We start from the raw sequence: 56016 nt of genomic DNA, 5'->3' as shown, positions 1-56016 counted from the left end.
AAGCTCCATCAACCAGCAAAGCCTCGCCATAGGTGGCCCAGAGATCCACAGTCATGCGGTGCACCAAGGCAACCACGATCGGGATGCCGAGTATGGCCTGTGCGATGATCATGGCCGTCGGGGTGAATAAAATTCCGAGCGGGCCGAGCGGCCCCGAGCGAGAGAGCAGCAGATAAACCGCGAGACCAACGACCACCGGCGGCAAGCCGAGAAGGGCGTTCGCAGTCACAATCATGGCTTGCCTGCCCGGGAAACGACCGATGGCCAATGCCAAGCCGAGCGGCGAGCCGATAACGAACGCGAGGCCGCTCGCTGTCAGGCTCACTTCCAGAGATAGCAGAACGATATCGCGGAGCTCCGGGTCGAAGCGGCCGATCAGCATCGCCGCCAGTTGAAGCGCCTGGGTGAAATCATTCATCTCACCTTCCTACGCGATACCAAAAGGAATGCCAAAATCGCGCAAGTCGGCGGCCCCTCCGGTCCTGACCGCGGCGCGAGTCTTGCTGGATAGTTCGCCCCATGGCAACAAGATCGCCGCGATTTGGTAGCCTAACATGGAGCAGGCGATGGCCCCGTTGCCACTTGCGAACACCGAGACCGTGCAATTCTTCCGCGAATGGTTGGATACCTTCTCAGGGTATGTCCGCGAGGTCGACTATGCCTCGGCGCGACCGCTCTTCCATCCCGATGTGCTGGCCTTCGGGACCCATAACGATGTCATCCCGGGCCTAGATCACTGGGTCTCGTCCCAGTGGAACAACGTCTGGCCGAAGACGACCGACTTTCGGTTCGTGCTCGAGCAGATCTCGGTTCTGGCGTCAGCCGACGGCGCGATGGCGACGGTGATCGCGCCCTGGACCAGCACGGGCTATCATCCCGACGGCAGCGCGTTTCCACGGCCGGGCCGGGCGACGATGATCTTTTCGAGGAATGGCGATGGCTGGCTGTGCGTGCATTCGCACATGTCGCTCAATCGCGGTGTGCCGCAGGCGAGCCACGCCAATCGGCCGGTGAAGGCCTGGTAGAGCGATCGGAAATGAAAAAGCCCCGGACGATGTCCGGGGCCTTTTGATTGCGAGGTGTTGCGTAGCCTACTCCGGCTGGCCGATGCTCACCTTCAGCGTTCCTACGCCGTCGACGCCGCATTCGAGCTTGTCGCCGGGCTGGAGCTGCGACACGCCGGCCGGCGTACCGGTCATGATGATGTCGCCGGCGGCGAGCTTCACCTGCTGGGACAGCTGCCAGATCGTCTCCGGCACGTTCCAGATCATCTGCTCGAGGTCGCCCGTCTGCGCTTCCTTGCCGTTCACCGTGAGCCAGATCTTGCCGTTGGAGGGATGGCCGATCTTCGAGGCCGGCTGCAAGGCGGAAGCCGGCGCCGAGCCGTCGAACGACTTGCCGATCTCCCACGGACGCTCCTTCTTGCGCGAGGCGATCTGGAGGTCGCGGCGGGTGAGGTCGATGCCGACGGCGTAGCCGTAGACGTGGTCGAGCGCCTTGTCGGCGGGGATGTTGAGACCGCCGCTCTTCAGCGCGACGATCAGCTCGACCTCGTGATGGAAATCCTTGGTCAGCGGCGGATAGGGAATGGTGGCGCCATCGGGCACCAGCATGTCAGCGTGCTTGGCGAAGAAGAACGGCGGTGCGCGCTCGTCATTGCCCATCTCGCGGATGTGCTCGAGATAGTTGCGGCCGACGCACCAGATGCGGCGCACCGGATAACGGCCGGCCTCGCCGACGACGGGAAGCGAAGCCTGGGGCGGAAGCGGGATGACGTAGGAGGCGGCGTTCATGAAGCGATCTCGCTGCTCTTGGGTTGATAGGGAACTCTATGCGGTGGCGCTGATCGGCGCCAGAGCGCCGGTGTCGTAATGCTGCAGGCGGAAGAACGAGGCGTAGCGGCCGCCGCGACGAAGCAACTCGTCATGCCGGCCCTGCTCGACGATCTCGCCGCCCTCGACCACCAGAATGCTATCTGCGTGCATGATGGTGTGCAGCCGGTGCGCGATCACGATGGTGGTGCGGTTCTGGCAGAGATGCTCGATCGCCTCCTGCACCTGCCGCTCGGACTCGGAATCGAGCGCGGCGGTGGCTTCGTCCAGCAGGATGATCGGCGCGTCCTTGAGCAGCGCCCGCGCCACCGCGATGCGCTGGCGCTGGCCGCCCGACACTTGCGTGCCGTGCTCGCCGACCGGGGTGTCGTAGCCGAGCGGGAAGCTCATGATGAAATCATGCGCGCAGGCGGCTTTCGCCGCGTCGATGATCTCGTTCTCGCTCGCGCCGGGTTTGCCGAAGGCGATGTTGTTGCGGATGGTATCGCGGAACAGATAGACGTCCTGGCCGACATAGGCGGTCTGCGCCCGCAGCGATTTGCGCGAGATCGCGCCGATCGACTGGCCGTCGATCACGATGTCGCCTTGCGTCACCTCGTAGAAGCGCAACAGCAGCGCCAGCACGGTCGACTTGCCGCCGCCGGAGGGGCCGACCAGCGCGGTGACCTTGCCGGGCTCGGCGACAAAACTCATGCGGTTGAGCACGGTCTCGTTGGCGCGATAGGAGAAGCTGACGTCGCGCAGCGCGATCCGTGCATCGGAGAGCTTGAGCGCCGGCTTGTCGTCGTCGGAATGCTCGCTGGCCGGGCTGTCGACGACTTCGAGCAGCATGCGCGCGCCGACGAGCTGGCTGTTGAGGTCGATGTTGAGCCGCGCCAGCCGCTTGGCCGGCTCGGTCGCCATCAGGAACGCGGTCATGAACGAGAAGAACGCGCCCGGCGTGGCGTTGAGCGCGACCACGCTGTAGCCGCCATAGAGCAGGCAGCCGGCGACCGCGAAGCCGCCGAGCATTTCCATTAGCGGATTGGAGCGGTTGGCGACGCGGGCCATCTTGTTGGCGTTGCGCTCGACGATCGCGATGTTCTCGTCGATGCGGCTCTGCATGGTGTCTTCGAGCGTGAACGCCTTCACCGTGCGGATGCCCTGCAGCGATTCCTGCATCGTCTCCAGGATGTCGGCGGTGCCGGTGAACTGGTTGTAGGCGAGGCCCTTGATGCGCTTGACCAGCTTGCGCAGCACCAGCATCGCCGGCGGCACCGCGACGAGGCCGATCAGCGACATCAGCGGATCCTGCCACACCATCACGCCGATCATGGCGAGCAGCATCAGCAGGTCGCGCCCGATGGCGTTGACCAGCATGTTGAGCACGTCGGTGATCGACTTGGCGCCGGCCGTCAGCCGCGCCAGAAATTCGGACGAATGCCGCTCCGAGAAGAAGCCGACGCTTTCGCGCATCAGCTTGGCGAACAGCTGGCGCTGGTTGGTGGCGAGGATGGCGTTGCTGATCTTGGTCAGGATCACCATGTGGCCGTAGGTCGTCACGCCCTTGATGAACAGCAGGATCACCGTGAGCCCTGAGAACATCGCGATGCCCGGGATGTTCTTGTCGACATAGGCCTGGTTGATGACCTGGCCGAGCACGTAGGTCGCGCCGGCGGTCGCGCCGGCAGCCGCTGCCATCAGCGCAAAGGCAACGAGGTAGCGCCGCCAGTAGATGATCCCCTGTTCCGCGACAAGGCGGCGAATGAGGACCATCGCCTCATAGGGATCGTCGGTGATTTTCTTTGGAAACTGGGCCATCCGTAGTCCATTGACGGCCAAGGCGAAAAGCCTCCCCGCGCGTCAGGGATCGAATGGCCTCTGTGCCCGCTAAAGCGGGGCTTTTCAAGCCCAATTAAGGGCTTGCGCCTGGATGGAATCTAGGCCGAGACGGCGTGGCGGAGCTCGCCATGGCGCTCGCGGAACAGCTTGTCCTCCCAGGCCAAAGCGTGCGCCGCGATGGTCTCGAGGTCATCGTATTGCGGCTTCCAGTCGAGCAGGCCGCGGATGCGGCTGGTGTCGGCGACCATGGTCATGATGTCGCCGGGCCGGCGCGGGGCGTATTGCACGGCAAAGCTGCGGCCCGACACCCGGCGCACGGCGTCGATGGTTTCGAGCACCGAATAGCCGCGGCCATAGCCGCAGTTCAGCGTCGTCGAGACGCCGCCATTGCGCAAATAAGCCAGCGCCGAGCGATGCGCCTGCGACAGATCCGTCACGTGGATGAAGTCGCGGATGCAGCTGCCATCCTGGGTCGGGTAGTCGGTGCCGAACACGTCGATCTTGGCGCGCTGGCCGGTCGCGGCTTCCACCGCGATCTTGAGCAGATGCGTGGCACCGACGGTGGCAAGGCCAATGCGGGCCTGCGGGTCGGCACCGGCGACGTTGAAATAGCGCAGCGTCACGTACTGCATGCCGTAGGCGGCGGCGACGTCGTGCAGCATGATCTCGGTCATCAGCTTCGACGAGCCGTAGGGCGACAGCGGCCGCGTCGGCGCGTGCTCGGGCACCGGCACCTGGTCCGGATTGCCGTAGACAGCGGCGGTCGAGGAGAAGATGAAGCGGCTGATGCCGCGCTTGACCGCGACGTTGAGCAGGTTGCGCGCGGTCGTGAAATTGTTGCGGTAGTAGCCGAGCGGATCGCGCATTGACTCCGGCACGACCACGGAGCCCGCGAAATGGATGATGCTCTCGATGTTGTGCTGGGCGATCACGCCCTCGAGCAGATTCTCGTCGCCGGCGTCGCCGATGAACAGCGGCACGCCTTCCGGCAGATAAGCGGAGAAACCGGTGGAGAGATCGTCGATCACGACGACGTCCTCGCCGGCTTCCGCCAGCGCCAGGACCGTGTGACTTCCGATATAGCCGGCGCCGCCGGTGACTAGCACAGTCATGATCTCACCCGTCTTCGATCAACGCACCAAGTTAACGTTTGCGCGGTGAAGAGGGGGTTTCGGCCCGGCTGAACTGGTCACTATGCTTAATGTTGCGTATAGGGGACGCACCAGATGGAGCATGACGTGGCGAATTTCCCGGGCGATCTGCAAGTTATCGTGCCAAATCTGCACAGGCGCTATTCCGGGGTCACCGCGACCAACCGGATGGTGGCGCCGCGGCTGGCAAAACTTGTTCGCGCCGCATGGTTCGGATCGGATGCGCCGGAGGGGATTTCGCGGCTGAGCGTCGCCGATGTGCTGAAACTATGGCGCCGCAAGTCGCCTTTGATCTGGCATGCGCGCCGCAACAACGAGATGATCGCGGGCGTCGTGCTGCGCGCGCTCGGCTGGCCGCTCAAGCTGGTGTTCACCTCGGCGGCGCAGCGGCATCACAGCTGGATCACGCGCTGGCTGATCCGGCAGATGGACGCGATCATCGCGACATCGGATATCTCGGCCTCGTTCCTCAAAGTGCAATCGACGGTGATCCCGCACGGCGTCGACACCGACGTCTATGCGCCGCCAGTCGATCGCGCTGCGGCCTTCGCGGAAAGCGGCTTGCCGGGCCGTTACGCCATCGGATGCTTCGGCCGCGTGCGCGCGCAGAAGGGCACGGATCTGTTCGTCGATGCGATGTGCCAATTGCTGCCGCGCTATCCGGATTTCACGGCCATCATCGTCGGACAAGTCACGGCCGAACAGACGCCCTTCGCGAACGATCTGAAGAAGCGCATCGAAGCAGCCGGCCTGCAGGCGCGCATCGTCATCACCGGCGAATTGCCGATCGAAGATGTGCAGCGCTGGTACCAACGGCTGACGATCTACGCCTTCACCTCGCGCAACGAAGGCTTTGGACTGACGCTGATCGAGGCGATGGCGGCCGGCAGCGCGCTCGTTGCGGCGCGCGCTGGAGCTGCCGAGCTCGTTGTCGAGGATGGCGTCTCCGGCGTGCTGGTCCCGACCGGTGATGCGGCGGCGCTGTCGGCGGCGCTCGAGCCGCTGATGCACGATGTGGCTGTGGCAGCCGCGATGGGCGAGCGCGGTCGCGAGCGCGTGCTTGAAAAGTTCAGCCTCGATGCCGAGGCGGCCCGGATCGGCGAGGTTTACCGGCGGCTGCTGTGAGCGAGGGCTGGCCAAAAGTGCAAAAAACAACCCCATGCACAGTAGCCGGTGGCAGAGGCATCAATGACTTGTATGGCTTATGGGGTGTGAATTGCTGATTTTACGAATTTAAGTGACGCGTCGGGCAAAACACCTCTAGACTTCCAATATCGCGAAATTCTGAAATCTCGCGTTCTCGGCCTTGTGGTTCATTTCTCCTACAAGTTCAAAAAGGTCCTCATCAAGTTTGTCGGCACGCACGAAGAGTACGACGGAATAGACGCGGAGACGGTGTGATGATGGACGTAAGGCCCCTTCATAATGAACAGGACTACGATTGGGCTATCCGCGAAGTATCCCGCTATTTCGAGGCCGAGCCCACCCCTGGTACGCCCGATGGTGATCGCTTTGAAGTTTTGTCTTCGCTCATCAAGGAGTACGAAGACAATCACTTCGCGACCACTCATGGCGATCCAGTCGACGTTCTCCATTACGCAATCGAGTCCATGGGACGTTCGCAGGCAGAATTGGCTGCTCTGATTGGACGCAATCGGGCATCCGAGATTTTGAATCGCGTCCGTCCACTGACATTGGAAATGATCCGCATCATTTGTAAGGAATGGAACATTCCAGTTGGTGCTCTGACGGCTCAATATGAGCTTGGGCGTGAGTAGGCTAATCAAGTGCGCTAACTGCGCCACTCGAGCCGCTGATGCGCGATGCTGCTGCGACGACTGCGATGCGTGTTCGAGAAATTCGGTCTGGCCTTGACGTCCCGCAGCCCTCTACACCCGCCTAATCTGATCAATCACCCCCGCCACATACGCGTCGAGGTCGCCGCCCGGAAACAGAAAGCCCGGCAGTCCGAGCGCTTGGCCGGCCTCGATGTCCCTGGCCTGATCTCCGATCACAAAACTGCCGTCGAGCTGCACGGGCCAGTGCTGGACGAGATCGCGCAACATGCCGGGCGCGGGCTTGCGCCAGTCATGCTCCCCGATATAGCCGGCGACCGTTCCTTGCGGATGATAGGGACAGAAGCGGATGTCATCGATCCCAGCGCCGTCGCGGGCGAGCTCGTCGCGCATCCAGCCGTGTAGCCGGTTCACGTCAGCTTCGGTGAAGAGGCCGCGCGCGACGCCGGACTGGTTTGTGAAGACGAATACAAAATAGCCGGCCTCATTGAGACGGCGGATGGCGCTCGCGACGTTGGGCATCCAGCGGATGCGGTCTCGCGTGCCGATATAGCCATCGTCATGGTTGATGACGCCGTCGCGATCGAGGAATGCGGCGGGCTTCGCCGCGCGGCCGTCAGACATTTGCAAGTCAGCCATTTGAAAGTCCCTGCGTCCTCGCAAGCACGTCTCTTGCGATCTCGACCAAATCCTGCGCCGCGATGTCGCGCATGCAGCGGTGGTCGTTCATCCGGCAGATCGTGCTCTGGCAGGGCTGGCAGGCGAGCACGCTCCTGGTCTGGACCACGGTCGCGGCGAGGCCATTGAGGGGCGCCCACAGATAGGGGCTGGTCGGGCCGAAGATGCCCATGGTCGGCGTATCGAGCGCGGCCGCGATATGCATCAGGCCCGAATCGTTCGAGATCGCGACGCCGGCCGCGGCCATGGTGAGGACGCCGTTGCGCAGATCGTTGCCGGTGAGGTCCCGCACCCCCGGGCCACCGGCAGCGACGATCTCCTGGGCGAGGCCCTTTTCCGCGGGGCCGCCGACCACCCAGACCTCGAGCCCGCGCTCGACCAGCAGGCGGGCGGCCTCCGGATAATAGGTCCAGCGTTTTGACGCCCCGACCGAGCCGGGGGCGAGCGCGACGGCGGCTCCGGCGCTGAGGCCATTGGCCTGCCGCCAGCGGGCGATCTCCTCAGGCTGAACCCGCAATTGCGGCACCGGCCATTCCGGCGGCAGGGGCGCGCCGTCTGGCCGGGCCAGCGCGGCGTTCTTGTCGATGAAGCGGGGCAGCTTCTTCTCGCCCCAGCGCCAGCGGTTGAGCAGGCCAAACCGGAATTCGCCGACGAAGCCGACCCTTTCAGGGATGCCGGCCAGAGCGGGCGCCATAGCCGCCTTCCAGGTCCGCGGCAGCACCAGGGCGGTGCCGTAGTTCCGCTCGCGCAGGAGCCGCGCCAGGCCGAACTGGCGGCCCACGGCGAGGCGGCTGCGGGGCAGATCCCAGACGAGCCCAGCGCGTACGCCGGGCATGTAATCGACCAGGGGGGCGCACAGAGACGTGGTCAGGAGATCGACCGGCCGATTCGGCCATCGCTCCTTCAGCACTCGGACAACGGTGTGATTCCGGACGAAATCGCCGATCCACATATAGGGGACGATCAGGATCGGGCTTGTGTCGCTCCGATCCTCACTTCCGCCAAATTGCGAATCTATATTCATTCGTTAATGGTGCCGCGGGCGCTTTGATGTGCCGGTTCGGTTAGCCGCTCCCGGCCGGCAGGTAAAGCCGGCAGAAGCGCGAGTCCAAAAGCGTCTGCCCAAAATGCTTACACTTTGGCAGATGATGCGCTAGGGCAGGCACTAGGGCAGATATCGGGGCCGCAAAAATCGGGCAGGGTGGTTGGAATGTTGCTGGTGACCGGCGGGGCCGGTTTTATCGGATCGAATGTCGTCGCGGCGCTGAACGGCGCTGGCCGTAGCGACGTCGTGGTCTGCGATCTCCTCGGCAGCGACGGCAAATGGCGCAATCTCGCCAAGCGGCAGCTTGTGGATATCGTTCCCCCGGCCGAGCTGCCTGGCTGGCTGAAGGGCCGCAAGTTAGACGCCGTAATTCATCTCGGGGCGATTTCCGCGACCACCGCGACCGACGGCGATCTCGTGATCGAGACCAATTTCCGCTTCTCGATGCGCCTGCTCGACTGGTGCACGGCCAACGCGGTGCCGCTGATCTACGCCTCGTCGGCGGCGACCTATGGCGACGGCGCGGAAGGTTTTGACGACGATGCCTCGCTGCCGGCGCTGAAGAAGCTGCAGCCGATGAATCTCTACGGCTGGAGCAAGCAGCTGTTCGATCTCGCGGTCGCCGGGCGCGCAGCGAACGGCGATCCGTTGCCGCCGCAATGGGCGGGCCTGAAATTCTTCAACGTGTTTGGCCCGAACGAATACCACAAAGGCACGATGATGAGCGTGCTGGCGCGCCGCTTCGACGACGTCAAAGCCGGCCGCGTCGTGCAGCTGTTCAAGTCGCATCGCGACGGCATCGCCGACGGCGACCAGCGCCGTGATTTCATCTATGTCGACGACGTCGTGCGCGTGATCCTGTGGCTGCTGGCGACGCCTGCGGTGTCGGGGCTGTTCAATGTCGGCACCGGCAAGGCGCGCAGCTTCCGGGACCTGATGCTGGCTGCCTATGCCGCGCTCGGCACCAGGCCCAACATCGACTATATCGACATGCCCGAGCAGATCCGCGGCAGCTATCAATACTTCACCGAGAGCAAGGTCGATCGTCTCCACCGCGCAGGCTATAACGGCGGCTTCACGACGCTCGAGGACGCGGTGAAGGCCTATGTCGCCGATTATCTCGACCGGCCCGATCGCTTCCGTTAAGGCCTATTGACCATGCCGACGCCCCTTCTCGATTTCGATGCCCTCGCGCAAGCCATCTCCGGCCGCACGGTGCTCTGCATCGGCGACATCATGCTGGACGAGTTCGTCTATGGCGAGGTGTCGCGGATTTCGCCGGAAGCGCCGACCCCTGTCATCGTGGCCCAGCGCAGCGAGATCCATATCGGCGGCGCCGGCAACGTCGCGCGCAATATCGCTTCCCTCGGTGCGCGCTGCGTTTTCGTCGGTCTCGTCGGCGAGGACGATGCGGGGGCGCGGCTCAAGGCCGCGCTGGCGGACCATGCCGGCATCGAGAGCGCGCTGGTGTGCGACCCGTCGCGGCCGACCACGCGAAAAGTCCGCTTTGTTTCCGAGCATTTCTCCACCCATATGCTGCGCGCGGATTGGGAGCAGGCGCAGCCCGCCTCCGATGAAATCGAGACGAAGTTGATCGAGGCGATCGTGCCGCAGATCGCGCGCGCCGACATCGTGCTGCTGTCCGACTACGCCAAGGGCGTGCTGACCGCGCGCGTGATCCGCCACACCATCGACGCCGCGCGAAAGCTCGGCAAGCCCGTGATCGTCGATCCCAAGAGCCTGAACTGGGCGATCTATCGCGGCGCCACGCTGCTCACGCCCAATCGCAAGGAATTTTCGGAAGCCACCCGCAGCCGCGCCGACACGCCGCAGAGCATCGTCGATGCCTCAGAGGACGTGATGCGGCTGGCCGATTGCGAGGCGATCCTGGTCACGCAGGGCGAGCACGGCATGACGCTGGTGCCGCGCAAGGGCGAGGCCGTCCATGTTCCGGCGTTCCCGGTGAAGGTGCGCGACGTCTCCGGTGCCGGCGACACCGTGGCCGCTGCGCTCGCGGTCTCGATCGCGGCAGGGGCGGATTGGGACACGGCGCTGCGGATGGCGAGTGCGGCCGCCGCCGTCGCGGTCGGCAAGCAGGGCACCGCCAGCGTGAGCGCGGCCGAGCTGCGGCGCAAGATCCTGCCGCATGCCACTCTCGCGGCCGAGGAGAAGGTCGTGAGCGCGCCGGGTGCGCTCGAGGCCCAGCTCGCCGAATGGCGCGGGGAGGGCTTGCGCGTCGGCTTCACCAATGGCTGCTTCGACATCCTGCATCCCGGCCACGTGAAGGTGCTGACCGCGGCGCGCGCCGCCTGCGACCGCCTGATCGTCGGCCTCAACAGCGACGCCTCGGTGCGGCGGCTGAAGGGCGCGGATCGCCCGGTCCAGGACGAGCGGGCACGTGCCGAAGTGCTGGCAGCGCTCGAAGCCGTCGATCTCGTCGTCATCTTCGAGCAGGACACGCCGATCGACCTGATCACGCGCATCACACCGAGCGTGCTGGTCAAGGGGGGCGACTACACCCGCGAGCAGGTGGTCGGCCACGAGGTCGTCGAGGCCGCCGGCGGAACCGTCGTGCTGATCGACATTCTCAAGGGTTTCAGCACGACCGCGCTGGTCCACCGCGCGCGCGGAGAGACGAAGTGATGGAGCTCGCGCGGGAGTCGATGTGGGCGACGACGCTCCGGCGCCTGCGCAGTCCGGCGGCATGGTCCGAGACGGTCGATCTGTTTGCCATCCTGACCGCGGCCTCGCTGCCGTGGTCGACGTCGCTGGCGGCGATTTTCAATGTCGCGATGCTGGCTTGCATGGTGCCGTTTCTCGACGTCAGGGACTTCCTGCAGTCGCTGAAGCGCCCGGTCTGCGCGCTGCCGATCGCGCTGTTCCTGCTCGCGCTCGTCGGCACGCTGTGGTCGGAGGCGTCCTGGGGCGCGCGGTTCTACGCCGTGAACCCGACGACGAAGCTGCTGGTGCTCCCGGTCCTGATCTATCATTTCGAACGCTCGTCGCGCGGCCACCTCGTGTTCATCGCGTTTCTGGTGTCCTGCGCGCTGCTGTCGGTGATGTCCTGGCTGGTGTTTCTCCATCCCACGCTCTCGCTGAAGCCCCCTGAAGAATCCAATTCGCGCGGCATCTTCGTGAAGAACTATATCGACCAGAGCCAGGAATTCACGCTGTGCGCGGTCGCGCTCGCGTTTCCGATCGTGAGGCTGCTGCAGCACAAGAGGGTCTGGCTGGCCGTGTTGCTGGCGGCGATCGCGCTCAGCTTCTTCGTCAACATGGCCTTTGTGGTAGTCTCGCGCACCGCACTCGTGACCGTGCCGATCATGCTGGCGGTGTTCGGACTGCTGCATTTGAAGTGGCGCAGCGTCCTCATCATCTTCGTGGCTCTCGCGGCCCTCGCCGCGCTGGCATGGCAGACCTCGTCGACGCTGCACTCGACGATTGAGACATTCTCCGTCCAGTACGAGCTGTACAGGGACAAGGGAATTCCGACATCGATCGGACTTCGGCTCGAGTTCTGGCGCAAATCGCTGGGTTTCTTTGCCGAAGCGCCGGTCGTCGGTCATGGAACCGGCTCGACGCGCGGCTTGTTCGAGCAGGCCGCGACCGGCGGCCGCTACGAGGCCTCAAGCGAGGTCATCGGCAATCCCCATAACCAGACGCTGAACGTGGCCGTACAATGGGGCGTCGTCGGCATCATCATCCTGTATGCGATGTGGGCGGTCCATCTCCTCCTGTTCCGCGGCGACGATCTCGCCAACTGGATCGGGCTTTTGGTCGTTGTGCAAAACGTATTCACCTCGCTGTTCAATTCCCATCTCTTCGACTTCCATGAAGGGTGGATGTACGTGCTCGGTGTCGGCGTGGCCGGCGGCATGGTGCTCAATTCGCGCCGGAACGGCCGGAGCCCGGGAGAAGCTCGCGCCTGAGCTTCGGGGCGCTGGCAAGTCCCGGGCAGATGGGCTATCAGCGCGGTCAGGTTGTGTTGAAGAACTGGATATAGTCGGCCGGCATATGACCCGTCTATCGCATCTTACCTTACGCAATTTCCTGATCGCGCTTCACGACGTGGTGGCGACGGCCGCGGCCCTGTTCGTTGCGTTCTATCTGCGCTTCGAGGGTGGCGCGGGCTTCACGGCCCGCTTGCCGCTGCTGCTGCAGATCCTGCCCTATTTCCTCGCCTTCAGCGTGGTCGTGTTCTACGTCTTCAACCTGACGACCACGAAGTGGCGCTTCATCTCGCTGCCCGATGCGCTGAACATCATCCGCGTCGCCACGGTGCTCACCGTCGCCCTTCTCGTGCTCGACTACATCTTCGTCGCGCCGAACGTGCACGGCACATTCTTTCTCGGCAAGATCACCATCGTCCTCTACTGGTTCCTGGAAATCTCCGCGCTGAGCGCATTGCGGCTGGCCTATCGCTATTTCCGCTACACCCGCGTGATGCGTCATGTCAGGACCGAAAATGCCGCGTCGACGCTCCTGATCGGGCGTGCCGCCGATGCCGAGGTCGTGCTGCGCGGCATCGAGAGCGGCGCCATCAAGCACCTCCGCCCGGTCGGGGTGCTGTCGCCGTCCCGGGCCGATCTCGGCCAGCTCATCCGCAACGTACCGGTCGTGGGCGCGATCGACGACATCGAGGACGTCATCGGCAGCTTCGCCAAGCGCAACAAATCGATCGCCCGGGTGGTGATGACGCCGTCCGCCTTCGAGCCGGATTCGCATCCCGAATCCGTGCTGATGCGGTCGCGGCGGCTTGGCGTGATCGTCAGCCGCCTGCCGTCGCTCGAGCACGGGGATGTGCCGCGGCTCACCTCGGTTGCGGTCGAGGACCTGCTGCTGCGGCCGAGCGAGACGATCGACTACGCGCGTCTTGAAGCCCTGATTAACGGCAAGAGCGTCATCGTCACCGGCGGTGGCGGCTCGATCGGCTCGGAGATCTGCGAGCGTGTGGTTGCGTTCGGCGCGGCGCGTCTGCTGATCGTCGAGAATTCGGAGCCGGCCCTTTATGCTGTCACCGAGGTGCTCGCCGCGCGCGGATCCGGCGCCGAGATCGAAGGCCGGATCGCCGATATCCGCGACCGCGAGCGCATCACGCGTCTGATGGCGGAGTTCAAGCCGGACATCGTGTTCCATGCCGCCGCGCTCAAGCACGTTCCGATCCTGGAGCGGGACTGGAGCGAGGGCGTCAAGACCAACATTTTCGGTTCGATCAACGTGGCCGATGCCGCGCTTGCGGCAGGTGCCGAAGCTATGGTGATGATCTCGACCGACAAGGCGATCGAGCCGGTCTCGATGCTCGGCCTGACCAAGCGTTTCGCCGAGATGTATTGCCAGGCGCTCGACCACGACCTCGTGTCGCAGGCGGGCGGCAGCAAGCCGGCGACGCGCTTCATCTCGGTCCGGTTCGGCAATGTGCTGGCTTCGAACGGGTCGGTCGTGCCGAAGTTCAAGGCGCAGATCGAGGCCGGCGGTCCGGTCACCGTGACGCATCCCGACATGGTCCGCTATTTCATGACCATCCGCGAAGCCTGCGATCTCGTCATCACGGCCGCGACCCACGCGCTCGGCGCCAGGCGTTTTGACGTTTCTGTCTACGTGCTGAATATGGGCCAGCCGGTGAAGATCGTCGATCTGGCGGAGCGGATGATCCGTCTCTCCGGCCTGCAGCCTGGCCACGACATCGAGATCGTATTTACGGGCATGCGGCCGGGCGAGCGCCTGCATGAAATACTGTTTGCTTCCGAGGAGCCGACCCGCGAAATCGGTGTCGCCGGCATCATGGCTGCGCAACCGAACGAACCGCCGATGCAAACCCTGCACAAATGGATCACGGCACTCGATCAAGCGATCGCACGCGACGACCGGGCGACTATCAGGACCATCCTGAGGGACGCGGTTCCGGAATTCGGGTCAACCGCGGCCTGACCATGCAGCCCCGAAACAAGATCATCGTCGCGAGCCAGCATTATCCTCCGGATCCGAGCACGACCGCGGCGATTATGGCCGAGATCGCCTGCCGTCTCGCTGCGGAGCACGAGGTGGTGGTGCTGTCGGGCTCGCCCGGCGAGCTGCCGGCTTCGCAGATCGGGCCGAACAAGCCGCGCGTCGTTGCCGTCAACAATCAGATCGCAGCGAAGGCCGCGCTGGTCCGGCGCAGCATCTCCGAGCTGCTGTTCGTGCTGCGCATCTTCGTCACGCTGTTGCGGCAACTTCGGCGCGGTGACGTCGTGCTCACTGTCACCGCGCCGTTTATGCTACCCTATGCGGTGGTAGCGGCGGCGTGGCTCAAGTGCGCGCGCTCGGTATTGATCATGCATGACCTCTTTCCCGACGTGCTGGTGACGGCCGGCGTCCTGAGGCCCCAGTCGATCATGGTGTGCGTGATGCGGGCAGCCAACGGGCTGATGTTCCGCGCTCTTAGTGCCGTCGTCACCATCGGCCGCGATGTCGAGCGGCTGTTGCTGAGTTATTCCTGCATGACGCGGAACAAGATCCGCTTCATTCCAAACTGGGCGACGCTCGCGCCCGCAGTGCGGCCGGTGACATTGGACAATCCGTTCCGCAAGATGCGCGCGGCCCGTTTTATCGTCGGCCTGTCGGGCAATCTCGGCTTCACTCACGATCCGGAAATCGTGATCGAGGCGGCGCGGTTGCTCAAGGACGAGGCAGACATTCACTTCATGCTCTCCGGCTGGGGCATCGGCTTCGAGCGGCTGAAGCAATTGCAGGCGGATGCGAACTTGCCCAACATCTCTTTCGTGGCGCGGGTCGATGACATCGAGCTGGAAGCCTTTCTGGCTGCGGCCGATCTCTGGATTATCCCGTACCGGAAGGACGCAGCCGGAGTGTCGGTGCCGAGCCGCTTCTATAATCTGCTGGCGGTCGGCCGCCCCGTCGCGCTGGTCTCGGAGCCGGAGGCGGAAGCCGCCTTGACGGTGGTGGAGAACGGGCTCGGGTGGGTCGTGGCGCCGGGCCGGGCCGATCAACTCGCAGGCGCTATTCGTGCGGCGTCCAGTTCGGACGCTGCCGGCATGGCGCAGCGGGCGGTGACGGCGGCGTTACGGTTCGATCGCGCCGCCGCTTTGAACGCCTATACGGGCCTGATCGGAGAACTGCTGCACCACCCTAGCCTTTCGGAGCAACGATGATTGAGCGGAAGCCGGTCGTGCTGGTGACGGGAGCGAGCGGCTTCGTCGGTCGCCATATAATTCCGATGTTAGCGCGTGAGGGATGGTCCGTTCGCCGTGCAGTCCGCAGACCGGACGGCCTCGACGGGGAGGTAGTCATCCCGTCGATTGGGCCTGAAACCGTCTGGCGTACGGCGCTTGCCGATGTCGATGCCGTCGTCCATCTTGCCGCACGCGTTCATCATAAGCGTGAGGAGCACGCGGATGATCTTTATAGGGCGATAAATATCGCCGGCACGCTGCAACTGGCGCGCAGTGCGGCGGAGGCTGGTGTGCGCCAGTTTATCTTCATCAGCACAGTTCTCGTCCATGGCCGCAGCAATAGAGGTCGCGCGCCGTTCAGCGAGAACGATATTCTGACGCCCCGTGGCGTCTACGGCGTATCGAAGGCTGAGGCGGAGGCGGGCCTGAAGGCGTTAGCGTCCGAGACCGACATGAAAATCTCGACGATCAGGCCGCCGCTGGTCTACGGTGCTGGGGCGAAAGGCAATTTTGCGCTGCTGACGCGTGCGGTCAACTTAGGCCTGCCACTCCCGTTAGGCGCAATCCGCAATCAGCGCGCTTTTGTCGCTGTACAAAACCTGTCGTCGTTCATTCTTCATCGACTTGCTCATCCAGACCCCGTCAGCAATTTCGAGACCTTCCTGGTCGCAGACAAAGAACAGATCTCGACTCCAGAATTCATCTCGCGTCTTGCCAGAGTATCCGGCACCCGTCCCAGGCTCTTCCGGGTGCCGCCAAGGTTGCTCAGCTCGCTTCTCGGCATGATCGGTCGGCAGGAAGCTTATGACAGTTTGCTCGGCTCGCTCGAGCTCGACATCTCAAAGGCGATCGCTACCGGCTGGCAGCCGCAGGTCTCATTGGACGAGGGCTTGCGGCTCGCGCTGTTGGCTCAAGACCCCTGATGGCGGGAGAATCGCCGCAAGACAAAGCCGATCGCGATCGCGCCGCCGAGCAGTGCAAGGGACGTGACCGTTGCTGAGCCGGCGCTGATGGTGCCGAGGGCAAGCATTCCCAGCATGAAATTGAGCGCGAAGACCTCGCCGACTACGCGGCGCACCGTGAAGCCGTTGTCGGTGGCGCGCTGGTAGAAGTGGGTGCGATGCGCCGACCAGAATTGTTCGCGGCGGACGATGCGAAGAAACAGTGTGATGGTTGAATCCGCGAGGTAATATGCCGGCAGCAGCAAAGCCGCGACTGGTTGTCCGTGCCAGGCAAGCTCGAGTAGGCACCAACCTAGCAGAAGCCCGATTGGTAAACTGCCGACGTCGCCCAGAAACACTTTTGCGACCGGCTTGTTGAATGGCGCGAAGCCAAGTACGGCGCCGCACAGCGCCGTTGCGATCAGCAGCGCCGGTGAGGGCAAGTCCCCGAGCCATCCGAGCAACAGCAGTGCCGCGGTGACCGGCACAACCTCCGCCACCGTCATCAAGTCGAGCCCATCCATGAAGTTGACGAGGTTCACGAACCAGACGCCGGCGAGCAGGATGAGGGAACGTTCCAGCACGAGCGGTAGCGCCGGCACGATCCGCGCATACACGGGCGCGGTGAGCACAACAGCGCCGACACAGGCTGCTTGCGGCACGAGCCGCATCAGCACCGGAAGCGATACCATGTCGTCGGCGAACCCGACCAGTGCTATTACGATCGTCGCAAGAACCAACGTCGATGGGATTGCGACGTTTGCCCAGGTTCCCCATGCCAATGCAACGATGAGCGTCGCGGTAATTACCGCTATGCCAGCGCCTTGCGGGGTCGGGCTGTGATGCGAGGAGCGTGCGGTCGGTCGCGCCAACGCGTAGCGCTGGAGCAGAGGTCGGCTGGTCCAGGTTATCAACGCCGAAATCAGCGCGGCAATCGCTACGGCAAGCAGAGGCGGCGGGACAGCGAGGGAGATCACTCCGGCACCCCGATCGGCGCCGAGCCCTGTGCGGCTTTCTCCGCGCTGAGGATCCAGACCAGACCGCCAAATGCGCCGACGATGAAGGAGACCGCGCCGAACAGCAGCGAGATGTTGACGCCTTCATTGGCCGCCAGCCCGGCGAAGCCGAAGGCCAGCCCCATGCTCGCCTCGCGCACGCCCCAGCCGGCGATCGAGATCGGCATCAGTGTGATCAGCATCACCGGCGGGACCAGCAGGAAGACCTGCGCGAAGCTGACCGGTGCCGCGATCGACTGCACCACGCACCAGGCGATGACGACGGCAAGCACGTGAACCAACAGCGACAGGATCGCGATCATTGGTCCGCGCGTGCGGTCGAAGATCACGCGGTTGGCGATCACGGCGCAGGCGTGGATGTGGTGGGTGGCCCACCAGGTCTTCAGCCACGGCCATTTCAGCGCGCCGAAGATCAGGAAGCCGATGCCGCCGGCGAGCGCGGCGAAGTCGACGAGCAGCAGCGCCGAGCGGCCGTGCGGATCGGTGATGAGCGTGTAGCTCCAGGGCAGGCTCGCGACGATGAGGACCGCGAGCGCCACGAGGCCGATCGCGCGATCGACAAAGATCGAATAGGTCGCCGCGCGCCATCCGGCGCCGGTGCGCGCCACCAGCCATAGCCGGACCGCATCGCCGCCGATCGCGGACGGCAGGGTCTGATTGAAGAAGGAGCCGATCACGTTGTAGCGCATCGCGCGGCCGAGTTCGAGCGGCGCACCGCATGCGGCGCTGACCTCGCGCCAGCGCAGCACGCCGACGAAGATTTGCAGGAACGTCACCGCGATCGCCATGCCGATCCAGAACAGGCTGGTCGCGGTGAAGCGCGAGAACAGCTCGGTCAGATCGACCTTGCGCAGCGCCAGATAGAGCAGCGCCGCGGAGATCAGGATTTTGGCCGTCGACAGCAGGATTCGGCGCATCTCGCCCGCTTGAACAGGGTTTCGGGGCAACCCGACGCGAGGCGCCGAATTCGGCCGCCTTGGTATGGTTTTGGCGCCGATCTTGCAATAGCTGTCATCGCGAGCCGTCATGGAGGCGGCGGCCTATTGCGCTCCCTCGATACCGGCTAAAGAGGCGTCGCGGGCCGGCTTTTGGGATCGCTTGGGAACAGGATGACGGATCGGGCGATTTTGGTCACGGGTGCCGCCGGTTTCATCGGCTTTCACGTCACCCGGCAGCTGCTGGCCGAGGGGCGGTCCGTGGTCGGGCTCGACAATCTCAACAGTTATTACGATCCAGCGTTGAAACAGGCGCGTCTTGCGCTGCTCGTCAACGAGCCCCGTTTCTCCTTTGTCCAGGCCGATCTCGCCGATCGCGAGACGATGGCGGCGCTGTTTGCGCGGCATCGTTTTCCGGAGGTCGTGCATCTCGCCGCCCAGGCCGGCGTGCGCCACTCGATCGAGCATCCGCAGAGTTATGTCGATTCCAATCTGCAGGGCTTTCTCAACCTGCTCGAGGGCTGCCGGAATTGCGGTTGTCGTCATCTCGTCTACGCCTCGTCATCGTCCGTTTATGGCGCCAACACTAAACTGCCGTTTTCCGTGCAGGACCGGACCGATCATCCCGTGAGCTTTTACGCTGCGACCAAGAAGGCCAATGAGGTGATGGCGCAGTCCTACAGTCATCTCTACCGGCTGCCGGTCACGGGCTTGCGCTTTTTTACCATCTACGGCCCGTGGGGACGGCCTGATATGGCCATGTTTCTGTTTGTAAACGCCATCATGGCGGGCCAGCCGATCCGGCTCTTTAACCATGGCAAAATGCGCCGCGACTTCACCTATATTGACGACGTGACCCGTGTAGTATCCAAGCTGATCGATCTTGTGCCTGCGGACAATCCGGCTGCCGCAAATGCGCCGTCTCGGGTCTACAATGTCGGAAATCACCGCCCCGAAGAGCTGATGCATGTCGTCGGACTTCTGGAGCGGGAGCTGGGTCGGACGGCGGTCAAAGAATTGCTGCCGATGCAGCCGGGAGACGTGGTGGAAACGTTCGCGGATGTCGAGGATTTGATGCGCGACACCGGCTTTGCACCGTCAACGCCGATCGAGCACGGGGTCCGCAATTTTGTCACCTGGTATCGCGACCACTACAAGGTTTGAAATGACGATGGACAAACGCATTATCCCCCTGATCATGTGCGGCGGCGCCGGCACGCGGCTGTGGCCGGCTTCGCGCGAGGTGCGCCCAAAGCAGTTCCTGCCGCTGTTCGGCGCGCGCTCGACCTTCCAGGATACGCTTTCGCGCGTCTCGGATGCCGCGCTGTTCGACCGCCCCATCGTCATCACCAATGCGTCCTATCGCTTCATGGTGCTGGAGCAGCTCGCCGAGATCGGCATCGAGGCCGACGTGATCCTCGAGCCGATGCGGCGCGACTCCGGTCCCGCGATCGCCGCCGGCGCGGCGTTCGCGCAGAACCGCACCAGTGAAGCGATCGTGCTCGCGCTCGCTGCCGACCATGTGGTGCAGGACAATGCAGCCTTCGTCGCGGCGTGCCGCGAGGGCCTGGTTGCCGCAAGCACCGGGCGCATCGTCACCTTCGGCGTCAAGCCGGAGCGGCCGGCGACCGAATACGGCTATATCAGCCCGGGTGAGGTGATCTCCGGCGAGGTGCACGCGGTCGCGCGCTTCGTCGAGAAGCCGGATGCCGTGAAGGCTGCCGACTACCTCAGTTCGGGCTATCTCTGGAACAGCGGCAACTTCATGTTTCCCGCGGCCCTGCTGCTCGACGAATATCGCAAGGTTGATGCGGCGAGCGTGGAGGCTGTGTCCAATGCGGTTGGCAATGCGGGGCGCGATCTCGGCTTCGTGACGCTGGAGCCGCAGGCTTTTGGCTCGGCGAAGGCGATCTCGATCGATTATGCGGTGATGGAGAAGACCTCGCGCGCAGCCGTGGTGCCGGTGTCCTGCGGCTGGTCCGACGTCGGCTCCTGGCGCGCTGTGTGGGAGCTCTCCGACAAGGACACGCAAGGCAATGCGGCGCACGGCACCGCCGTGTTCGAGGATTCGCGTAACTGCAATGTCACGAGCGATCATGCGCTGGTCGCGCTCGAAGGCGTCGACGATCTCGTCGTGGTGGCAACCGCGGATGCCGTTCTGGTCTCGCGCCAGAAGGACGCCAACGGCCTGAAGCGTCTCGTGACCAAGCTGAAGGCCGTCGCGCCGAAGGTCACCGAGGAGCATCTCAAGGTGCATCGCCCCTGGGGCAGCTACCAGTCGGTCGACAATGGCGAGCGCCATCAGGTCAAGCGCATCGTGGTCAAGCCGGGCGGGCGGCTGTCGCTGCAGAAGCATCATCACCGCGCCGAGCACTGGATCGTGGTCCGTGGTGCCGCCCGCGTCACCGTGAACGAGACCGTGAAGACGGTGCATGAGAACGAGTCGATCTACATCCCGATGGGCGCGGTCCACCGGATGGAGAATCCCGGCAAGATCATGCTGGAACTGATCGAGGTCCAGACCGGCTCCTATCTCGGGGAAGACGACATCATCCGGATTGAAGACGACTATCAAAGGTCGTAACCAGCAAACTCCGAATCACGGGATCCGGGCCTGAAAAGTCCGCTTTAGGGGGCTTAAGGCCCGGAGAACGTGTAACTTTTTGAATCAAATCGTGTCCGGGCAGTTTGCCCGGCATTCGCCACAAATGGGGCACCCGTGCTAGAAGCGGCCCGGGGATTTGCGGTGAATCGGGGTTCGATCAGATGAGTTCCAAAGGGTCACAACCGGCACAGGCCGGCCTGCGCGTCGGCGTCATCGGTGCGGGCGTGATGGGCAGCAACCATGCGCGCGTGCTGAGCGGTCTGCCCGGCGTCAGCCTGGTCGGCGTGGTCGATCCCTCGCCGGCGCATCGTACGCGCGCGATGGAGCTCGCCAATTGCGCGAGCTTCGAGACGCTCGACGAGCTCCTCACGGAGGGCGTCGATGCCGTCACCATCGCGGCGCCGACCCATCTGCATCACGAGGTCTCGCTCGCCTGCATCGCCAAGAACATCCATGTGCTGGTCGAGAAGCCGATCGCATCCACGGTCGCCGAAGGCCGCGAGATCGTCGTTGCTGCGCAAAAGGCCGGCGTCACGCTGATGGTCGGCCATGTCGAGCGTTTCAATCCGGCGGTCGCCGCCGTCAAGCAGGCGATCGCGGGCGAGGACATTCTCTCGATCGCGATCACGCGCGTCGGCCCGTTCCCGCCGCGCATGTCCAATGTCGGCGTCGTCATCGATCTCGCCGTGCACGACATCGATCTGATCCGCTGGTTCACCGAATCCGACATCGTCGAGGTGCAGCCGCAGCTGTCGAGCGCGGTCGCCGAGCGCGAGGACATCGCGCTGCTCCAGTTCCGCACCGCCAACGGCGTGCTCGCGCACATCAACACCAACTGGCTGACGCCGTTCAAGGCGCGCAGCGTGACGGTCGCGACCCGCGGCAAATACGTGATGGGCGATCTCCTGACGCGTCAGGTCACCGAATGCTTCGGCTTCAAGCCGGATGGCAGCTACTCGATGCGGCATCTGCCGGTCGGCCATGACGAGCCGCTCCGCGCCGAGCTGATCGCCTTCCTCAAGGCTGTGCGCAACGGCGAGACGCCGGCGGTCACCGGCGACGAGGGCGTCGCCAGCCTCGAGATCGCGACGCAGTGCCTCGAGACGCCGTCGCGGCCCGCAGCGACGTCGCCCGCCCGCAAGGGTCCGCGCCGCGTCGCCGGCTAAAATCCTTTCCATGTCGACCACGCAAGAAGGCGCCAAGAACCAGACCATGAACCAGCATCTGCGTTCCGAACCCATTCCCTTCATCGACGTGGCCTCGCAGCGCCGCCGGCTCGGCGCCTCGCTCGATGAGGCCGTCAAGCGCGTTCTCGACCATTGCCAGTTCGTCAATGGACCCGAGGTCGCCGAGCTCGAGATGCAGCTCGCCGACTATTGCGGCGCCAGGCACGTCATCGGCTGCGCCAGCGGCACCGATGCGCTTCTCATGGTGCTGATGGCGAAGAATGTCGGGCCCGGCGATGCCGTGCTGTGTCCGTCGTTCACCTTCATCGCGACTGCGTCGCCCGCGGCGCGGATGGGCGCGACGCCGGTCTATGTCGACGTCGATGAAGCGACCTTCAACATGAGCCCGGAGTCGCTCAAGCGCGGCATCGCGGCCGCGCGCAAGGCTGGCTTGAAGCCCGTCGCGGTCATTCCGGTCGATCTGTTCGGACAGCCTGCCGACCACGATGCCATCGCCGAGACCGCCAAGGCCGAGGGCCTGTTCGTGATCGATGACGCCGCGCAAGGTTTTGGCGCCAGCTACAAGGGTCGCAAGCTCGGCACCTTCGGGCTCGCCACCACGACCAGCTTCTTCCCGGCAAAGCCGCTCGGCTGCTTCGGAGACGGCGGCGCGATCCTCACCGATGACGACGAGCTCGCCGCGACGCTGCGCAGCATCCGGGTGCACGGGCAGGGCGTCGACAAATACGACAACGTCCGCCTCGGCCTGACCGGCCGGATCGACACCATGCAGGCCGCGATCCTGATCGAGAAGCTCAAGATCTTCGACGACGAGATCGCCGCCCGCAACAAGGTCGCCGAACGCTATGCGCGGGGCCTGTCCAACGTCGTGACCGTGCCGCGTCTGGCGCCGGGCAATACCTCGGTCTGGGCGCAGTACACGATCCGTCTCCCTGAGGGGACCGACCGCGACGGCTTTGCCGCCGCGCTGAAGGCGCAGGGCGTGCCGACTGCGATCTATTACGGCAAGTCGATGCATCAGCAGACCGCCTACAAGCAGTATCCGGTCGCCGACGGCGGCCTGCCTGCTTGCGAGAGCCTGTCGCAGGACGTCATCAGCCTGCCGATGCACGCCTATCTGACCGAAGCCGATCAGGAGCGAATCATCGCGGCCGTGCGCGGCGCGCTTTCGGCCTGATCTGCCCTGATTTTGCAGCGAGCCGTCTCTTCCTCTAGAAGGGACGCATGCTCGGACGCATCTTCACGGTCGGTGGTTATACGCTGCTCTCGCGGCTGACGGGATTTGCCCGCGACATCATGCTTGCGGCGATCCTCGGCGCGGGCCCCGTGGCCGACGCCTTTTTCGTGGCGCTGCGGCTACCCAATCATTTCCGCGCGATCTTTGCCGAGGGCGCCTTCAACGCCGCCTGGGTGCCGGCCTATGCCCACGTTCATGGCGAGCGCGGGGAGGGGGCGGCGCGGCTGTTCGCCGACCGCATCTTCACGCTGCTGCTCGCCTCGCAGGTGGTGCTCCTAATCGTCGCCTGGCTGTTCATGCCGCAGGCGATGAGCATTCTGGCGCCCGGCTTCAGTGAGGATGCCGAGCAGCGCAAGCTCGCGATCGAGCTGACCCGGATCACCTTTCCCTATCTGCTGCTGATCACGCTGGTGACGCTCTATGGCGGCATGCTCAATGTGATGCAGCGCTTTGCCAGCGCTGCCGCCGCGTCGATCTTCCTCAACGTCGCGATGATGATGACGCTTGCACTTGCCACCTGGTTTCCGACAGCCGGCCACGCCGCCGCCTGGGGCGTGCTGATCTCGGGCTTCCTGCAATATTTTCTGCTGGCGGGCGACCTCGCCCGTCATGGCGGCCTGCCGCGCTTTGCGCCGCTCAAGCTCGACGAGGACGTCCGCGCCTTCTTCAGGGCGCTGGGACCGGCGACGCTGGGCTCGATGGGTACGCAGGTCGCGCTGTTCGCCGACACCATCATCGCGACCTTCCTGCCCGCGGGCGCGCTGTCGGCGCTCTATTACGCTGACCGCCTCAATCAATTGCCGATCGGCGTCATCGGCATCGCGATCGGCACGGTGCTGCTGCCGGAGATGTCGCGGCGAATCACGGCCAACGACCATGACGGCGCGATGAAGGCGCAGCGCCGCGCCTTCGATTTCACGCTGCTGTTCTCGGTGCCGTTCGTCGCGGCCTTCCTCACCGTGCCCGACGAGATCATGCGCGCGCTGTTCGCCCGCGGCGCGTTCTCCAAGGCCGATGCGGTTGCCGCAGGCAGCACGCTCGCAGCCTATGCCATCGGCCTGATCCCCTTCGTGCTGATCCGCAGCGCGGTCGCGACCTTCTATGCGCGCAAGGACACCGCGACGCCGGTTCGCGCCTCATTGTCAGGTATCGCGGTCAATGTCGCGCTGAAGCTCGGTCTGGTGGGATCGTTCGCCCAGATCGGTCTGGCGCTGGCAACCGCCGTCGGTGTCTGGACCAACCTGCTCCTGGTGCTGTTTTTCGCCGTGCGACGAGGCTTTCTCGTGCTGGACCGCGCTTGGCTGTTGTCGCTCGGCAAATTCCTGTTGGCCGGCATCATCCTGGCGGCCGCTTTCTGGCTGATCGCGCGCTACAGTGCCTCTGGGCTGGGCGCGATGCACTTCCGGGACGAAATGACGCTGGTCCTGTTGGCGGTCGGCGGCATGATCGTGTACGCGCTCGCGATCGTCGTGCTGTTCGGCCGCGGCTGGCTGGTCTCGCTGGCGCGTGGCTAGAGCAGATATCAGCTCGCGCTGTGAACAACGGCCCGGCTCCGCCACATCTCCGCCAGGAGGCGTGCCGCGAACGCGCCTGCTCGAATCGAAGGGGCTTCGATGAACCGATACGCCAGTGCAGCGATGCCGATCGCTGCGACAAGTGAGGTCACCATCACGAACAGATTGCCCCAGATCTGCGCCGGCACGATCGAGGCACAGTTAACCGCGACGAGGGTACAGACATAAAAGATCGGCCAGTGCACGAGGTAGAGGCTGAACGAGATTCGGCCGAGAAAGCGGAGCGGCGCGGTCGTCGTCCAGCGCAGCATGTCGCGTGACGACACCACCGCACCCATCATCAGCGCGGCTGCGCCGGCCGAAACCAGCACAATGCCCACCGTATAGAACTCATCATAGGAGCCGGCTATCTCCAGTCCGACCAGCCCCGAGATGAACGCGACCGTGGCAAGCTGCCTTCGACCCGCGAGCAGCGCGGCAAACTCCTTGACGAGAAAACAGCCGAAATAGAACCACAGCAGCGTTCGGAAAGGGCCGCTCGCAAGCAGGATCGTGACCGCGGCGAACAACGCCCAGCGCCATCGTGGTTCGATCCTGCCGTGCGCGGGGACCACGAACGGCAACATGATGGATCCCAACAATTCGGGAAACAGCGTCCAGGTCGGACCGTTCACCCGATTGGAGCCGAGCAGCAGATTGTCCCACAGATCGTGCCAGGTCGGCTGCGGCCAGAACAGGTGCTGGAAGCCGGATGTGAGCCCGGCCGGGGCGGGATCAAGGCGCAAAAGGCGCTCGCAGGCGAAAGCGAACAGGACCGCTGCTGCAAACGGTGGAATCAGCCGAAACAGCCGCCGCGCCAGGTAAGGCCCGATCGCGAGGTTGCGCTCCAGCGAGGCCCCGAGCACATAGCCGCTCAGCACGAAGAAGAACATCACGGCCGCGGCCGGATTGGCGGCCAGCAGCAGCGTGTCAAAGAAAACCGATTGCGGATTGCTCGCAAATACGTGGCCAGCGTGGAATACGCATACCGTCAGGCAGGCGAGGCCGCGCAGGGATTCCAGCCGAGGGTCAAATGGCGAGGCGGGCGACGCGTCCACCTTTGTAAGCGAGGGCATGGTCATCGACCAGGCGCGGCCCCGGACGCGTGCGCCCGCGATTCGCGATCCACGTTGGCGAGATGATGCTCTCGCGGGTCCCATTCGGTGACATCGAATGGGTGGGGACTGCTGAAGCCTGGCCTTGCAGCCGCAGAGTTCAAAACATCTCTGATCATACGCGCGGTCCCCATTCCCGACTGGGACCTCAGTAAACCACAGGTGCATCGCACGAGTTTAAACCTAAACGTACAACTTGAACGAACGTTGTTCACCTTGCGACCGAGCGCTTCGGAGCAGCTTGCGGCAGCGAGGCGGAGGCTCGCCTGCAGGGTGCAGCCTAACTCCGCACATCTCTTGATTTTGTGCGATTGCCGTGCTATTGGCCTCCCCATGATTAAATGGTCGCGCAAAGTTAACTTCTCGAACATGACCCGCTTCGGCTGGGCCGTGGAAGGAGTCGCGCGCTAGGAATTCGTCGACGACATCTTTTCCACCAGGCCCCGCCGGCATCGGACGGGGCCTTTTGTTTGGCCACGCTCCCTGCCGGCACAACAGCAGGAGCATGCGATGCCACCCCAACTGACGAACATTTCACCCGGGATCGAGGGCGATGCCGCAAGGCGCGGCCTCAAGCTCTCCATCGTGCAGGCCAAGAGCGCAGTCGACCAGGCGTTGGCAGCACGCCTCAAGGCGTCCGCTGCAGCGCTGGACGACACTCTGTCGGACAAGAACGCTGGCGGACCAGCGGCCGCATCGACGCAAGGCATCTTCGGTCTGCTCAGGCAATATTGGCGTGCGCTTCAGCAGCGGCGCCAGAACCGACCGCTCTCCTTGCAGGACCTGAGTGACAGGGAGCTGATGGATATCGGCCTGACGCGTGCCGAGATCGACTATCTCACGCCTCAGCGTGCAATCGATACGCTGAGAGACAACACGCGGTATCTGTTGAGCCGTGGTGGGATGTAAATGGTCAATTGCGAGACGTGGACATGCGCTCTGAGGGCAGGCGGCGGTGAGTGCGGCTGCTTGTTCTCAGGCGTGTCTTGCGGCCGCGTGTGCTACTCCAGAAACGTCTCGGACTTCTCGTCAGGATTGTTTGTGGCGCCGTCCTTCAATTCGCGTTCGGCTTCGTGCCAGAATTCGTCCTCGCGCCCCTCAGGCTGTCCGGCGACGTCCCACAATTGATGTGCGCGGATTCGGATCTGTTCTTCGGTCGGGTTGGGCATGGGTCCGCTCGTTTATTAGGGGCGTAACGCGGCCACACGGGCGTGACACCGTATGACCACGCTGGCGACTGTCCCGCTCCGGATTCCGTCTCCGCAAATACAAGCTCTTCCAACTAGGATTTGTTCCTGCCCTACGGGCTGCGGCCGTTTGCACGCCCGGGATTGAGGTCCGGTACCGACAAAGCCGTTTGCCTTGCCACTTTTTCCACGGCAGTATGGTTCGCAAAACAACCATAGGACGGGACAAGAAAATGGCGGCTCCCATCAAGTTCGGCGTTGGCCAAAGCGTGCTGCGCAAGGAGGATGACGCGCTCATCCGCGGCAAGGGCCGCTATACCGACGATTACGCGCCGCAGGCCGCCCTTCGCTGCCTGATGCTGCGCTCGCCGCATGCGCACGCCAAATTCACTATCGACGCCAGCCGCGCCCGCACCCTTCCCGGGGTGGCGCTGATCCTGACCGCCGCCGAGGTCGGGGATCTCGGCAATCTGCCCTGCCTGTTCAATTTCGAGACCGATCCGTTCACCGGCCCGCCTTACCCGATCCTCGCCAAGGACGAGGTGCGCCATGTCGGCGATTGCATCGCCTTCGTCGTCGCCGAGACCATCGACCAGGCCCGCGACGCGATCGAGGCCATCGAGGTCAAATGGAGCCCGCTGCCGTCGGTGACCGGCCTCGTCAACGCCGTCAAGAAGGGCGCGCCGCAGGTCTGGCCGGACAAGCCCGGCAATGTGCTGTTCGACGTCTCGATCGGCGACAAGGCCGCGACCGAAGCCGCGTTTGCCAAGGCGCATACGATCGCCGAGATCTCCATCGTCAATCCGCGCGTGGTCGCGAGCTTCATGGAGACGCGCGCGGCGGTCTGCGAATACGACGCCAAGAACGATCATCTCACGCTGACAATCGGCAGCCAGGGCAGCCACCGCCTGCGCGACATCCTCTGCCAGAACGTGCTGAATATCCCGACCGAGAAGATGCGCGTGATCTGTCCCGATGTCGGCGGCGGCTTTGGTACGAAGCTGTTTCCTTATCGCGAATACGCGCTGGTAGCGGTCGCCGCGCGCAAATTGAAGAAGGCGGTGAAATGGGCGGCCGACCGCTCCGAGCATTTTATGGGCGACGCGCAGGGCCGCGACAACGTCACCACCGCGAAGATGGCGATGACTGAAGACGGCAAATTCCTCGCGATGGATTGCGACCTGATGGGCGACATGGGCGCCTATCTGTCGACCTTCGGGCCCTACATTCCGCATGGCGGCGCCGGCATGCTGCCCGGCCTCTACGACATCCAGGCGTTCCACTGCCGGGTGCGGACCGTCTTCACCAACAGCGTGCCGGTCGATGCCTATCGCGGTGCGGGCCGGCCCGAAGCGGCCTATGTCATCGAGCGTCTGGTCGATGCCTGCGCGCGAAAACTCGACATGACGCCTGATGCCATTCGCCGCAAGAATTTCATCCAACCGAAGGCGCTGCCCTACAAGACCGCGACCGGCAAGGTTTACGATTCCGGCGACTTCGCCGCGCATCTGAAGCGCGCGATGGAGATCGGCGAGTGGAAGGAGTTTTCCAAGCGCGCCAAGGCGGCCAAGAAGGACGGCCTGATCCGCGGCATCGGGCTTGCGAGCTATGTCGAGGTCTGCGGCACCATGGGTGAGGAGACCGCCAATGTGCGGATGGACCCCAATGGTGACATCACCGTCCTGATCGGCACGCAATCGAGCGGGCAGGGCCACCAGACCGCCTATGCGCAGATCGTTGCCGAGCAGTTCGGCGTCGCGCCGGAGCGCGTGCACGTCCACCAGGGCGATACCGCCATGATCGCCACGGGCCTCGGCACCGGCGGCTCGGCCTCGATCCCCTCCGGCGGCGTCAGCGTCGAGCGCGCCACGCGCGAGCTCGGGCAGAAGCTGAAGGAGATCGCGGCGCAGGCGCTGGAAGCCAGCGCCGGCGACCTCGAGATCACCGACGGCATCGTGCGCATCGCCGGCACCGACCGGTCGATCTCGTTCGCCGATCTGGCCAAGCGGCCGGGCGCCGATCCGTCGAAGCTGAACGCCAGCGCGACCTTTGCCAGCGCCGACGGCACCTATCCCAACGGCACCCATGTCGCGGAAGTCGAGATCGATCCGGCGACCGGCATCATCAGAATCGTCAACTACGTGATCGTCGACGATTTCGGCAAGACGCTCAATCCGCTGCTTCTGGCAGGCCAGGTGCATGGCGGCGCCATGCAGGGTATCGGCCAGGCCTTGATGGAGCAGGTGGTCTATGGCGCGGGCGATGGCCAGCTCATCACCGCGACCTTCATGGACTATGCGCTGCCGCGCGCGGCCGACGGCCCGTCCTTCGTGTTCGAGACCAACAATATTCCCTGCACGACCAATCCGATGGGCGTGAAGGGCGCGGGCGAGGCCGGCGCGATCGGCTCCTGTCCGGCCGTCGTCAACGCCATCGTCGACGGGCTCTGGCGCGAGTACAAGATCGACCACATTGACATGCCGGCGACACCAGAACGTGTTTGGATCGCGATCAACGAGCATCATCGCCGCCACAGCCTGTAAAGCATGGCGCCCGCGGCGGGAATAATCGCCCGCCGCCGGGTTCTAACCATGAATGACTTTCCCCCAAACCGACTTGCGAGCCGGAGAAACACGCCGATGAAACGAATTTTGATTGTCGCGGGCACCCTGGTGCTGGGTGCGGGCGCCGTGATGGCGCAGCAGGATATTGCCGTCCAGCAGGACAATCTGATGCGCTCGCAGGCCAAGAGCATGTACGGCGTCATCCTCAAGATGACGAAGGGCGAAATTCCCTACAATCAGAAGGCCGTCGACGAGGCGATCGCCAGTCTCGAGGCCGACGTCGCCAAGATCGCGAAGACCTTCGAGGTCAATCCCAAGCAGGACGTTGTGAACGCGAATTATGGTTCCTCGCCAAAGGTCTGGCAGAACAAGACCGATTTCGAATCCAAGATTCCGCCGGTCCAGAAGGCGATCGCCGAGGTCAAGGGCAAGGTCACCGATCTGGCGAGCCTGAAGGCCGCCTACACTGCGATGAACGACCGCTGTACCGACTGCCACGAGACGTATCGGCTGAAGCTGAAGTAGCGGTTCCAGTTCATAGCCCGGATGGAGCGCAGCGAAATCCGGGAAAGCCGTTGCGACGGTGAGACTGTTCCCGGATTGCGCTTCCGCCTTCGCTCTTCGAGCTACGGCGGACAAGTCGCTCCATCCGGGCTACGGGACTATTTCGGCGCAGCCAGCGCCGGGTCAAGGACGCAGGTGACCCGGTGAACCCTGATGCCGCTGTCGATGCCGGCGCGCTTCACATATTCGGCAATGACGTCCTCATTCTCGACGACGACGAGCCCGAACAACTTGCGATCGTCTGTCGCGTAGGTGCAGAGCCAATGCATCTTCCCGGCCGTCGCGGTGATTGCGTCAAGCGCAATGCGCGCGTGGCGGCTCGCCTGCGCGGGGTCGCTGGGATCGAAGTTTTGCGGCATGTCCCGTTCCATCAATATTTTGATCATGAACCGCTCCGGATTTGGCAGATGGTGCGCTAGTTCTAGACTCAAAGCCCGGGTGAGCGAAGCGATCTCCGGCTGAGTTGGCGCGGCACCAGAAGGTGGGGCTCGAAGCCGACCGCACTGCAGTTAGGCGCGTTGCCGCCAAGCCGTAAGACGATCATCGAGAAGAGGGGCAATCCGATCGTAATTTTCCCACGTATCCGCAACGTGGTAGATCGTTGGCCCGTCTTTGCCGAAGATGGCCTCATAGTCGGCTATGTATTTTCCTTTCTGAAGGTCAAAATACGTGGCGGCGAACGCATTTCCCTCGTCGTTCAGGTCCTCGTCCGTGAATTTGCCAGCGCATAAGCGAAGAAAGAAAGCGCCAGGCGTCATGCTGCGATCCCTCAGTCTTGCAAAGTCGTCGGGAAAATCATCGTCCGATAGTCCAGAAAGAAGCGCCCAGGCAACGAACATCCCTGTGTGAGTTGCTCCAGCTTTGGCTGGAAGGTCCTTTGGGAAGTTCCCGCCGCTATGCCAACTCGAGTCGTCATACTTCATTCCAGGCCCCTAGCATGATTGCGCGCAACTCCTGATCTATGATGCGCCGATCAAAAGCATCTGTAAAAGTGTAGTTTTAAACTATCGCAACCTCAAGGACATCACAATTCGGATGCATCGACTGCGGGCGGGAGGCGTTCGCCGTATTCTCACAGGCCGCTTTGCTCATGCGGGTTGTGCGCGTTCCCTTAAGCGTGATGGCACGCTGAAGCGGGCGATCCAGTATGCTGTCATGCGCCGCGACGAACTGAATCAACAGCGAGGCAGGCCATGGTCAAACCGTTCCCGTCAAAAACCCATATCGGCAACCATATGCTGCATCCGGAAACGCTGATGCTGACCTATGGCTATGATCCGCAGCTGTCGGAAGGCGCCATCAAGCCGCCGGTGTTTCTGACCTCGACCTTCGTGTTCAGGACGGCCGAGGACGGGCAGGACTTCTTCGATTTCGTCGCCGGCCGGCGCGAGCCGCCGGAGGGCATGGGCGCAGGCCTCGTCTATTCGCGCTTCAACCATCCCAACAGCGAGATCGTCGAGGACAGGCTCGCGATCTATGAGCGCACCGAGAGCTGCGCGCTGTTCTCATCCGGCATGGCGGCGATCTCGACGACGATTTTGGCCTTCGTCCGTCCCGGCGACGTCATCCTGCACTCCCAGCCGCTCTATGGCGGCACGGAAACGCTGCTGACCAACACGCTGGCGCGGCTCTCGATCGGCGCGGTCGGCTTTGCCGACGGCGTCGACGAGGCGGCAGTCAACCAGGCCGCCGAGGAGGCCATGCGCAAGGGCCGGGTTTCGATGATCCTGATCGAGACCCCGGCCAACCCGACCAACGGCCTCGTTGATGTCGCGCTGATGCGCCGCGTCGCCGACACCATCGGCAAGGCCCAGGGCCACACGCCGATCATCGCGTGCGACAACACGCTGCTCGGACCTGTGTTTCAGCGGCCGATCGAGCATGGCGCTGATATTTCGCTGTACTCGCTGACCAAATATGTCGGCGGTCATTCCGACCTGATCGCGGGCGCGGCCCTCGGCGCCAGGGCGATCATGAAGGGCATCAAGGCGTTGCGCGGCGCCATCGGCACCCAGCTCGATCCGCATTCCTGCTGGATGATCAACCGCTCGCTGGAAACCTTGAGCCTGCGCATGGACAAGGCCAACAGCAACGCGCGCCTCGTCGCGGATTTCTTGCGCGACCACGCCAAGGTGGCGAAGGTTCATTATCTCGGTCATCACGAGGAGGCCTCGCCTGCGGGGCGCGTGTTCGCGCGACAATGCTTGGGTGCGGGATCGACGTTCTCGTTCGACATCGTCGGCGGCCAGGCGGCGGCGGAGAAATTCCTCAACGGCTTGCAGATCTTCAAGCTCGCGGTCAGCCTTGGCGGAACGGAGTCGCTGGCGAGCCTGCCGGCGACGATGACCCATTCCGGCGTCCCCGCCGACATCCGCCATAAAATCGGCGTGCTGGATTCCACGATCCGGCTGTCGATCGGCATCGAGCACCCGTCCGACCTGATCGCGGATCTCGAGCACGCGCTGAACGCGGCCTGAGCGGGACTCAAAGCGGATTGGACGTGCGGCATGCCGACATGATGGCCGCGGCTGCCTCGTTGGACTGGGCGCCCGAGAGCTGTCGCACGAGGCAGATGTAATAGCCTTTGCTGGACGCATTGAGCAGGGAGTCGCCATTGACCACCAGCCAGTTGCAGGCCGAGCGGATATACTGCACCGCAAGGGGCGATCTCGTGTCACGGATCGCCGACAGCTCGCATTGAGCCTGCCTTTCCAGATCGGTTTGCGCGACGACCGGTGCGGAGAACGCAACAACCATGGCGACAACGACAACGCCCGCGAGACGATGCAATAGCGCGCGGGCAGGCTTCCCGCAGGCCGCTTGGTGCGAAAACTTCTCAGAGAAGGCGGGATAATTCGCGTTGGGAGTGATCATGTTGCGCACCTTTGCTCTGGGGGCGATCATACACCTGGAAGCCGGACAATCCGACTGGATACGCAAGCGTCCGGGCTACGGGCTCCGGAATCGAAAAGGCCGGACGCTACTACGCCCGGCCTTCGCTGAAAAAATTGCTATAGAAACTTACTTCGTCACCTGGCCGCGGATTTCGCCGCCCGGATTGGCCGCGGTGTGAATGTTGACGTAGAGCTTGCCGGCGAGGAGATCGGAGGCCTGCGCGTCGGTCAGCGTCGCCGAGCCTTCAGCCGGGCTGTTGGCGATGCCCGCGATCGGCACCGCGACGCCGGCATTCTTGCCGGTCTCGGCGGGGCCATGGAAGTGGGCGGCGGTGGCAGGGCCGGAGAGGCCGGAATAGCTCACCTTCCACGACAGCTTCTTGGTGGCGGCGTCATAGTCGAGATCGGCCGTGCCGGTGCCGCTGCTGGTGGTGGCGGGCACTTCGGACTTGCCGTCCAGCGTCGCCTTCAGTTTCTCCGCACTGGCCGAGCCGGCGAACGCGACGGCGGCTCCGAGCGCCAGCGTGGCAAAAAGCGCTTTGTTCATGGGTCTCTCCCTGTTGACGCCTGATTGCTGTCAACCTGCAAACAGTGCGGTTCCGACTTTATTCCCGGATTCCGATCAAACCATCTAAATTATTCGTGGCTGGAGCGGCTGCGGGATGATCCGTAAATTCGCTCGAGCTCGATGGGATCCTCCATGCTGCGACGAACAATTTATGTCATTTTGATTTCTGCTGTCGCAGCCTTTGCCATCTACTGGTGGTTGACCGCGCCGACCGCTCTGGCCTTGCCGGCGCCGGCGCGCGGGCCTGATCTCGCCAATGGGCAGGAGCTGTTCAACGCCGGCGGCTGCTCGTCCTGCCATGCCGTGCCCAACCAGCCTGATCGTCTCAGACTTGGCGGCGGCCTCGCGCTCGGCTCGCCGTTCGGAACGTTTTATGCCCCGAACATTTCCCCCGACCCGACCGACGGCATCGGCCGCTGGAGCGAGGCCGATTTCGTCAACGCGGTGATGCGCGGCATCTCGCCTGAGGGGACGCACTACTTTCCGGCGTTTCCCTACACCTCCTATCACATCACGAAGGTCGACGACGTCCGCGATCTCTTTGCGTATCTGAAGACGCTGCCGCCCGTGTCCGGCCGCGTGCGCGATCACGATCTGCCGTTTCCCTTCAACATCCGCCGCAATGTCGGCATCTGGAAATTGCTGTTCATGGATGTCAGGCCGTTCTTGCCGGATGCAGCGCGGTCCGCGCAATGGAATCGCGGCGCCTATCTCGTGAACGGTTTTGGCCATTGCGCCGAATGCCACAGCCCGCGCAACGCTCTCGGTGGGATCAACCGGGGCGAACGCTTCGCCGGTGGTCCCAATCCCGAAGGTGAGGGCTGGGTGCCGAACATCACGCAGAAGGGCATTGGTGGCTGGAGCGAGAAGGATATTGCCGACTTCCTCGAGACCGGCGATATGCCCGAAGGCGACAGCGCATCGGGCTCGATGCGGCCGGTGATCAAGAACCTCGCGCAGTTGACGCCGGAGGATCGCGCCGCGATGGCCGCCTATCTGAAGTCGCTGCCGCCGGTCGATGGCCCGACGCCGCCCAAACGCAAGGAGGGTGGCGGCTGAATCCGGCCGTTTCCAATTGACGCGCGGCTCGCGCCAACTGCGCCGGCTAGCTGGCGCCAAACGCCTTGAAGGTGATGATGGTGAGCGTGTCCTGAATGCCGGGCAGCACCTGCACCTTCTCGTTGATGAAGTGGCCGATGTCGGTGTCGTTGTCGACATAGAACTTCACCAGCAAATCGTAATGGCCGGCCGTGGAGTAGATCTCGGAGGCGATCTCGGCTTCGGCAAGCGCATTGGCGACCACATAGGATTGGCCGAGCTTGCATTTGATCTGGACGAAAAAGGGAACCATTGCAGTCACTCCGAAGGCGTATCTTGCCGGCTAATAGGCCAAAACCGGCCGGATTTAGCAAGCGGACTTGCTGCCTGCGGGGATAAGCCGCCCGCGCGCAAATACCGGTTTTGCCCTACGAATTCACCGTCGCCGCGGCGAAGGCGTCCCTGAGGCGCTGGGCGAGCTCGGTCCTGCGATAGGGCTTGGTCAGGACCACCGCTTCCGCCTGCGCGCGGCCCTGCTCGACCAGGGTCTCCAGCGCATAGCCGGAGGTGAACAGCACCGGCAGGCCCGGTCGAATCCGCCGGGCCTGGTCGGCGAGCTCCCAGCCGCTCATCCCGCCGGGCATGACGATATCGGTGAACAGCATGTCAATGCCGGGATCGGCGCGAAGCCGCTGCAGGGCCTCGTTGCCGTTGACGGCGGCGACGACGCGATAGCCGAGCGCCTCGACCCTTTGGATGACCGAGGAGCGCACGAACGGATCGTCCTCCGCGATCAGGATGGTCTCGTGCCCGCGCGGCGCGGTGTCCTCGCTGTCCAGCACGTCGGTCGGCGATTGTCCGCCGCCGGCGCGCGGCAGGTAAATCCGGACCGTCGTCCCCAGGCCCTGCTCGCTATAGATCGCGACATGGCCGTCGGACTGCTTTGCGAAGCCATAGACCATGCTCAGCCCGAGCCCTGAACCCTTGCCGACCTCCTTGGTGGTGAAGAACGGCTCGAACGCGTGCTCGATCACCTCGGGTGTCATGCCTTCGCCGTCATCGGTGACGGAGATCAGCGCGTAGCTACCAGATGCCACTTCCGGGTGCATGGCACGATAGTCCTCGTCGATTGCGGCGAGCTCCGTGCTCAGCGTCAGATGTCCGCCTGACGGCATCGCGTCCTGCGCATTGAGCGCAAGGTTCAGCACGGCGGATTCGAGCTGGGCACGGTCGGCAAAGGCCTGGATGTTGCCAGGACCGAATGTCGCCTTGATCTCGATGTTTTCACGCAAGGTCCGCTTGAGCAGCTTGAGCATGGACTGCAGCAGGTCGCGGCAATCGATCGCCCGCGGCTGGAGCAGCTGGCGACGGCTGAACGCGAGCAGCCGCTGCGTCAGCTCAGCGCCGCGTTCGCCGGACTCGCAGATGTCGTCGGCAAATTGCCGCAGGTCGGGCCGGGTCTTGAGCTGCTCGCTCAGAAGCTCGGCATTGCCGATGATGACGGTCAGCAGATTGTTGAAGTCATGGGCGATGCCGCCGGAGAGCTGGCCGACCGTCTCCATCTTCTGCGCCTGCTGGAGCTGCTGCTCGGTCAGCTTGCGTCTGGTCAGGTCGTGAACGATGCCGACGTAGATCAGCTCGCCGTCCTGCCACGCCTGGCCCACCGAAAGGTCCATCGGGAAGGTCGATCCGTCCTTGCGCAGGCCGGCGGCTTCCCCGGTTGCGAGGCGCCGCGCATGACTGGTGGATGAGGGTCTCTTCTCGTCGGACATCAGCATTCCAATGTCGAGATTCATGACCTCGTCGGCGCGATAGCCGAACAACCGTTCGCAGGCGGGGTTGAACAGCAGAATGCGGGCTTGCGCATCGAACAGGATGACGCCGTCCACCGCTGTCTCGACCACGGCGGTGAGGCGCGTCATGCTCTCGCGCATCGCGCGCTGGGCGTCACCGACTTGTTTGAGCAACAGCGTCGCGTCCCGGCTCTTGATCTCCTCCTCTTCGAGTGCAGCCTGAACCTTCTGCAGCTCGAACGGGGAGGGGATCGTCAGGATTTTTGGCAGCAGCGGCCAGAGCGCGGCTGCGGTGAAGATCGACGCGATCGCTGTCGCTGCCTTGACCAGGCCCTCGATGCCGTAGATCGGAACCCAGAGCGTGTAGATCGACAGCACGTGCGTCAGGCCGCAGGCCATGATGAAGATCGCGAACGCCCAAAAGACCCAGCCGAACTGGAGGTCGCGCCGTTTGGTGACGAGGATCGCGAGCGCAAACGGGATCGAGAAATAGGCCAGTGCAATGCAGGCGTCCGAGACGACATGGAGCCAGATCAGCTCGGGCTCCCAGAGCAGGCAAATGCCGTGCGGCGAGAACATCGAGGAGTCGAGGATGCGTTCGAAGTAGGCCCACATGATTCCACTCCGATAGACTTGCGGGCCAGGGGCGAGCCCGCAACATTGTCGCTGGACGGTTGCACCGCTAACGTCTCACTCCTCGGTATCGACGCCAAGGGCCAAGGCGATATCGGGCTAAATTTTGCAGCCTTTGCACGGTCGAGGGTCGACAGCGCCTCGCCGGATTACGGCTGGCTGATTCGCCGGTGCCGCGAATCGCGGCCGGTCCGGCTTGCTGGGGCCCCGCGAGCGCGCTAGGACAGGCCATGGCGGTGTCCTTATCAAGCAAGTGTCTTCCGCGATGACGACGCCCGTGGCGCTCACCATCGCAGGGTCCGATTCGAGCGGCGGCGCCGGCATTCAGGCCGACCTGAAGACGTTTGCCGCGCTCGGCGTCTACGGCGCGTCCGCGATCACGGCGCTGACGGCGCAGAACACCAAGGGCGTCAGCGGCATTCATGCGGTGCCCGCGGAATTCGTCACCGCGCAGATCGATGCGGTGTTCTCCGATCTCGATGTCGGCGCGGTCAAGATCGGCATGGTGGCGCAAGCCGGGAGCATCGATGCGATCGCCTCCGCGCTGGCGCGCTGGAAACCTCGTCATATCGTGCTCGATCCCGTGATGGTCGCGACTTCGGGCGATCGCCTGCTGGCCGCGGAAGCTGTCGAGGCATTGCGCACGAAGCTGATGCGGCTAGCGTGGGTGATCACGCCCAATCTGCCGGAGGCGGCCGCACTGCTGGACGAGCCGATCGCGCGAAGCGAGGCCGAGATCGAAAGCCAGGGGCGTCGCCTGCTTGGGCTCGGCTGCCGTGCGGTCCTGATCAAGGGCGGGCACGGCGAGGGTCGTGAGAGCATCGACTATCTCGTCAGCGCCGACAAAACGGTCGCGCTTGCCGCGTCGCGCGTCGCCACGCGCAACACCCATGGAACCGGCTGCTCGCTGTCCTCAGCCATTGCAGCGGGCCTTGCCAAGGGCGAGGATCTCGAGACGGCCGTGCGCAACGCCAAGAGCTGGATCAGCGCGGCGATTGAAGCTGCCGATCGCTTCAGCGTCGGGCACGGCCACGGGCCGATCCATCATTTCCACAAGTTTTACTGACGCAGGCTGCGGATCGCGGGCCGGCAATATCGGCCCTCAAGACAACGTTCCTGCGAGAGCCATCAAGGTGGCAAACACTCCAAGCGGTACAAGGTGCGAAAATTCGCGGTGGCGCAGGACGGTCAGAACCGCGGCCAAGATGATTGCCGCACCCAGCGCCAGGCCAACAACGCGACTGGCAGGGAGCGCAATCAGAACGGCGCTGACCATCTCCAGTCCGCCGGTAAGGCTGCCCCACCAGCGCGGGTAACCCCATCGAACGAAACTGCTTTGCGTCGCGGACGTGCCGATCGCGTTATAGAGGCCTGCGCCAAAGAGTCCGGCAACGAGCAGACAGACTGAAACAACATGGGCCATCTCAGGGCACATCCATCATCATGGGGATGGCTGCCAGAACCATGATTGCCGCTGTGAGGCAGTGAATGCCGAACGCGCTTCTTGCAGAGCCTTTGCCGCCAAGCACGACCAGCATGTCGCCGATGGGGATGATGGCTTCAACAAGCAGGATGATGCCGACCCCGCGTGGGACACCCCACGCCATGAATGCCAGCACGGTCAATCCCGACGCGATGTCGCGAACGCCCTTGAGGCGAAGCCACCAGTCGGTGTTGGCGCCGTCTTCAGGGAGCGGCAGGCCGAAACTGCGCGTCGCGGTCCTCGGGCTCACGACATATTGCGTGCCGATCGCGATGATCCCGAGAGCCAGGAGCAGTGCTGTTCCAAGCGGAAGCCAATGCATGAGATTCATATCTATCTATCCAAGATAATCTAGCGCTGCTAGGTTTTGTAGTCTAGCATTGCTAGATCGTCAAGCATCGATAATAAGTGTCGACCATCTTGCCTGGGAGATCGAAGGTTGGGGATCGCCGAGCGGAAAGACAGGCAACGCGCCGAACGCGAACGCCGGATCGTGGCGGCGGCGCGCGTGATCGCGGAGCGCGAGGGATGGAACGCCGTTACGATCCGTCGGCTTGCCGACGAGATCGAGCACAGTCAGCCGGTCCTCTATTCACATTTCGAAAACAGGGATGCGATCGTTGCCGCGGTTGCGCTCGAGGGTTTCCGGGACATCGCCGTGGCTCTTCGGGAGGCGGCAAGCGGGTCGACCGGGCGAAACGCCATCAAGAATGTCGCGACGGCCTACCTCGGTTTTGCACTCGGTAATCCTGCGCTCTACGAGGCCATGTTCATTCTTCCGACGGAACTGCGCTTTGCCGAAGCCGGGACCAAACCGGAACTACGGGCCGGCTTCGAGGCCCTTGCGGCAGTCGTGACGCCGTTTTGCGTCGATGTGGAGGTCGCGACCGAGACCTTTTGGGCAGCCCTGCATGGGCTCGTTGAACTCGAACGTTCGGGCCGAATTAGGCTCAGCGCGCGGAGCGAACGCATCGCCTTCATTGTTCGGACGATTGTCGTTTCCGGAAAATAGGGCGCCTACGACTCGCGTCATTTGGTGTGTGCCGCGCTCCGGCCCGGACTTTTGCGGGGACCCGGTGCCGCCTCATGTCGCCTGATTGTCGCATGCGACTGATATTCGCGGGGAGGGCGAGGCGAGGTTTGATTCGTATCTGAGGGTGCCTCAAAGGTTCAATTGGTCATCCCCCTGTCACGGGACATTGTTACAGGCTGTCGCATGGGAAGTTACGATGTGAGTGACGAGAGCCCTGAAAGGCGCTTTCGCACCTTGTTCATCTCCGACGTTCATCTCGGAGCCCGCGGCTCGCAAGCCGACCTTTTGCTGGACTTCCTGCGCTACCACGATGCCGACACGATCTATCTCGTCGGCGACATCGTCGATGGCTGGGCGCTGAAATCGAGCTGGCACTGGCCGCAATCGCATAACGATTTGGTGCAGAAGCTGCTGCGCAAGGCGCGCAAGGGCGCCAAGATCATTTACGTGCCCGGCAATCACGACGAGTTCCTGCGCAACTATTACGGCACGCATTTCGGCGGCATCGACGTCGTCGAGAACACCGTCCACACCGGCGTGGACGGCAAGCGTTATCTCGTCATCCACGGCGACATCTTCGACCTCGTGGTGCAGAACGCGCGCTGGCTCGCCCATCTCGGCGACAAGGCTTATGACTTCGCGATCCAGATGAATCGCTTCGTCAACTTCTTCCGCCGCCTGTTCAAGGTGCCCTACTGGTCGCTGTCGCAATGGGCCAAGCAGAAGGTCAAGAACGCCGTCAACTATATCGGCGCGTTCGAGCAGGCGCTCTCGGCCGAAGCACGGCGCCATGACGCCGACGGCGTGATCTGCGGCCACATCCACTACGCCGTGATCCGCGACGAGAACGGCATCCGCTACATGAATTGCGGCGACTGGGTCGAGAGCTGCACTGCGCTGGTCGAGCACGATGACGGCCGTTTCGAGATCATCACCTGGGCGGATCACGCGCAGAAGCCTGCAGCCGTACCGCAGGTGGCGGCAAGGGCGGCTTGATGCGCATCCTGGTCGCGACCGACGCCTGGCACCCGCAAGTCAACGGTGTGGTTCGGACGCTGACCAAGCTCGCTGACGCCGCCAAGACGCTGACCGTCGAAGGTCTTGGTGTCGAGTTCACGTTCCTGACGCCGCAATCGTTCCGCACCTTTGCGATGCCGAGCTATCGCGACGTGCGGCTCGCGATGCCGCGCCCGGCGCGGATCGCAAAGCTGATCGAAGAAGCGCGGCCCGACAGCATTCATATCGCGACGGAAGGGCCGATCGGCCTGATGGTCCGCCGCTATTGCCGGCAGCGCAAGCTGCCGTTCACGACCAGCTTCCACACCCGCTTCCCCGAATATGTCCGCGCCCGGGTGCCGGTTCCGGAATCCCTGATCTGGCGGGCGCTGCGCCGATTCCATGGCCCGAGCCGCGCCGTGATGGCGGCTACGCCGGCGCTGGCCCGGGAGCTCGGCGAGCGCGGTTTCGACAATGTCGTGCTGTGGCCGCGCGGCGTCGACACCCATTTGTTCCATCCTCGCGCCATTGACCTCTGCCTGCCGGCCCCGGTGTTCCTTTCGGTCGGTCGCGTCGCGATGGAGAAGAACCTCGAGGCGTTCCTCGACCTCGATCTGCCCGGCACCAAGGTGATCGTCGGCGACGGCCCGGCGCGCAACGTGCTGGAAGAGGCCTATCCGGACGCGATCTTCCTGGGCGAGAAGCACGGCGAGGAATTGGCGGACATCTATGCGGCGGCCGATGTCTTCGTGTTCCCGAGCAAGACCGACACCTTCGGCCTGGTCCTGCTCGAGGCTCTGGCGAGCGGCCTGCCGGTCGCGGCGTTCCCGGTGAAGGGGCCCCGCGACGTCATCGGCGAAGCGCCGGTGGGTGCGCTGGATCATGATTTGCGCAATGCCTGCTTCGCCGCGCTCGATATCTCCAGGCAGGCCTGCGTCGAATTTGCCTCCAATTACACCTGGGAAGCCTCGGCGAAGGCTTTTGTGGACAGCATTGTTGCGGTCGGCGCGGTGCTGCCGGGCCGGAATGGGGCGGACCCGGACCGGTTTGCCGCCTGAGAAGTGTAGATTCTTGTTTTGACGCGTTTTCTTCGCGCGAACCATAGGATCCTCGCGCGGAGGTGTCTTGCCCGCGCCGCATCCGTCGCGATAACATCTGACATGACCGAACAGCCCCTTCCGATCGGCCCTGCCGATATCGATGCCGCAGCGCGCGTGCTCGCGCCCTTCGCCGTTCGCACTCCGCTGTTGTCCTTTCCCGTGCTCAACGAGCGCGTCGGCGCAAAAGTGTTCCTGAAGCCGGAGATGCTCCAGCGCACCGGCTCCTTCAAGTTCCGCGGCGCCTTCAACAAGGTGTTCTCGATCCCGCAGGACAAGCGCGCCGGCGGCGTCGTCGCGTTCTCCTCCGGCAACCACGCCCAGGGCGTGGCGGCGGCGGCAAAGATCCTCGACATGCAGGCGACCATCGTGATGCCGGCGGACGCGCCGCTGTCGAAGCGCGAGCGCACCAAATCCTACGGCGCCGAGGTCGTGCTCTACGATCGCGACCGCGACGACCGCGAGGCGATCTCGCGCGGCATCGCCGAGAAGCGCGGCGCGACGCTGGTCAGGCCCTATGACGATCCCTTCGTGATCGCAGGGCAGGGCACCGCCGGCCGCGAGATCGCGGAGGACATGGCGACGCTCGGCCTCTCACCCGACATCGTGGTGGCGCCGGCCTCCGGCGGCGGCCTGATCGCGGGCGTCGCGACCGCCGTGAAGGCGCGCTATCCGCAAGCCGAGATCGTGGTGGCCGAGCCCGAGGCATTCGACGATCACGGCCTGTCGCTGACCGCAGGCCATCGCGAGCCGCACGCGCCGGCGGGCCGCACCATCTGCGACGCGCTGATGGCGCTGATCCCCGGCGAGATGACCTTTGCGATCAACAGCAAGCTCTTGGCGCGCGGCGTGACCGCGTCGGACAAGGAAGTCGGCGCGGCCGTCGCCTTTGCCTATCGCGAGCTGAAGCTCGTGGTCGAGCCCGGCGGTGCCGTCGGCCTTGCCGCGTTGCTCGCGGGCCGTCTCGACGTCGCCGGCAAGAACGTGGTCATCGTACTCTCCGGCGGCAACGTCGATGCGGATCTGTTTGCCGAGCTGGTGGCCTGAGTTTTTGAGCTTCTGACATGATGAAGGGCAGAGCGTTGCCGCTCTGCCCCTTTGTCGTGTGTGGCTGATGCGATCAGTGCATGAAGCTGCGGTGGTTGTTGCCGCCGTTTGACTGGTTCATCGACTGACGGACATTGTTGCCGCCGCCATTCCCCATCGCATTGAACTGCGGCCGGTTGTTCTGCTGGTTGTTCAGGACCTGCACCTTGTTCACCGGGTTGTTGTTGAGCTTCACGCCGTTGTTGATACGGATCGGATTGTTCTGCGTCTGAACGTTCACCGGTTTCGTATCGACGGTCGTACCGCCCTTGCCGATCGTCACGGGCATGGTCACGACCTTACCAGGGTTGCCATTGGCGGTGCCGACATTGTTGTTGCTGGTGTTCTGATTGGTGGTGGTCACCGGCAGTGTCGTGATCTTGCCGATGCCGTTGTTGTTCGTCGTCGTGTTGGTCGGCGCGGGCAGGCTGACGCCGTCGACCGGCTTCTGCACGACCGGCAGGTTGGCATTCATCTGCGAGCCGCCATTGCCCTGCTGGATCAGCGGCATGTATTTGGGCTGGCCGAGATTGCCGATCTTGAGCGTCGGGGCAATATTCTGCGGAGCCAGAAACTTCGTCGCCTGCATCAGCGGGATCAGCTTCGGCTGCGTCTCGAGCTTGTGCGCCATCTGCGCATAGGGGCTGTTGCCGTAGTTGTTATAGAATGTCTGGTAGCCGATCGGCGAGTTCGCCAGCACCGCCTGGTGCCAGGCCTGCGTGAGCAGAAGGTTCGACAGCAGCCAGCGGATGTGATCGCACAGCGGGTCGTGCGGATACATCTGGATGAACTCCTGATAGTATTCCGGCCGCCCCTCGGACACGACGTAGTCATAGGCCTGGCGCGTCGAACGGCTCGGCAGGTTCGAGGCCATCTGCACCACCGGTGCGTTCACCGGCGCGCGGTTGGCAGCGACCGCCGTGTCGCCGAAGAAGGTGAAGTCGGAGGTGAGCGAGGAGCTCTCCCACGGAATCTGCGCGCCGCTGGTGGTCTGGTTGACCTGGAGACGCACGCGCTTGAACAGCTGCTCGATCGGCACGTTGGGCTCGCGCGCGACATTCAGGAAGGCCTGCGTGTAGGGGCTGTGGCCGCCATTGCCGTCGAGCGCTTCGGCGCCCGGCGCGGTCGAATAGCCGACGATGGAGCCGTTCGGCGCATCGACGATGGCGAGGCCGCGGCCGGCGTCGTTGACGTTGGGGAACGGGTTGTTGCGGCAGGCGTCGAGGATGACGATGCGCATCCGGCTCGGGATCGTCTCCAGCGTCGACATCACGTCGACCAGGCGGACCGAGTCGTTGACGAGCTCGGTCTGGTTCGACACCTTCGCGTCGATGGGGACAAGATAGTTCTCGCCGGCGAGCTGCACGCCGTGACCGGCGTAATAGACCATCGCCACCGTGTTGGGGCCGCGCGCGGACACTTTTGCCGAGAAATCCTGCACCACGCGCAGCATGTCGTTCTGGCCGAGGTCGGTCGCCGAGATCACCTCGAAGCCGGCCAAGTTGAGGAACTGCGCCATCGACTGCGCGTCATTGTCGGGATTGGCGAGCTGCGGCGCGTTCTGGTAGTTCGAATTGCCGATCACCAGCGCCACCCGCTGCTCCGGGCCTTGCCGCGCGGCGGGTGCTGCCGGTTCGACAGGGGCGACTTGTGCGGAAACGGGGCCGCAGGCGAAGCCGAACAGGCTTCCCAGCAGGCCGGCGGTCATCAGGGCGGATTTCAGGCGGAACATGGTGTGCTCCCTCGGGCTCATCTCGGTGCGAGATTGGTTGCGAGGAAGCTAGGCCGCGTTCGAGTTCCGGTCCGTGATTGCGATCACCGTCACACTCTGCGTGATCTAAATCACGCAGCGAGCCGGGAAAGCTCAGATGATGCCTGCGGTGCGCGACCCCAGGCGGGCGCCGATGATTTCGACCTTCTGCGGGCCGAGCCACGGCGACACCAGCCGCCGGGCGCGCGTCATCATCGCGCTGCGGCGGCCATGGCCGACGATGGGCGCGCAGTGAGCCTCCTGCGCGTCCTGCTCGCCGTGCTGCCGGAGATACTCCGCGAAGTTGCTCATGGTCTCGTCGACCTTGAGCAGCGTCTCACAAGGCGCGCCTTCGGCGAAGATCACGTCGTGGGTCGCGAGCTTGATGTGGAAGAATTCGAGCGTCTCGTGCGCGTCCGCCGCGTCGAGCGCAATCGTCGTGCCGTTGACGAGGTTGCCTGCGGGGACGAGCAGGCCGTCGACGAGCACGGCGTGACCCTGGGTCACGTAGAGATCGGTGTGCGGCACGTTGGGCGCGAGCGCCGAGCGGGCGATGCGGACCGGCCGTGCGCTCCTGGTCCAGGGCCTGGCGGAATCGCTCCTCGTGCGGCTGAAGCGGCCGATCCACTGGATCGCGCGCAGGCCGCCGAACATCGTCGGCAGCTGATCGCCGACGACGAGATCCTCGATCCTGCGCTCACCGTCTGCCGTTGAAATCCGCGTGCCCTTGAGGAAGCAATTGCCGCCAGCGGCGGGGCGGCCGCCGCTAACAAAATTGGCCGTGACGCGCCTGCCGTCGGCCATCGCGGAGCGCGTCGTCATCGCGCTCGCGGCAACGCCTACTGCGGCCGCACCAAGGCTTCTCGATAGGATCGCACGGCGCGTGGCTGTGCTCGACGACGGCGTCGTGTTGTTCGACATCGCGCTTAAGTCCCTGTTTATGCAATCGGCTTGTGTGCAATCGGCGCGATCATTGCTGCCGTGCTGTCGCCTGTTGGCCGCGACCTATAGCAGAAATCAGCGTGCGAATGAGTCTAAACTTAACGCTATCGGACAATAAGCCGCGCGTCGTGCGAGCGTCTCAATAGTGTCGTATTGGCAGGCCGCTGAAATAGTAGTTCACGCCGATGCGCACGATGTTGTCGTCGAATGCGACGTGACTGCGATCGAAGGCCGCACCGAGATTGGGCGTGGCGAAGCCGCCGTCGTTCAGTTTCACATAGAGATATTCGATCTTCGCCGACCATGCCGGCGCAAACGCCCATTCGGCACCTGCACCTACGGTCCACCCGGATCGCCACGACGAGGTGCTGTCCTCTACGACACCGGTTGCTGTCGACTTCAGACCGGCCTCAATGCCTGCACCGGCATAGCCCGCGGTCGCATAGAGCAGCACGTTTCCGGGCGTGTATCCCACCCGCCCGCGAACGGTGCCGAGCCATTGCACTTTCGTGAAGCTTGAGAAGTCCGGATTGCCGGCGGGGCCGCTGTCGAGCGAGCTGCCTTTCTGTCCGGTCCACGACAAATCGCTTTCGACGCCAAACACCCAGCCCGCGAGCTGCCAGTTGTAGCCGGCCGTGCCGCCGACAATGCCGCCATTGACGTCGAACCGCGGCGTATCGTCGAGCCCGGTCAGATGATCGGTATGCTTGCTGCGTCCAAAGCTGCCGCCGCCGGCGAGCCCGACATAGGCGCCCTGCCAGCCATAAACCGGCGCACCGCGCAGGGGAGGATCTGCAGGCAGGTCGGCGGCCCGCGCGCTCATGCTCGCTGCGACGCACGCGATGCCGGCAATGGCTATCGAGATCGGAAGAGAAAACTTCATCGGAGGCAGGCCTCAACTCGCTGCGGTCGCAGAACGCGCGACCGCAGCCCTCGTGACCTAGACGTTTGCCGAGGCTGGACTCCGCACAAATTTCTCCGTGCACTTTTCGTCGCACGTCATTGGGACGAATTGTGAACGTCACAAATTGTGCGGCGGGGTCGATAGAGAGCGCCGTTACGAGAAGAACGCGATCTTCTCGGCCTGGGTCATGCGGCGGATGGGCGCGAGCGCGTCGTTGGCCGCAGGGCGGGGCTTTTGCAGGATGCCGCTGGCCAGGACCGTGGCGCCGAGCGAGAGCTCGGGCAGGGGGGACGGCATCGGGAGTGACGCGGTCGGTGCTGCGCCGAAATTCGCCACGGCCGAAATGGCGGGGGCTGGCTGCTCCATCACTTCGGCGGCGGCTTCCGCAATGGCATCGGTGAGGCGCGCGAGCGATTCCATCGCGATCGGTGTTTCGGCAACCGGCTCCTCGACATGCGGCTCCTCGACAATCGGCTCCTCCAAGGGAGGCGCGATGTGCGGCGCGATCGGCGCCTCCATTGCGACCGGTTCCGCGATCATCGGCTCCGGCGTCGGCTCGGGAATAGCCGCTTCCATCTCGATGGGCTCGACGATCTCGTCGAACTCCGGATCGGGCGCGGCCATCTCCATCGCGATCCGCGCCAGCACGGCGTCGTCCTCGGCCTCCGCGGCGGCATCGAGCGAGAACTCGTCCGCAATCTCGGCGACAGAAGCGGGATCGGCGAGGCTGTCCTCGACCGCAGCAAAACGCGCTTCGACGGCGGTGTGGCTTTCGGCGATCTCGGGCGCGATGTCCTGCGGGGTCTCCGTAAAAGCCACGGGTGCTTCGGCCGCCATCGCGGCGGGCGCTTCGGCAATTGGCGCTTCCGCCACCGGCTGTGCGGCTTGCGCAGGCGTTGGCCGCACCGCGGCCTGCGCCGCTGCGACGCCCTCCGCGTCCGTTTGCTCGACCCGATCCTTGAGCAGATCGAAGGCGGCCTTGAGGTCGCCGCGCGGGTCGATGGTCGACACCTGGGCGCAGGCTGCTTCGATCGAGGATAGCTGCGAATCAATCAGGTCGCAGATTCGCCCGTCGGCGCCGATCTCGCGCCAGCGCCAGGAGATCTCCTTGATGATGCGCACGCCGCGCGGGATCGGTGCGAGGCTCGCCTCGAGCGCGGCCGGATCGAACGCCTCAGCCGCGGCGCTTTCTGCATCCTCGACGGCGCGGCGGATCGCGACCAGCGCTTCGGGAAGGCGGTCCTCGACGACGGGTTGTCGCTGGGCCGCAAGGGCTTCTTCGATTTTGGCGACCGCGTCGAGCACCATACTTGTGTCGGCATTGCGGTTGCGCTTGGCGTACTCGCCGAGGAACCAGCGGCCGCGCGCGGTCTCCATGAAGGCTTCGCGGATCGCGTCGTAATCCTGCTCGTTCGGCTCGGCCGCGCGGGCAGACATGGGCGAGAGGGCGAATGCTTCGTTGGCCATGACAATCTCGTCGCGCAAATCACCGCGCGTTACTGTAACGATCACCACGATATCGACCGAATCGCAATTGGTTTGATGGCAGGCGAATCACAAATCCCCATCGCGACATCCGTCAAGCGGCGATTCGCCGTGCGTCTCGCGCTGTTCTATTCGGCTGTGTTCGCGGTGTCGGGCACGCATCTGCCGTTCTTCCCGGTCTGGCTCAAGGCGGTCGGCGTCGATGCGGCCTGGATCGGGATCATCAACGCGCTGCCGGGGATCACGCGCTTCACCACGCTGCCCTATGCAACCGCCTTTGCCGAAAAGCGCCATGCGATTCGCGCCGGCATGATGGTTTCGGTGGTGGCCACCGCGATCGGATTTGCGGCCGTCGGCTTGCAGCAGCAGCCGCTGGCACTGTTCCTGATCTATGCGCTGACCTGCATCATGTGGACGCCGGTCGTCCCGCTGACGGATGCCTACGCGTTGCGCGGCGTCATTCGCTACGGCTTCGATTATGGGCCGGTTCGGCTGTGGGGCTCGGCGGCCTTCGCTGCCGGCGCACTCGCCTGCGGCTATCTCGTGGACAGCATCGACACGCGCGAGCTGATCTGGGTCATCGTCGCATGGGCTCTGGTTGCGGCCATCGCAGGCCTGTTGCTCCAGCCGCTCGACGATGTCAGGCGAAGGACGGCGGAACAGCACGCCAGCAATGCCCTGCTGCGCGATGTTGGCTTCTGGCTGGTCGTCATTTCGGCCGCGCTGATCCAGGGCAGTCATGCCGCCTATTACTCATTTTCGGCGATCAGCTGGCAGGCCCATGGGCTCGGTGGATTCACGATTGCGGGACTCTGGACGCTGGGTGTGATTGCCGAGATCGTCGTCTTCGCGCTGTCGCCGCGCTTCTCGCTGCATCCGTCATCGCTGATGGCGATCGGCGGCGTCAGCGCGGTGCTGCGCTGGATCGTCACGGCGCAGGATCCGCCGCTGGCGCTGCTCGCGATCGCGCAGCTCGGCCACGGCCTCACCTTCGGCATCACCATCGTCGGCACCATGAATTTGCTGGTGCAGCGCGTGCCGTCGCATCAGATTGCGCGGGGGCAGGGTTACTTTGCCGCGTGCAGCGGATTGTTGGGCGCGACAAGCTCGATCGCCTCAGGCGCGATCTACGCCCGCATCGGCGACAGCCTCTATTACGTCATGGCGGCGATGGCGGCGGCCGGCGCGATCGTGATCTGGTCGGCGCGGCACAGGTTCATGGCTCAGCCCCAGAGCGAAGCGTCCGGCGGATAGACCAGGCTCCCGTCATAACGCAGTCCATGATCGCGATCGCGCGCCAGCAACAAGGGGCCGTCGAGATCGACGAAGCGCGCCTGCGGGGTCACCAGCATGGCCGGCGCCATCGACAGCGAGGTCGCGACCATGCAGCCGATCATGATCTCGAAACCGAGCGCCTGCGCGGCATCGGCCATGGCCAGCGCCTCGGTGAGGCCGCCGGTCTTGTCGAGCTTGATGTTCACGGCGTCGTAGCGTGCGCGCAAGGGTGCTAGTGAATTGCGGTCATGCACGCTCTCGTCGGCGCAGACCGCGAGCGGCCGCTTGATCCGCGCCAGCGCGTCGTCCCTGCCGGCCGGCAGCGGCTGCTCGACCAGGGTGACGCCGACGGCGTCGCAGGCGGCGAGGTTGGCTTCCAGATTGGCCTCGGTCCAGGCCTCGTTGGCGTCGACGATCAACTCGGACTCAGGTGCTGCCTCGCGCACGGCCGCGATCCGCTCGGGATCGCCGTCGCCGCCGAGCTTGATCTTGAGCAGCGGCCGGTGCGCCGCTTTCGCAGTTGCCACCGCCATGGCGTCCGGGGTGCCGAGCGAGATCGTATAGGCCGTGGTGCGCTCGCCCGGGATCGGGCGGTCCAGCAGGTTCCAGGCCCGCAGGCCCGCCGCCTTGGCCTCGAGGTCGATCAGGGCGCAATCCAGCGCATTGCGGGCAGCTCCTGGCGGCATGGCGGCCTGGAGGGCCTGTCGCGTCAGCCCGCCCGCGACAGTCGCCTGCATGGCCTGGATCGCGGCCAGCGTTGCCTCGGGCGTCTCGCCATAGCGGGGATAAGGAACGCATTCGCCGCGGCCGGTCAGGCCGTTTTGGCTCAGTTCGGCCACAACGGTCACGGCTTCGGTCTTGGCGCCGCGGCTGATCGTGAAGCTGCCGGCGATGGGAAACCGCTCGATTCGAGCGGCAAGGGCAGGAACTTTGCTGGAAGTCATTTTGAACTCTGGCGAAATCTGAACCTGCTAGTTACCTCTAGCAACTAACATTAACCAGTTGGGGATACCTTTCCTGGGTAAGGGCGTGCGCAACTATCTGATTTCCTCCGCCCTGATACGGGAGCGGACACCTTGAGCGGCGATCCGAAGCTGGAGCGGATTGCCAAAGGCAACGCGCTGGCCCTCTGCGCCACCGGAACCTGGACGGCGAGCTTCGCGCCGGTGCTGGAGCGGATGGTGGCCGACGCCGAGAAGCTCGCCGGTAGCCCCCAAAGCATCTTCATTGACGTCTCCGAGGTCGCCAAGCTCGACACCTTTGGCGCCTGGCTGATCGAGCGGCTGCGCCGCAGCCTGACCCACGGCGCCGTCGAGGCGCAGATCGCGGGACTGTCCGCGAATTATTCGAGCCTCGTGGACGAGGTGCGCCGGGTCCGCGCGACCCCCGTCATCGACAGCAGCACGATCACCATCACCGGCATGCTGGAGCAGATCGGCCGCGCCGTCGCCGGTATCGCCGGGACGGTGGCGGGCCTGATCGACATGCTCGGGGCGGTGCTTGCGGCGTGCGGGCGCGTGCTGATCCGTCCGCGCTCGCTCCGCCTGACTTCGACCGTGCATCATTTGGAGCAGGTCTGCTGGCGCGCGGTGCCGATCATCGTGCTGATCACCTTCCTGATCGGCTGCATCATCGCCCAGCAGGGCATTTTCCATTTCCGCCGCTTCGGCGCCGACATCTTCGTCGTCGACATGCTCGGCGTGCTGGTGTTGCGCGAGATCGGCGTCTTGCTCGTCGCCATCATGGTCGCGGGCCGGTCGGGCAGCGCCTACACCGCCGAGCTCGGCTCGATGAAGATGCGCGAGGAGATCGACGCGCTGCGCACCATGGGCTTCGACCCGATCGAGGTTCTGGTGCTGCCGCGCATGCTCGCGCTGGTGCTGGCGCTGCCGATCCTCGCCTTTCTCGGCGCCATGGCCGCGCTCTATGGCGGCGGGCTCGTCGCCTGGCTCTATGGCGGCGTCGATCCCGAAGCGTTTCTGCTGCGCCTGCGTGACGCCATCTCGATCGACCATTTCATTGTCGGCATCGTAAAAGCGCCCGTCATGGCCGCGGTGATCGGCATCGTCGCCTGCGTCGAGGGTCTTGCGGTGCAGGGCAGCGCGGAATCGCTCGGACAGCACACCACCGCGTCGGTGGTGAAGGGCATCTTCTTCGTCATCGTGATGGACGGCGTGTTCGCCATCTTCTTCGCCTCGATCGGAATGTGACGATGGCGCAAGAAATCCAAAACGCGATTCAAGACCCCATCATCCGCGTCCGCGACATCACCGTGCAGTTCGGCGCGACGCGGGTGCTCGACGGTCTCAACCTCGACGTCAGGCGCGGCGAGATTTTGGGATTTGTCGGTCCCTCCGGTGCGGGCAAATCGGTATTGACCCGCACCATCATCGGCCTGGTGCCGAAGGTCGCGGGCTCCATCGAAGTATTCGGCGTCGACCTCGATTCCTCCAACATTTCGCAGCGCCGCAATGTCGAGCGGCGCTGGGGCGTGCTGTTCCAGCAGGGCGCCCTGTTCTCCTCGCTCACGGTGCGGCAGAACATTCAGTTTCCGATGCGCGAATATCTACGGGTCTCGCAGCGTCTGATGGACGAGATCACCATGGCCAAGCTCGCCATGGTCGGCCTCAAGCCGGAAGTGGCGGAGCGCTTTCCTTCGGAACTGTCCGGCGGCATGATCAAGCGCGTCGCGCTGGCCCGCGCGCTGTCGCTCGATCCTGACCTCGTCTTCCTGGACGAGCCCACCTCCGGCCTCGATCCGATCGGCGCCGGCGACTTCGACGATCTGGTCAGGACGCTGCAGCGGACTTTGGGGTTGACCGTTTTCATGGTAACCCACGACCTCGACAGCCTTTACACAGCCTGCGACCGCATCGCCGTTTTAGGGAACGGTAAGATCATTGCGGCAGGGTCGATCGCCGACATGCAGGCCTCGCAGCATCCCTGGCTGAGGCAGTATTTCCACGGCAAGCGCGCCCGCGCGGTCGTGACTTGAGTGGCCGGAGCAGCTGATGGAAACGCGGGCGAACTACGTACTGATCGGATCCTTCACGCTGGCGGTGCTTGCGGCTGCGATCGGCTTCGTGCTGTGGTTCCAGTCACTGCACACCACCAAGCAGCGCAGCCCGTTCCGCGTCGTGTTCGAGGGCCCGGCCGCGGGCCTGCGCAACGGCGGCAGCGTCAATTTCAACGGTATCCGGGTCGGCGAAGTCGTCTCGGTGAAACTCGATAATCCGCGGCGGGTTGTCGCACTCGCCATGATCGAGAACAACACGCCGCTCCGCAAGGACACACTCGTCGGCCTCGAATTCCAGGGCCTGACCGGCGTCGCCGCGATCTCGCTCAAAGGCGGCGAGGAGGCGGCTGCACCGCCGCCGCTCGACGAGGACGGCATCCCGACGCTGACGGCCGATCCGAACAAGCTTCAGGACGTCACCGAGGCGATCCGCGGCACGCTGCAGAACATCAACAAGATCGTCGCCGAGAACCAGGAGTCGGTGAAGAACTCGCTGAAGAACCTGGAGACCTTCACCAATTCGCTCGCCCGCAATTCCGAGAAGATCGACGGCGTGATGGCCAAGGTCGACGGCGTGATGCTGAAGGCCGACAACCTCATGCTCGGTCTCAACACGCTTGCCGGCGGCAAGGACGGTGGCGAGCTGTTCCTGACCGTCAAATCGATCCGCGAGCTCGCCGAGGATTTCGACAAGCGCTCCGGCGCGCTGATCACCGACGGCCGCCGTACGCTCGGCGACATCAGCCGCGCGGTGAACAACTTTGATCGCAACCCGACCCGCGTGCTGTTCGGCGCGAGTAACAACGCGCCAGCGGCCGCGCCCCCGCCGGCCGAGGCGCCGAAGCCGGCGCCCGCCAACGAGCGCAAGCGGCAGTAGGCGAGGTTCGCGCTAAGGCGCCCTCGGGAAACATATTGCGCAGGGTTGCGAAATAACTGGCGGGATGTTCAGTGACAGCCGTAAACGAGGAAGAACGCGCGCGAAATACTGAGAAGCAGTATGCGGCGCTCGGCCGGTTTGTTGAAGCCTTTGAGGCGATGGTGAATGAAGTTCGCGAGGCTTGTATTGAAAGGCTCTGTGAAGGGGTGGGGAGTAGCGAACGACAGCGATTGATCGAAATTCCATTTCACCATCAGAGCATGACTGCCAAAATCTTGTTCGACATCATGCGCGCGATCATCGCCGAGATCGTTGGCGACAAAAACAGCCCGCATCATGAAGACCGGCTGAAGTTCAAGAAGATTCTCGGTTGCATCGAAGGCGAATACAGCAGCCTACTTAGCAAGCGGAATGAACTGCTGCATGGAACATGGTTCATCGGCTACGGTGCCCCCGACGATCCAAATGCAGAACGATTCCTGGTTCGAAAATACAAGACAACAGCGGACGGCCTAGGCAACATAGAGCTACCGAAGAATGTCGCCGAATTGGACGAATTAACGCAGCGGTGCGTCGATACGTTCTTGTGGATCGGCCATCTCGATATCTGTTTGCAGGATAAAATTCGAGTCGACGACTTTTTCAGGCAGGATTCTAGAGGACCTTGGAAGTTCTATATTAACGCCGAGAGCCAAGGGACCACGTTGCCGAGAAAGCAGCGTTCATGAGCGATCGCCGCTGAATGCACCTGACGCGATCTTGACGAATGCAGCCCGCCCAATTTTCCATGACTTCTTCACGCTACGTTGGTTTCAATTCTGCGTAACAGCAGCGCGCAGCCCGCGCCGGCGCACGAGCGCAAGCGGCAGTAACGGCGAAATCTCTCTCCTCGTCATTGCGAGCGAAGCGAAGCAATCCAGACCGTCTCCGCAGAGGCAGCCTGGATTGCTTCGTCGCAAGTGCTCCTCGCAATGACGGAGCTTGTGGGGGGCCCGCTCGTTGTCAGCCGGACTTGTCCGACCCGTCCGGAACATAAACGTTGAAATCGGCTGCGATCCTCAGGTCGGCCGCTTGACCCAAGACGTGGTGTTCAAGCGCATCGCCAGTGTGCTCGTCGCAGAACCATCCGATGAACAGGTTGATACGACCGCCTGTCGAGACCAGCTTCCGTAGCGTTCGACGGTGTGGCTGGAGCAATGTGAGCGCGGACTCGATCCGTTCCGCGGGCGCCACGCGCCTGCTTGGTCCGAGATCAATCGAGCAGTAAGAGTCGGGCCGAATTCCTTCGAGGCGCCTTCCCTTGGGCGTGCGGCGCTCGTCGCCTGCTTTCCAGATCACCGAGGGTGTTAGTCCCAACTTGTTACAAACCTCAGCCAGGTCGATTTCCGGATGCTTGAAGTGCAAGCTCAGTCTGGTCCGTTGGTGCTTCATCTCCGGATTTCGCTTCCATCATCCAGTGTGAAACAAAAACGGAGGCCGTGAGGCCTCCGTTTGCATTAGCTATTGCGAGCTTCGCCTCACCCCAGCCGGCCCGCCGCATGTGCCAGCAGCGTGTACACCAGCCCCGTCTCCGAGGTCAGGTGGCTGCGCAGCTCCTGCGGGCCGCGGCCGTCGCGGGCGACTTCGTCGAGCAGGCGTTCGAACTCGCCGATGTAGCGGTCGACCGTGCCCTTAAAGTTGCGGTCGGCGCGATACTTGCGGGCGACCTCGTCAAAGGCCTTCTGGCCGGCGGGCGTGTACAGGCGCTTGGTGAAGGCCTTGTTCTCGCCGCGCTGGTAGCGGTCCCACATCTCGGTGGCGAGGTTGCGGTCCATCAGCCGGCCGATGTCGAGCGACAGCGATTCCAGCGGATTACTGCTGGCCTGCGGGGCCTGCGGCTGCGGAGCGGGTGCAGCCTGGCGGCCGCGCGGGGCCTCACGACCGTTCGGAGCCGCCTGGTTGGCGTCCGTGCGGTTCAACAGATCCGACAGCCAGCCGTCGCGGCCCTGGTCGTTCCCACCAGGGGCAACCGGCGGCGCTTCGGTGCGACGCGAGGAGGCCGGCATGCCGAGGTCCGGCGGCGGCAACGTCGAGGCGCTGCCGGTGTCGCGCATGCGCGTCTCGGTGCCACGACCGCCCGCGCTTGCCATCACCGGCTCTTCCTGGCGCTGGACGGCGACAGAAGCGCGGCCCGTCGTGGTGACGTCGAGGCCACGGCCGTGCTGGGCCACGATGCGGTTGAGCTCGGCGAGCGCCTCGATCTGGTCGACGATCACCTTGCGCATCTGCGCAGTGCTCTCGGCGGCCTCCTGCGGCATCTCGAGCACGCCACGGCGCAGCTCGTTGCGGGTGGCTTCGAGCTCGTTGTGCATCTCGAACGCCATCTGCTTCATGCTGGAGACGAGGTTGCCGAACTTCTCGGCCGACTGCTTGAACATCGCATCCGCTTCGTCGGTGGTCTGGCGGTAGATGTCGTGCATGGCATCGATGGTCTGGCGGTGCTCCTCTTCGGAGGCCGACCGCACCGCCTCGAACTGGCGGGTGATCGCGGCGGAACCTGCGCCGGCGGTCTCCGCGACGACGCGGGCGATGTCGCGGGCACGCTCTTCGGCCGCAGCGAGCGACTCATCGAGCAGCCCGGTGAAGCGCGACAGGCGCTGGTCGAGATCGGTGGTACGCAGGTCGATGGTGGTGACGAGCGATTCCAGCGCCTGCTTGCGCTCGGCGAGCGAGGCGGTGGTGTTCTTGTTGCTCTGCTCGACGACCTG

At 64.0% G+C, this 56016-nt stretch carries 54 protein-coding genes and 1 pseudogene (2 of these 55 only partly in view); 30 read left to right on the top strand and 25 right to left on the bottom strand.

Annotated features, from left to right (window positions below; all coding sequences use genetic code 11):
* Positions 1-418 carry the 5' portion of an ABC transporter permease gene (locus V1280_RS14355; RefSeq protein ID WP_334524800.1) on the bottom strand. 278 nt of this gene lie to the left of the window's left edge, so only the first 418 of its 696 coding nucleotides appear in the window; it begins with the start codon at positions 416-418; the stop codon falls past the left edge of the window.
* Positions 419-566: 148 nt separating this feature from the next.
* Between V1280_RS14355 and V1280_RS14350 the strand changes: the two genes are divergently transcribed.
* Entirely contained in the window at positions 567-1025 is a 459-nt protein-coding gene (locus tag V1280_RS14350; RefSeq protein ID WP_334524797.1) for a YybH family protein, read from the top strand.
* A 66-nt stretch (positions 1026-1091) separates the two neighbouring features.
* Here V1280_RS14350 and V1280_RS14345 read toward each other — a convergent pair whose 3' ends face one another.
* The 3 genes from V1280_RS14345 to galE all read right to left on the bottom strand — a co-directional run bounded on the left by V1280_RS14345 (position 1092) and on the right by galE (position 4765).
* Complete coding sequence (locus tag V1280_RS14345) at positions 1092-1793, bottom strand: fumarylacetoacetate hydrolase family protein (protein WP_334524794.1); 702 nt, start codon at positions 1791-1793, stop codon at positions 1092-1094.
* A 36-nt stretch (positions 1794-1829) separates the two neighbouring features.
* A complete protein-coding gene (locus tag V1280_RS14340; protein WP_334524791.1) occupies positions 1830-3632 on the bottom strand; it encodes an ABC transporter ATP-binding protein in 1803 nt (600 codons plus the stop codon).
* A 119-nt stretch (positions 3633-3751) separates the two neighbouring features.
* Complete coding sequence (galE, locus tag V1280_RS14335; RefSeq protein WP_334524788.1) at positions 3752-4765, bottom strand: UDP-glucose 4-epimerase GalE; 1014 nt, start codon at positions 4763-4765, stop codon at positions 3752-3754.
* Positions 4766-4891: 126 nt separating this feature from the next.
* On the opposite strand from galE, the gene V1280_RS14330 reads away from it, so the two are divergent.
* The 3 genes and pseudogenes from V1280_RS14330 to V1280_RS14320 all read left to right on the top strand — a co-directional run bounded on the left by V1280_RS14330 (position 4892) and on the right by V1280_RS14320 (position 6582).
* Entirely contained in the window at positions 4892-5929 is a 1038-nt protein-coding gene (locus tag V1280_RS14330; protein ID WP_334524785.1) for a glycosyltransferase family 4 protein, read from the top strand.
* A gap of 180 nt (positions 5930-6109) precedes the next feature.
* Positions 6110-6205 (top strand): annotated as a pseudogene (locus V1280_RS14325) (type II toxin-antitoxin system HigB family toxin); the annotation flags it as partial.
* Entirely contained in the window at positions 6205-6582 is a 378-nt protein-coding gene (locus V1280_RS14320; protein WP_334524782.1) for a helix-turn-helix domain-containing protein, read from the top strand. The pseudogene V1280_RS14325 and the gene V1280_RS14320, both read left to right, overlap by 1 nt.
* A gap of 111 nt (positions 6583-6693) precedes the next feature.
* On the opposite strand, the gene V1280_RS14315 is transcribed toward V1280_RS14320, so the two are convergent.
* Both V1280_RS14315 and waaF read right to left on the bottom strand, forming a co-directional pair.
* Positions 6694-7224: a D-glycero-alpha-D-manno-heptose-1,7-bisphosphate 7-phosphatase gene (locus V1280_RS14315; RefSeq protein WP_442895232.1), complete on the bottom strand. Its 531-nt coding sequence runs from the start codon at positions 7222-7224 to the stop codon at positions 6694-6696.
* 7 nt (positions 7225-7231) lie between these two features.
* Positions 7232-8302, bottom strand: a complete 1071-nt coding sequence (gene waaF / locus V1280_RS14310) for a lipopolysaccharide heptosyltransferase II (protein ID WP_334524776.1) — start codon at positions 8300-8302, stop codon at positions 7232-7234.
* A gap of 186 nt (positions 8303-8488) precedes the next feature.
* Here waaF and rfaD point away from each other — a divergent pair, with 186 nt between their 5' ends.
* From rfaD to V1280_RS14280, 6 genes are all read left to right on the top strand, one after another.
* Positions 8489-9469, top strand: coding sequence for an ADP-glyceromanno-heptose 6-epimerase (gene rfaD / locus V1280_RS14305; protein WP_334524773.1), 981 nt, complete (start codon positions 8489-8491; stop codon positions 9467-9469).
* Positions 9470-9481: 12 nt separating this feature from the next.
* Positions 9482-10966: a D-glycero-beta-D-manno-heptose-7-phosphate kinase gene (gene rfaE1, locus V1280_RS14300; RefSeq protein WP_334524770.1), complete on the top strand. Its 1485-nt coding sequence runs from the start codon at positions 9482-9484 to the stop codon at positions 10964-10966.
* The gene (locus tag V1280_RS14295; protein WP_442895128.1) at positions 10963-12252 is read left to right on the top strand and encodes an O-antigen ligase family protein; all 1290 of its coding nucleotides are present in this window, start codon (positions 10963-10965) and stop codon (positions 12250-12252) included. Before rfaE1 ends, V1280_RS14295 begins: the two co-directional genes overlap by 4 nt.
* An 85-nt stretch (positions 12253-12337) precedes the next feature.
* Positions 12338-14251 (top strand): nucleoside-diphosphate sugar epimerase/dehydratase, encoded by a 1914-nt coding sequence (locus V1280_RS14290; protein WP_334524767.1) that lies wholly within the window; start codon positions 12338-12340, stop codon positions 14249-14251.
* Between the two features lie 2 nt (positions 14252-14253).
* A complete protein-coding gene (locus tag V1280_RS14285; RefSeq protein ID WP_334524764.1) occupies positions 14254-15474 on the top strand; it encodes a glycosyltransferase family 4 protein in 1221 nt (406 codons plus the stop codon).
* Entirely contained in the window at positions 15471-16418 is a 948-nt protein-coding gene (locus tag V1280_RS14280) for an NAD-dependent epimerase/dehydratase family protein (protein WP_334524761.1), read from the top strand. The genes V1280_RS14285 and V1280_RS14280 overlap by 4 nt, the downstream gene beginning before the upstream one ends.
* Here the strand turns inward: V1280_RS14280 and V1280_RS14275 are convergent.
* Together V1280_RS14275 and V1280_RS14270 are read right to left on the bottom strand one after the other, a co-directional pair.
* Positions 16406-17413 (bottom strand): MraY family glycosyltransferase, encoded by a 1008-nt coding sequence (locus V1280_RS14275; RefSeq protein ID WP_334524758.1) that lies wholly within the window; start codon positions 17411-17413, stop codon positions 16406-16408. The genes V1280_RS14280 and V1280_RS14275 overlap by 13 nt on opposite strands.
* The gene (locus V1280_RS14270; protein WP_334524755.1) at positions 17410-18369 is read right to left on the bottom strand and encodes a lysylphosphatidylglycerol synthase transmembrane domain-containing protein; all 960 of its coding nucleotides are present in this window, start codon (positions 18367-18369) and stop codon (positions 17410-17412) included. Before V1280_RS14270 ends, V1280_RS14275 begins: the two co-directional genes overlap by 4 nt.
* 192 nt (positions 18370-18561) lie before the next feature.
* Between V1280_RS14270 and V1280_RS14265 the strand changes: the two genes are divergently transcribed.
* The 5 genes from V1280_RS14265 to murJ all read left to right on the top strand — a co-directional run bounded on the left by V1280_RS14265 (position 18562) and on the right by murJ (position 24930).
* Positions 18562-19551, top strand: a complete 990-nt coding sequence (locus V1280_RS14265; RefSeq protein WP_334524752.1) for an SDR family NAD(P)-dependent oxidoreductase — start codon at positions 18562-18564, stop codon at positions 19549-19551.
* Between the two features lie 7 nt (positions 19552-19558).
* Positions 19559-20971: a mannose-1-phosphate guanylyltransferase/mannose-6-phosphate isomerase gene (locus V1280_RS14260; protein WP_334524749.1), complete on the top strand. Its 1413-nt coding sequence runs from the start codon at positions 19559-19561 to the stop codon at positions 20969-20971.
* A gap of 182 nt (positions 20972-21153) precedes the next feature.
* Positions 21154-22158, top strand: coding sequence for a Gfo/Idh/MocA family oxidoreductase (locus V1280_RS14255; protein WP_334524746.1), 1005 nt, complete (start codon positions 21154-21156; stop codon positions 22156-22158).
* Between the two features lie 10 nt (positions 22159-22168).
* A complete protein-coding gene (locus V1280_RS14250; protein WP_334524743.1) occupies positions 22169-23356 on the top strand; it encodes a DegT/DnrJ/EryC1/StrS family aminotransferase in 1188 nt (395 codons plus the stop codon).
* 47 nt (positions 23357-23403) lie between these two features.
* Positions 23404-24930, top strand: coding sequence for a murein biosynthesis integral membrane protein MurJ (gene murJ, locus V1280_RS14245; protein ID WP_334524740.1), 1527 nt, complete (start codon positions 23404-23406; stop codon positions 24928-24930).
* An 8-nt stretch (positions 24931-24938) separates the two neighbouring features.
* Here murJ and V1280_RS14240 read toward each other — a convergent pair whose 3' ends face one another.
* Entirely contained in the window at positions 24939-26045 is a 1107-nt protein-coding gene (locus tag V1280_RS14240; protein ID WP_334524737.1) for an acyltransferase family protein, read from the bottom strand.
* A 549-nt stretch (positions 26046-26594) separates the two neighbouring features.
* On the opposite strand from V1280_RS14240, the gene V1280_RS14235 reads away from it, so the two are divergent.
* Positions 26595-26993, top strand: a complete 399-nt coding sequence (locus tag V1280_RS14235) for a DUF1127 domain-containing protein (RefSeq protein ID WP_334524730.1) — start codon at positions 26595-26597, stop codon at positions 26991-26993.
* A gap of 92 nt (positions 26994-27085) precedes the next feature.
* On the opposite strand, the gene V1280_RS14230 is transcribed toward V1280_RS14235, so the two are convergent.
* A complete protein-coding gene (locus V1280_RS14230) occupies positions 27086-27253 on the bottom strand; it encodes a DUF2934 domain-containing protein (protein ID WP_334524728.1) in 168 nt (55 codons plus the stop codon).
* Between the two features lie 251 nt (positions 27254-27504).
* Here V1280_RS14230 and V1280_RS14225 point away from each other — a divergent pair, with 251 nt between their 5' ends.
* Positions 27505-29814 carry a xanthine dehydrogenase family protein molybdopterin-binding subunit gene (locus V1280_RS14225; protein ID WP_334524726.1) on the top strand — a complete coding sequence of 770 codons (2310 nt, stop codon included), beginning with the start codon at positions 27505-27507 and terminating at the stop codon, positions 29812-29814.
* A gap of 96 nt (positions 29815-29910) precedes the next feature.
* Positions 29911-30360 (top strand): c-type cytochrome, encoded by a 450-nt coding sequence (locus V1280_RS14220; RefSeq protein ID WP_334524723.1) that lies wholly within the window; start codon positions 29911-29913, stop codon positions 30358-30360.
* Positions 30361-30497: 137 nt separating this feature from the next.
* On the opposite strand, the gene V1280_RS14215 is transcribed toward V1280_RS14220, so the two are convergent.
* Positions 30498-30785: a hypothetical protein gene (locus tag V1280_RS14215; RefSeq protein ID WP_334524720.1), complete on the bottom strand. Its 288-nt coding sequence runs from the start codon at positions 30783-30785 to the stop codon at positions 30498-30500.
* A 123-nt stretch (positions 30786-30908) separates the two neighbouring features.
* A complete protein-coding gene (locus tag V1280_RS14210) occupies positions 30909-31322 on the bottom strand; it encodes a DUF7832 domain-containing protein (protein ID WP_334524717.1) in 414 nt (137 codons plus the stop codon).
* Between the two features lie 270 nt (positions 31323-31592).
* On the opposite strand from V1280_RS14210, the gene V1280_RS14205 reads away from it, so the two are divergent.
* Complete coding sequence (locus V1280_RS14205) at positions 31593-32876, top strand: cystathionine gamma-synthase family protein (RefSeq protein ID WP_334524714.1); 1284 nt, start codon at positions 31593-31595, stop codon at positions 32874-32876.
* Between the two features lie 7 nt (positions 32877-32883).
* Here V1280_RS14205 and V1280_RS14200 read toward each other — a convergent pair whose 3' ends face one another.
* Positions 32884-33273: a VF_A0006 family four-cysteine protein gene (locus V1280_RS14200; RefSeq protein WP_334538302.1), complete on the bottom strand. Its 390-nt coding sequence runs from the start codon at positions 33271-33273 to the stop codon at positions 32884-32886.
* Positions 33274-33420: 147 nt separating this feature from the next.
* On the bottom strand, positions 33421-33840 hold the full coding sequence (locus V1280_RS14195) for a CHRD domain-containing protein (RefSeq protein WP_334524711.1): 420 nt from the start codon (positions 33838-33840) through the stop codon (positions 33421-33423).
* Between the two features lie 153 nt (positions 33841-33993).
* Here V1280_RS14195 and V1280_RS14190 point away from each other — a divergent pair, with 153 nt between their 5' ends.
* The gene (locus V1280_RS14190; RefSeq protein ID WP_334524708.1) at positions 33994-34920 is read left to right on the top strand and encodes a c-type cytochrome; all 927 of its coding nucleotides are present in this window, start codon (positions 33994-33996) and stop codon (positions 34918-34920) included.
* Positions 34921-34966: 46 nt separating this feature from the next.
* Here the strand turns inward: V1280_RS14190 and V1280_RS14185 are convergent, their stop codons facing one another.
* Together V1280_RS14185 and V1280_RS14180 are read right to left on the bottom strand one after the other, a co-directional pair.
* Positions 34967-35212: an Lrp/AsnC ligand binding domain-containing protein gene (locus V1280_RS14185; protein WP_148775240.1), complete on the bottom strand. Its 246-nt coding sequence runs from the start codon at positions 35210-35212 to the stop codon at positions 34967-34969.
* 115 nt (positions 35213-35327) lie between these two features.
* Positions 35328-37307, bottom strand: coding sequence for a PAS domain S-box protein (locus tag V1280_RS14180; protein WP_334524703.1), 1980 nt, complete (start codon positions 37305-37307; stop codon positions 35328-35330).
* 283 nt (positions 37308-37590) lie between these two features.
* Between V1280_RS14180 and thiD the strand changes: the two genes are divergently transcribed.
* Positions 37591-38391 (top strand): bifunctional hydroxymethylpyrimidine kinase/phosphomethylpyrimidine kinase, encoded by an 801-nt coding sequence (thiD, locus tag V1280_RS14175; RefSeq protein WP_334524701.1) that lies wholly within the window; start codon positions 37591-37593, stop codon positions 38389-38391.
* A 36-nt stretch (positions 38392-38427) separates the two neighbouring features.
* Here the strand turns inward: thiD and V1280_RS14170 are convergent, their stop codons facing one another.
* Positions 38428-38748, bottom strand: coding sequence for a DoxX family protein (locus tag V1280_RS14170; protein ID WP_334524699.1), 321 nt, complete (start codon positions 38746-38748; stop codon positions 38428-38430).
* A 1-nt stretch (position 38749) separates the two neighbouring features.
* A complete protein-coding gene (locus V1280_RS14165) occupies positions 38750-39130 on the bottom strand; it encodes a DUF4267 domain-containing protein (protein WP_334538300.1) in 381 nt (126 codons plus the stop codon).
* 117 nt (positions 39131-39247) lie between these two features.
* Here V1280_RS14165 and V1280_RS14160 point away from each other — a divergent pair, with 117 nt between their 5' ends.
* The 4 genes from V1280_RS14160 to V1280_RS14145 all read left to right on the top strand — a co-directional run bounded on the left by V1280_RS14160 (position 39248) and on the right by V1280_RS14145 (position 42981).
* A complete protein-coding gene (locus V1280_RS14160; protein WP_334524696.1) occupies positions 39248-39820 on the top strand; it encodes a TetR/AcrR family transcriptional regulator in 573 nt (190 codons plus the stop codon).
* A 204-nt stretch (positions 39821-40024) separates the two neighbouring features.
* Complete coding sequence (locus V1280_RS14155) at positions 40025-40837, top strand: UDP-2,3-diacylglucosamine diphosphatase (protein ID WP_334524693.1); 813 nt, start codon at positions 40025-40027, stop codon at positions 40835-40837.
* Positions 40837-41895 carry a glycosyltransferase family 4 protein gene (locus tag V1280_RS14150; protein ID WP_334524690.1) on the top strand — a complete coding sequence of 353 codons (1059 nt, stop codon included), beginning with the start codon at positions 40837-40839 and terminating at the stop codon, positions 41893-41895. Before V1280_RS14155 ends, V1280_RS14150 begins: the two co-directional genes overlap by 1 nt.
* A 102-nt stretch (positions 41896-41997) precedes the next feature.
* Entirely contained in the window at positions 41998-42981 is a 984-nt protein-coding gene (locus V1280_RS14145; RefSeq protein ID WP_334524687.1) for a threonine/serine dehydratase, read from the top strand.
* 73 nt (positions 42982-43054) lie between these two features.
* Here the strand turns inward: V1280_RS14145 and V1280_RS14140 are convergent, their stop codons facing one another.
* The 4 genes from V1280_RS14140 to V1280_RS14125 form a co-directional block, all read right to left on the bottom strand.
* Positions 43055-44752, bottom strand: coding sequence for a caspase family protein (locus V1280_RS14140; RefSeq protein WP_334524684.1), 1698 nt, complete (start codon positions 44750-44752; stop codon positions 43055-43057).
* A gap of 132 nt (positions 44753-44884) precedes the next feature.
* Complete coding sequence (locus V1280_RS14135; protein WP_334524682.1) at positions 44885-45691, bottom strand: Hint domain-containing protein; 807 nt, start codon at positions 45689-45691, stop codon at positions 44885-44887.
* 160 nt (positions 45692-45851) lie between these two features.
* Positions 45852-46595 carry an outer membrane protein gene (locus tag V1280_RS14130; protein WP_334524679.1) on the bottom strand — a complete coding sequence of 248 codons (744 nt, stop codon included), beginning with the start codon at positions 46593-46595 and terminating at the stop codon, positions 45852-45854.
* A gap of 174 nt (positions 46596-46769) precedes the next feature.
* A complete protein-coding gene (locus V1280_RS14125; protein ID WP_334524676.1) occupies positions 46770-48083 on the bottom strand; it encodes a hypothetical protein in 1314 nt (437 codons plus the stop codon).
* 75 nt (positions 48084-48158) lie between these two features.
* Between V1280_RS14125 and V1280_RS14120 the strand changes: the two genes are divergently transcribed.
* On the top strand, positions 48159-49355 hold the full coding sequence (locus V1280_RS14120) for an MFS transporter (RefSeq protein ID WP_334524673.1): 1197 nt from the start codon (positions 48159-48161) through the stop codon (positions 49353-49355).
* Here the strand turns inward: V1280_RS14120 and dgcA are convergent.
* A complete protein-coding gene (gene dgcA, locus V1280_RS14115; RefSeq protein WP_334524671.1) occupies positions 49325-50320 on the bottom strand; it encodes an N-acetyl-D-Glu racemase DgcA in 996 nt (331 codons plus the stop codon). The genes V1280_RS14120 and dgcA overlap by 31 nt on opposite strands.
* Positions 50321-50452: 132 nt before the next feature.
* Here dgcA and V1280_RS14110 point away from each other — a divergent pair, with 132 nt between their 5' ends.
* From V1280_RS14110 to V1280_RS14095, 4 genes are all read left to right on the top strand, one after another.
* The gene (locus tag V1280_RS14110) at positions 50453-51586 is read left to right on the top strand and encodes an MlaE family ABC transporter permease (protein ID WP_334524669.1); all 1134 of its coding nucleotides are present in this window, start codon (positions 50453-50455) and stop codon (positions 51584-51586) included.
* Positions 51587-51588: 2 nt separating this feature from the next.
* Positions 51589-52371, top strand: a complete 783-nt coding sequence (locus V1280_RS14105) for an ABC transporter ATP-binding protein (RefSeq protein WP_334524667.1) — start codon at positions 51589-51591, stop codon at positions 52369-52371.
* Positions 52372-52387: 16 nt separating this feature from the next.
* A complete protein-coding gene (locus V1280_RS14100) occupies positions 52388-53269 on the top strand; it encodes an MlaD family protein (protein ID WP_334524664.1) in 882 nt (293 codons plus the stop codon).
* A 71-nt stretch (positions 53270-53340) separates the two neighbouring features.
* Positions 53341-53997, top strand: coding sequence for a hypothetical protein (locus V1280_RS14095; RefSeq protein ID WP_334524661.1), 657 nt, complete (start codon positions 53341-53343; stop codon positions 53995-53997).
* Positions 53998-54271: 274 nt separating this feature from the next.
* Here V1280_RS14095 and V1280_RS14090 read toward each other — a convergent pair whose 3' ends face one another.
* Both V1280_RS14090 and V1280_RS14085 read right to left on the bottom strand, forming a co-directional pair.
* Positions 54272-54700 carry a DUF4279 domain-containing protein gene (locus V1280_RS14090; protein ID WP_334524658.1) on the bottom strand — a complete coding sequence of 143 codons (429 nt, stop codon included), beginning with the start codon at positions 54698-54700 and terminating at the stop codon, positions 54272-54274.
* A gap of 86 nt (positions 54701-54786) precedes the next feature.
* Positions 54787-56016, bottom strand: the end of a protein-coding gene (locus V1280_RS14085) for a negative regulator of septation ring formation (protein WP_334524655.1). Its footprint extends 4617 nt past the window's final position; the window shows 1230 of its 5847 coding nt (coding positions 4618-5847); its start codon lies beyond the right edge, outside the window — the gene reads right to left on this strand; its stop codon occupies positions 54787-54789.

The organism is Bradyrhizobium sp. AZCC 2230 (genome assembly GCF_036924495.1).
Lineage (GTDB): Bacteria > Pseudomonadota > Alphaproteobacteria > Rhizobiales > Xanthobacteraceae > Bradyrhizobium > Bradyrhizobium rifense.
This window is presented reverse-complemented; position numbering and strand designations above follow the sequence as displayed.

Coding starts and splice junctions, on each gene's coding strand:
- V1280_RS14350 (WP_334524797.1), top strand. CDS start 567: ATGGCCCCGTTGCCACTTGCGAACACCGAGACCGTGCAATTCTTCCGC.
- V1280_RS14120 (WP_334524673.1), top strand. CDS start 48,159: ATGGCAGGCGAATCACAAATCCCCATCGCGACATCCGTCAAGCGGCGA.
- galE (WP_334524788.1), bottom strand. CDS start 4,765: ATGACTGTGCTAGTCACCGGCGGCGCCGGCTATATCGGAAGTCACACG.
- V1280_RS14260 (WP_334524749.1), top strand. CDS start 19,559: ATGGACAAACGCATTATCCCCCTGATCATGTGCGGCGGCGCCGGCACG.
- V1280_RS14240 (WP_334524737.1), bottom strand. CDS start 26,045: ATGCCCTCGCTTACAAAGGTGGACGCGTCGCCCGCCTCGCCATTTGAC.
- V1280_RS14155 (WP_334524693.1), top strand. CDS start 40,025: ATGGGAAGTTACGATGTGAGTGACGAGAGCCCTGAAAGGCGCTTTCGC.
- V1280_RS14145 (WP_334524687.1), top strand. CDS start 41,998: ATGACCGAACAGCCCCTTCCGATCGGCCCTGCCGATATCGATGCCGCA.
- V1280_RS14320 (WP_334524782.1), top strand. CDS start 6,205: ATGATGGACGTAAGGCCCCTTCATAATGAACAGGACTACGATTGGGCT.
- V1280_RS14315 (WP_442895232.1), bottom strand. CDS start 7,224: ATGTCTGACGGCCGCGCGGCGAAGCCCGCCGCATTCCTCGATCGCGAC.
- V1280_RS14190 (WP_334524708.1), top strand. CDS start 33,994: ATGCTGCGACGAACAATTTATGTCATTTTGATTTCTGCTGTCGCAGCC.
- V1280_RS14200 (WP_334538302.1), bottom strand. CDS start 33,273: ATGATCACTCCCAACGCGAATTATCCCGCCTTCTCTGAGAAGTTTTCG.
- V1280_RS14100 (WP_334524664.1), top strand. CDS start 52,388: ATGGAAACGCGGGCGAACTACGTACTGATCGGATCCTTCACGCTGGCG.
- V1280_RS14290 (WP_334524767.1), top strand. CDS start 12,338: ATGACCCGTCTATCGCATCTTACCTTACGCAATTTCCTGATCGCGCTT.
- V1280_RS14185 (WP_148775240.1), bottom strand. CDS start 35,212: ATGGTTCCCTTTTTCGTCCAGATCAAATGCAAGCTCGGCCAATCCTAT.
- rfaD (WP_334524773.1), top strand. CDS start 8,489: ATGTTGCTGGTGACCGGCGGGGCCGGTTTTATCGGATCGAATGTCGTC.
- V1280_RS14180 (WP_334524703.1), bottom strand. CDS start 37,307: ATGTGGGCCTACTTCGAACGCATCCTCGACTCCTCGATGTTCTCGCCG.
- waaF (WP_334524776.1), bottom strand. CDS start 8,302: ATGAATATAGATTCGCAATTTGGCGGAAGTGAGGATCGGAGCGACACA.
- V1280_RS14255 (WP_334524746.1), top strand. CDS start 21,154: ATGAGTTCCAAAGGGTCACAACCGGCACAGGCCGGCCTGCGCGTCGGC.
- V1280_RS14250 (WP_334524743.1), top strand. CDS start 22,169: ATGTCGACCACGCAAGAAGGCGCCAAGAACCAGACCATGAACCAGCAT.
- V1280_RS14105 (WP_334524667.1), top strand. CDS start 51,589: ATGGCGCAAGAAATCCAAAACGCGATTCAAGACCCCATCATCCGCGTC.
- V1280_RS14150 (WP_334524690.1), top strand. CDS start 40,837: ATGCGCATCCTGGTCGCGACCGACGCCTGGCACCCGCAAGTCAACGGT.
- V1280_RS14210 (WP_334524717.1), bottom strand. CDS start 31,322: ATGAAGTATGACGACTCGAGTTGGCATAGCGGCGGGAACTTCCCAAAG.
- V1280_RS14265 (WP_334524752.1), top strand. CDS start 18,562: ATGACGGATCGGGCGATTTTGGTCACGGGTGCCGCCGGTTTCATCGGC.
- V1280_RS14205 (WP_334524714.1), top strand. CDS start 31,593: ATGGTCAAACCGTTCCCGTCAAAAACCCATATCGGCAACCATATGCTG.
- V1280_RS14130 (WP_334524679.1), bottom strand. CDS start 46,595: ATGAAGTTTTCTCTTCCGATCTCGATAGCCATTGCCGGCATCGCGTGC.
- rfaE1 (WP_334524770.1), top strand. CDS start 9,482: ATGCCGACGCCCCTTCTCGATTTCGATGCCCTCGCGCAAGCCATCTCC.
- V1280_RS14340 (WP_334524791.1), bottom strand. CDS start 3,632: ATGGCCCAGTTTCCAAAGAAAATCACCGACGATCCCTATGAGGCGATG.
- V1280_RS14280 (WP_334524761.1), top strand. CDS start 15,471: ATGATTGAGCGGAAGCCGGTCGTGCTGGTGACGGGAGCGAGCGGCTTC.
- V1280_RS14270 (WP_334524755.1), bottom strand. CDS start 18,369: ATGCGCCGAATCCTGCTGTCGACGGCCAAAATCCTGATCTCCGCGGCG.
- V1280_RS14345 (WP_334524794.1), bottom strand. CDS start 1,793: ATGAACGCCGCCTCCTACGTCATCCCGCTTCCGCCCCAGGCTTCGCTT.
- V1280_RS14225 (WP_334524726.1), top strand. CDS start 27,505: ATGGCGGCTCCCATCAAGTTCGGCGTTGGCCAAAGCGTGCTGCGCAAG.
- V1280_RS14195 (WP_334524711.1), bottom strand. CDS start 33,840: ATGAACAAAGCGCTTTTTGCCACGCTGGCGCTCGGAGCCGCCGTCGCG.
- murJ (WP_334524740.1), top strand. CDS start 23,404: ATGCTCGGACGCATCTTCACGGTCGGTGGTTATACGCTGCTCTCGCGG.
- thiD (WP_334524701.1), top strand. CDS start 37,591: ATGACGACGCCCGTGGCGCTCACCATCGCAGGGTCCGATTCGAGCGGC.
- V1280_RS14090 (WP_334524658.1), bottom strand. CDS start 54,700: ATGAAGCACCAACGGACCAGACTGAGCTTGCACTTCAAGCATCCGGAA.
- V1280_RS14235 (WP_334524730.1), top strand. CDS start 26,595: ATGCCACCCCAACTGACGAACATTTCACCCGGGATCGAGGGCGATGCC.
- dgcA (WP_334524671.1), bottom strand. CDS start 50,320: ATGACTTCCAGCAAAGTTCCTGCCCTTGCCGCTCGAATCGAGCGGTTT.
- V1280_RS14140 (WP_334524684.1), bottom strand. CDS start 44,752: ATGTTCCGCCTGAAATCCGCCCTGATGACCGCCGGCCTGCTGGGAAGC.
- V1280_RS14135 (WP_334524682.1), bottom strand. CDS start 45,691: ATGTCGAACAACACGACGCCGTCGTCGAGCACAGCCACGCGCCGTGCG.
- V1280_RS14165 (WP_334538300.1), bottom strand. CDS start 39,130: ATGCATTGGCTTCCGCTTGGAACAGCACTGCTCCTGGCTCTCGGGATC.
- V1280_RS14215 (WP_334524720.1), bottom strand. CDS start 30,785: ATGATCAAAATATTGATGGAACGGGACATGCCGCAAAACTTCGATCCC.
- V1280_RS14220 (WP_334524723.1), top strand. CDS start 29,911: ATGAAACGAATTTTGATTGTCGCGGGCACCCTGGTGCTGGGTGCGGGC.
- V1280_RS14125 (WP_334524676.1), bottom strand. CDS start 48,083: ATGGCCAACGAAGCATTCGCCCTCTCGCCCATGTCTGCCCGCGCGGCC.
- V1280_RS14285 (WP_334524764.1), top strand. CDS start 14,254: ATGCAGCCCCGAAACAAGATCATCGTCGCGAGCCAGCATTATCCTCCG.
- V1280_RS14230 (WP_334524728.1), bottom strand. CDS start 27,253: ATGCCCAACCCGACCGAAGAACAGATCCGAATCCGCGCACATCAATTG.
- V1280_RS14170 (WP_334524699.1), bottom strand. CDS start 38,748: ATGGCCCATGTTGTTTCAGTCTGTCTGCTCGTTGCCGGACTCTTTGGC.